The sequence below is a fragment of the Polaromonas sp. CG_23.6 genome (genome assembly GCF_029892315.1).
In the GTDB taxonomy this organism is placed as follows: domain Bacteria; phylum Pseudomonadota; class Gammaproteobacteria; order Burkholderiales; family Burkholderiaceae_C; genus Polaromonas.
In genome coordinates this window covers 126,253-181,919 of sequence record NZ_JARXUY010000001.1, presented here as the reverse complement: position 1 = coordinate 181,919, position 55,667 = coordinate 126,253, and the positions used below count along the sequence as shown (strand labels likewise).

Below are 55,667 nucleotides of genomic sequence, written 5' to 3'. Positions count from 1 at the left end.
CCGTGGCGCCGAAGCGTTCCAGCACCGCGCTCATGCGGCCGATTTCCTCTTCGACTTCTTCCGGCGTGCCGTCGCTTTCGCACAGCAGGATCGCTGCTGCCGTCAGGTCGTAACCGGCATGCACGAAATCCTCGACTGCTGCCGTCATCGGCTTGTCCATCATTTCCAGCCCGGCCGGAATGATGCCGGCGGCAATCACGCCGGCCACCGCATCGCCGGCCTTGCGCAGGTCGTCAAAGCTGGCCATGATGCAGCGCGCCAGTTGCGGCTTGGGAATCAGCTTGACGGTGACCTCGGTGGTCACGGCCAGCATGCCTTCGCTGCCGATCACGATGGCCAGCAGGTCGTAGCCCGGCGCGTCCAGCGCATCGCCGCCAAATTCCACCTCGTCGCCTTCAATGGTGAAACCCTTGACCTTCAATACGTTGTGCACCGTCAGGCCGTATTTCAGGCAATGCACGCCGCCCGAGTTCTCGGCGACGTTGCCGCCAATGGTGCAGGCAATCTGGCTGGACGGGTCGGGCGCGTAGTACAGGCCATGCGGCGCGGCGGCTTCGGAAATCGCCAGGTTGCGCACGCCGCCCTGCACCAGCGCCGTGCGGCTCGCCGCATCGACCTTCAGGATCTTGTTGAACTTGGCCAGCGACAGCGTCACGCCCAACCGGTGCGGCATGGCGCCACCCGACAGCCCGGTGCCCGCGCCGCGCGCCACCACCGGCACATCGAGTGCATGGCAGGTCTTGAGCACCGCCTGCACCTCGGCATAGGTTTCCGGCAGGGCGACCACCAGCGGCCGCTCGCGGTAGGCGGTCAGCCCGTCGCATTCGTAGGGCGTGGTGTCTTCACTGTTCCAGAGCAGCGCATGTTTGGGCAATACCGCCTCCAGGGCGCGGACGACTTGCGCCTGGCGCTCGGCGCGTTGGAGTGAAGAGCGTTGCTGGGAAGAGGCGGGTGCGTTCATGGTCAGGTTCCATCAGTGAAACCTGACTTTAGTCCAAGCCGCCTTAGCCGGGGTGAAGATTTTTAAAACCCGGCGTGAAATGCGGCATGTGGACGGAGCGGAAATTGGCGGCGCATTTTTTGCGTCAAGGCTCTGGCGTTTTCCCATCAAGCGGATGGCATCGTGGGGCTGACAAGCACGCCAGGCTTTGACACCGCTTCATAGTGACTTTCCATCGATTCACGCAAAGGACATCGCCATGGCCCAATCCGCCCAAAACCCTGTTTGTACCGCCGCTGCCAACAGCTACTTTTTAACCCGACGTGCTGGTGACCTGCAGCGCGCTCGATCTGGCCAGCGCCATGGTCAAGACCGAACCCAAACTGATCGCCGAAGTGTTCTTGCCCAGCACCGCTGCCTAGAACCGGAGGACTCAAATTCAGCCACCACCGCCGCCTTGCCAGCCTGAAAGAATAGGTGCTGATTGACATGGACACGCGCAGCACCGACTGTTTGCGCAAGCGCGATAACGGGTTGTGGGTGCTGCACCCTTTTGCCCGGGGCGGCAAGGTGGCGCTGGAACTCAGCGCGGCGCAGTTGTTTGTGGAAGTGCCAGAAATCTGATTGCTATCATATTAATAGCTTTATGTGCCCGTGCTGTATGCGCAAGAGGCAGTTTTGATGCTCAAACCAGGCTCTTGCGCAGCCAGTCAGCAAACGCCGCGCATTCCCAGCGGTCCATGGTGCCGGTGCGCCAGCACAGGTAGTGCGCATGCGGGCTGGGCACCTTGCGGCTGAAAACTTCGTTGGTGTCCAGCCGTACCAGCGAGCCGTTTTCCAGCCAGGGTGCGCCCAGCTTCAGGCGCACCAAAGCAATGCCCATGCCGGCAGCGGCGCAGTCGCACATCAGGCCGATGTCGTTGAACTGCGAGCCTTCGACCGGCTCGGGCCAATCCAGCTTGTTGGCGGCAAACCAGATGCGCCAAGGCTCCAGCGGGGAGCGCAACAGGTTTTCGCCGAGCAGGTCTTCTGCTGCCTCGAACGGACCATGCTCACGAACGAAAGAAGGGGAGGCCAGCGGCGTGACTTCGTCGTTCAGCAGGCAGACATGCTCCAGGTCGGCATAGCGGCCGGTGCCGAAGCGCACGATCAGGTCGGATTCTTCGGCCACCACGTCCAGCAGTGGAATCGACACCTGCAGCGTCAGGTCGATCTCGGGGTAGGCGTCGGTGAACTGGCGCAGGCGCGGAATCAGCACGGAGCGCGCAAACGTCGGCGTGACCGCCAGGCGCAGCTTGCGTTTGCCCGGCGTGGCGCTCTGGCCGGCCGTGCCGGGAAACTTCTGCAGCGTGGCCAGGCCTTCGCGCACATGCGCCAGGTATTCGCTGCCCTCGGTGGTCAGTGAAAAATCGGCCCGGCCAAACAACTTGGTGCCGATGATCTGCTCCAGCTGCTTGACCCGGTGGCTGACGGCGCTGGGTGTGACACACAATTCTTCGGCCGACAGGGTGACGCTGCGCAACCGCGCCAGCGCTTCAAACGTCAGCAGGCACTGGATCGGCGGTATGCGCTTGGCGGCCGCGCTGGGCACTGCGTAGGCCTCCATCGGCACAGGTCCCCGCACAAAGGGCGGGACGCCCGTCTGTGCGGAAGGAGTTTCAGCAGTTGCCATGCGGTGTGCCTATTTGAAAATCACGGTTTTGTGGCCGTTCAGCACCACGCGGTGTTCGCTGTGCCATTTCACGGCTCTAGCCAGCACCTGGCTTTCGGTGTCCCGGCCCATCGCCGTCAGGTCGTCCACGGTCATGCCGTGGTCGGCCCGGGCCACATCCTGCTCGATGATCGGCCCCTCGTCCAGGTCGGCGGTCACGTAGTGCGCCGTGGCGCCTATCAGTTTTACGCCCCGGTCGTGCGCCTGGTAATAGGGTTTTGCCCCCTTGAAACTGGGCAGGAAAGAATGGTGGATGTTGATGGCCCGGCCAGCGAGTTTCTTGCACAGGTCGTTCGACAGGATCTGCATGTAGCGCGCCAGCACCACCAGCTCGGCGCCTTCGGACTCGATGATCTCCAGCTGTTTCGCCTCGACCTGCGCCTTGGTGGCGGCGCTGACCGGCAGGTGGTGAAACGGAATGTTGTAGCTGGCCGCCAGCTGGTAGAACTCGCGGTGGTTGGAGACGATGGCGCGCACATCCACCGGCAGCAGGCCCGATTTCCAGCGAAACAGCAGGTCGTTCAGGCAGTGGCCTTCCTTGCTGACCAGAATCACGGTGCGCATCGGCTGCGCGCTGTCGTGCAGTTTCCATTTCATCTGCAAGGGCTCGGCGAAGGTTTTCAGCCGGCTGGAGAGTTCTTCGTGGGCGAGCTGGACGCAGGCAAACTGCACGCGCATGAAAAACAGTCCCGTGCCCTGGTCGTTGTACTGCGCCGCCTCTTCAATATTGCCGCCATGCTCGAAAAGAAAGCCCGATACGGCATGCACGATGCCCCGGCGGTCAGGGCATGAAAGGGTCAGGATATAAGCGTGATTCATAAGCGGTGAATTGTCGCAGGTGGCCTGTGTTTGCCGCGCTGGCGGCCGATTTTTGCACTGCGCCACCGTGCAAGAGTGCCAGAATGCCAGAATGCAGTTTCAACCCGCATTCGCCGGCTTCATTTTTCACCGCACCTTGGGAGACTCGATATGGCTTATCAGAACTTCAACATGGACCACCAGTGGCTGCCGTTCACGCCCAACCGCAGCTTCATGAAAGACCCGCGCATTTTCGTGGCCGCCGACGGCATGCATTTCACGACGCATGACGGCCGCAAAGTGATTGACGGCATTTCCAGTCTTTGGTGCGTCACCGCCGGCCACAACCGCAAGCCGATCAACGAAGCCATCAAGAAGCAGCTCGACACGCTCGACTACGCCACCGCCTTCCAGGCCAGCAACGACCAGGCCTTCAAGGCCGCTGAAATGATCGCTGGCATGGCGCCGGGCGATTTGAACAAGGTGCTGTTTTGCAACTCCGGTTCGGAGGCTGCCGACACCTCGCTGAAAGTGGCGCTGGCCTACCACCGGGCGCGTGGTGAAGGCCACCGCAATGTGTTCATCGGCCGGGAAAAGGGCTACCACGGCGTCGGGTTCGGAGGCATGAGCGTGGGCGGCATTCCGGCCAATCGCAAGGTGTATGGCGCGGCCCTGCTGCCGCGCGTGGACCACCTGCGCTTCATCCATGACCCGGTCAGCCATGCCTACATCAATGGCGTGGAGCCTGAATGGACCGAAGACCTGCTGCTGGAGCTGGAAAACCGCATCCTGCCACTGCATGACCCCAGCAACGTGGCCGCCGTGATCGTCGAGCCGATTTCCGGCAGTGCCGGCTGGTACCTGCCGCCCAAGGGCTACCTGAAGCGACTGCGCGAGATTTGCGACAAGCACGGCATCTTGCTGATCTTTGACGAGGTGATCACCGGCTTTGGCCGCCTTGGGTGTAACTTTGGCGCCGACTACTACGGCGTCGTGCCCGACATGCTGAATTTTGCCAAGGGCGTGACGAATGGCGTGATTCCGCTGGGCGGCGTGATCTGCACCGACCGCATCTACGACGCCATGATGAAAGGCAGCGCCAACAGCCCGGAATACGCTGTGGAGTTCTTCCACGGCTACACCTATTCAGGCCATCCGGTGTCCTGCGCAGCGGCGATTGCCACGCTGGAGCTGTTCCAGCAGGAAAACCTGTTCGAGCGCGCCGGCCAGATGGGCAAGGTGCTGGGCGACGCGATGCACGGCAGCCTCAAGGGGCTGCCCAATGTCATCGGCATTCGCACCCTGGGGCTGGCCGGTGCCGTCGAACTGGCCCCGGTGGCAGGTAGCCCGGGCAAGCGCGCCTACGACATCTTCATGGAATGCTTCCACAACGGCGTCATGGTGCGGCCCGCCGGCGAGAACGTGGTGGTCTGCCCGCCCTTCATCGTCGAGAAAGAACACATCGACCGCATCGTCAATGTGGTGGCCGACGCCGTTCGCAAACACGCCTGAGTCCCCACGCGGCGCAATCAACGGTTTTGTCGATGCTATGTTTTAAATAGCATTGACATGTCTTGAACAGTGCGCAAAGGCTTGATTTGGTCAAGAATCAGGATGGCTGTCCGCATCTTCAGCCAAGTGCATCCTGGCCGAGCTGCTTTTTGTGAACGATGAAGTACTGCTTGATTGCGTCAGTAAACCCCGTTCGCAGGTGGCTGGTGCGCTCAAGCAGGCCCACGTCGCGTTCAAGCACCACGCCGGGCAGGGGAATGATCATCAAACCCCGGTCACTTGACCAGTCCACGTTCGCCAGCTTCGGCACGATGGCAATGCCGAAACCCTGGCGCACAATTTCCATGATGGCCTCGAACGAATTGAGTTCCATGGCATCGGTCGGGTTGACATGGCACTGCCGCAAGACCTCGCTCACCAGATAACCTGTCCAGGTGGTTTTGTCGAAGCGGATGAAGGGGCTGTTGCGGAGCATTTCGATTGGATCGTCAGACCGGTCGAAGTGCGGGTGGCGAGGCGCGATCAACACCATGGGTTCGCGGTAGAGCGGTGTCCAGACCAGGTTCGAGGGCAGCGCATGTGGTGACCTGATCACCACCGCGCCGTCCAGCTGACCGTGTTCCACCTTGCGCATGAAGTCGTCAGACTGGCCGGCAAGCAGACGTACCTCCAGACGCGGATACTGTTTTTTGATGGTCCACAGCGCATCGGCAAACGACCCCATCAACGCCGAGATCAGCGCCCCCATCACAACGGTACCCGACAGTCCGTCGTTGTCTCTGCCGGCTGCCAGTGCCTCATGGCGCAGCACCAGGTCCTGAATGGCCGGCACCAGCTTGCGCCCGGCCGGGTTCAGCACCACCGAACGCTTGGCCCGGTCAAACAACTGCTGGTTCAAGTCTTCCTCCAAGCTGCGTATCTGCAGGCCAATGGCTGCCGGCGTCAGGCCAATGGCATGGCCGGCTGCCGCAAAGCTACCGTGCTGAACCACTGCCAGAAAAGTTTTGAAGGTCCGTACTGAACGCATTTTGTTTCCAGTTCTTGAAAGGGCAGGTGTCGCCCCGTGAACACCGCGAGATAAATAAATACTTTACTTTCAGGAAATTATTACTGGCTTTTATTTTCTATTGGCCAAATCAAAAATACGCCCATGCATAAAACTCTCAAAGTGAAGGTATGGCGCGGCAAAGAAGCCGGTGGGTTCACGGCATACGACGTGCCGCGCAACGAAAGCCAGACCGTGCTGGATGTCGTGACCTATATCCAGCGCCATCTGGAGCCTTCGCTGAGCTACCGGTTTGCCTGCCGCGTGGGCATGTGCGGCTCTTGCGCCATGACCGTCAATGGCAAGGCGCGCTGGACCTGCCGGACGCACATTTCCAAGGTGGCGCCCGACGGCGAACTGGAAATCGCGCCGCTGTCGAACCTGCCGGTGATCAAGGACCTGGCCACCGACATGAGCGAATTCTTTGACAAATGGGCGCGTGCCAAGGGGCAGTTCAAGGGCGAACTGACGCGCGACGCGCCTTTCGCCAAGGTCGAGCCGGCGTCGCCGGAACGCAAGGCGGCCGACGCCGGCATTGAATGCATCGGCTGTGGCATTTGTTACGCGTCTTGCGACGTGGTGAGCTGGCAGCCTGACTACCTGGGTCCGGCGGCGCTCAACCGCGCCTGGACGCTGGCCAACGACGTGCGGGACGTGCAGCAGGTCGAACGGCTGCGAGCGGTGGCCGGCGACGCGGGCTGCCATTCCTGTCACACGCAGGGTTCCTGCACCGAACGCTGTCCCAAGCAGCTCGCCCCGACGATGTCGATTGCCGGCCTCAAGCGCAAGGTGGCCAGGGCGGCCGTGCGGGGCGAGCTGTGAGCGCCACCCAGGCATCCGGGGTGGCGCAGGCCAAGCGCTGGTACTGGCAGCGGATCAGCGCCATGGTGCTGGCGCTGTGCGTGCTGGTGCATCTGGCGGTCATGATTTACGCCGTGCGCGGCGGGCTCAGCGCCGGGGAAATCCTGGGCCGCACGCAGGGCAACTGGGGCTTTGCCGTGTTTTACGCCGTGTTTGTCGTGGCCTGCGCGGTGCATGTGCCCGTCGGCGTGGCCAACATTGCCCGTGAGTGGTGGGGCCTGGGGGAAGGTGCTGCGCTCTGGCTCTCGCGGGCCTTCGGGCTGCTGCTGCTGGTGATGGGCCTGCGTGCCGTGGTGGCGGTCGTGGCGGCATGAAGCGCCGCAACGACCAGCGCGCCCGTGCGCATCCAGCCTACTGGGCTTTCCTGATGCATCGCCTGTCGGGCCTGGGCCTGGCGGCATTTCTGCCACTGCATTTCTGGGCGCTGGGCCAGGCCTTGCAGGGGGCCGCCGCGCTGGACGGTTTTCTGCGTTTCGCCGACCAGGGGCTTTTCAAGTTTGCCGAATGGGGCCTGGTGGTCCTGCTGGCGCTGCACATGATGGGCGGCGTGCGCCTGCTGCTGATCGAGTTCGGCAGTGCCTCGGGTCTGCGCAAAGACTGGATTGCGGGTGCTGCAGGTTTCGCTGCCGCTGCCGGAATGGCTTTTGCCCTGTCACTCTTTTCCTGACTTTCACGGGCTTTTCCTGACTTTTCCAGGCTGTGCTGTAGGCCTGCTTTTCAATAACAAGGAGACAACGACATGACCTTCAACCGACGTTCAGCCCTGGGCCGCGTTTTTGCCGCAACCGTCGTCACGGCTGCCGCATGGGGCGCCATGCCCGCCACGGCGCAAGAACGCTGGCCCGTCAAGCCGGTGCGCCTGGTCGTTCCCTTTTCGCCGGGCGGCTCAACCGATGTGGTTGCACGCATGATCGGCCAGAAGCTTTCGGTGCTCTGGGGCCAGCCGGTGGTTGTCGAAAACCGCGCCGGGGCTGGCGGCAACCTGGGTGCGGACATGGTGGCCAAATCGCCGGCCGACGGCTACACGCTGCTGATGGCCTCGGGCAGCATCACCATCAATCCGCACATCTACAAAAACATGTCTTTTGACACCAGGAAAGACCTGGCGCCCATCACGAATGTGGCAAGCGGGCCGATGTTGCTCGTGGTGCCTGACCGCGCGCCGGTCAAGAGCGTGAAAGAATTGATCGCCTTGGCCAAGGAATCGCCAGGTGCGCTCAACTTCGGCTCTGCCGGCGTAGGCAGCCAGGTGCATCTGGCCGGCGAAAACTTTGCCGATGCCGCCCGCATCGAAATCAGGCATGTGCCTTACCGGGGCGAATCGGTTGCCTACAACGACCTGATTGCGGGTCAGATCCAGATGATGGTGGGCAATTTTGCCGCGGCTTCTGCCTTGCTGGGCCCGGGACGGCTGCGCGCGTTGGCCGTGACGGGCAAGCAGCGTTCAGCGCAACTGCCTGACGTTCCCACCGTGGCCGAAAGCGGCCTGCCGGGCTTCGAAAACACTGGCTGGTTCGGTTTTCTGGCGCCCGCCGGCACGCCCCAGGGCATTCTTTCCAAAATACAGATCGACACGGCCAAGGTGCTGGCCGAGTCTGACACCAAGGCGCGCCTGTTCGTGCAGGGAATGACCCCGGTGGGCAACACCCCGGCCGAATTTTCAAAGGCCATGGATGCCGAGTCCATGCAATGGGCCACCCTCGTGAAAAACCGCAAGATAACCACCGACTGACAAGAGAAAAACCCGATGAAGATTGATTTGCAAGCGGTCGAAGACGCCGCCATGACGCTGTACATCCGCGCGCTCAAGATGCTGCCGCCCGATGTCAAGGCCGGGCTGGACCGGCTGACCCGGACTGAAACCGCCGCCACCGCCCAAAGCGTGCTGGCAACCATGGTGACCAATATCCAGGTCGCCGAGGCCACCGACAACCTGCTGTGCCAGGACACCGGCATTCCCATCTACAACCTGCTGATCGGCTCGAACGTAGAGGTGGACGGCCACGCGCTCAAGCAGGCGATACGCCGGGGCTGCGAACGTGCCACCCGCGAACATCCGCTGCGCTCCTCGGTGGTGCATCCTTTGACGCGCAAGAACAACCACACCTCCTGCGGCATTGAGGTGCCTGTCATTCACATTGATTTCAGCCCGACGCCCGACCTGCTGGACATCGAAATGATCCCCAAGGGCAGCGGCTCGGAAAACAATTCCTTCCTGAAAATGGCCATTCCGGCCGAGGGCATCGACGCCATCAAGACCTTTGTGATCGACTGTGTGTTGGCAGCCGGCGGCAAGACCTGCCCGCCAACCATCGTCGGCGTGGGCCTTGGCGGCACATCCGACCTGAGCGTGGCGCTGGCCAAGCGCGCGGCCACGCGCGAACTGGGCAGCCGCTGCAGCGATCCGGAAGGCGCCCGGCTGGAAGAGGCGCTGTCTGCCGCAGTCAACCAGCTGGGCGTGGGACCGCAGGGCCTGGGCGGCGACTCGACGGCGTTCGCGGTGCAGATCGAGCTGGCCTCGACACACATCACCATGAACCCCATCGCCGTCAACATGCAGTGCCATTCGGCGCGGCGCGCCCGCGCAACGTTCACGCCTGCAGGCGTGACCTACGGCTATTAGGACTTTTTCAGGAATTAAGCATGGCGCATCACGAACTCTCCACGCCGGTCACCGAGGCGCAAATCCGTCAGCTGCGCATCAACGACACGGTCACCCTGCAAGCCACGCTGTTCGGCATCCGCGATGCGACGCAGATCCACATGTTCGACCATGGGCGCCAGGCCAGGTTCGACATGCACGGCCATGCCGTGATCCATACCGCGCCGAATGTGCAGAAGGTTGAGAAATCTGCTGAATACCCGGCCGGCTACCGGCCGATCTGCATTGGCACGACGACTTCCGACCGCATGGAGCGCTTCACCCGGCCGCTCATGACCGACTACGGCGTGCGCATGGTCATCGGCAAGGGCGGCCTGCGTGACGGCTCGCTGTCTGCATTCAGGGAGCTGGGCGGCGTCTACCTGGCCATTGTCGGCGGTACCGCCGCGCTGGAAACCACCTGGATCGAGCAGATCGAAGACGTCGACATGGACGATTTGAACCCCGAGTCGCTCTGGAAATTCAGGATTCGCAATTTCGGCCCGCTGCTGGTGGCAATGGACAGCCATGGCGGCAGCCTGTATGACGAGCTCAAGCAAAGCACGGCAGGCAACAGGGCCGCAGCGCTGGCCAGCCTGGGAGTGACGGCATGAACATCAAACGACTGCAGACCGACATCCTGATCCTGGGCTCCGGCGGCGCCGGCCTGTTTGCCGCCCTGCATGCGCACCAGACGGCGCCCGACCTGTCGATCACCGTCGCCGTCAAGGGCCTGCTCGGAAAATGCGGCTGTACCCGCATGGTGCAGGGCGGCTACAACGTCGCGCTGGCCGCCGGCGATTCGGTCGAGCGGCATTTCATGGACACGATCGAAGGCAGCAAGTGGCTGTCGGACCAGGACCTGGCCTGGACGCTGGTGACCAAGGCGGTCGAGCGGGTGCACGAGCTTGAAAACGAGCTGGGCTGCTTTTTCGACCGCAACCCCGATGGCACCGTGCACCAGAAAGCCTTTGCCGGCCAGACCTTCGACCGCACCGTGCACAAGGGCGACCTGACGGGCATCGAGATCATCAACCGGCTGTCCGAACAGGTCTGGTCGCGCGGCATTGCCCGGCTTGAAGAGCACCGCGCCATCGAGCTGATCAAGACAGCCGATGGCAGCGCCTTGGCGGGCGTGCTGATGATCGACATGCGGGACGGCGGCTTCGTGTTCGTGCAGGCCAAGGCCGTGCTGCTCGCCACCGGCGGCGGCCCGACCATGTACAAGTACCACACCCCTTCCGGCGACAAGTCCTGTGACGGCCTGGCGATGGCGCTGCGGGCCGGCCTGCCGGTGCGCGACATGGAAATGGTGCAGTTCCACCCCACCGGCCTGCTTGCCGGCACGGGCACGCGCATGACCGGCACGGTGCTGGAAGAGGGCTTGCGCGGCGCGGGCGGCTACCTGCTCAACGGCGACGGCCAGCGCTTCATGGACCGCTACGACCCGAGGCTGGAGCGCGCGACGCGCGACATCGTGTCACGCTCCATTTTTTCCGAGATGCGCGAAGGCCGCACGTCGCCGAATGGCGGCGTGTACCTCCAGATGTCGCATCTCGGGCCGGAGAAGGTGCGCAAGCAGTTCAAGGGCATGGTCGAGCGTTGCGGTGATTGCGGTTTCGATCTGGCAGGCGGCCTGGTGGAAGTGGTGCCCACCGCCCACTACATGATGGGCGGCGTGGTGTTCAAAGCCGACTGCACCACGGCGCTGACCGGTTTGTTTGCCGCTGGCGAAGACACGGGCGGTGTGCACGGCGCCAACCGCCTGGGAGGCAACGGCGTGGCCAATTCCACGGTGTTTGGCGGCATCGCCGGCGACAGCATGGCGGCCTGGGTAAAAAGCCAGGGCCGCCTGCGCGAACCGGACGAAGCGGCGATCGGGCAAAGCATGGCATCGCACCTGGCGCCGTTTTCACAGGCGCCCGGAGACATCGAGGCGATTCGCGAGGCCCTGTTCGACTGCATGTGGCAAGACGTCGGCATCTTGCGCACTGCACAAGGCCTGCAGCGCGCACTCGTTACCCTGAACGCACTTGACGAACGGCTATCGGGCATTGGCGTGGCCGATGGCGACCGCGCCTTCAACCTGAGCTGGCACGACTGGCTCAACCTGAAAAGCCTGATCGCCGTGGGCCGCGTGATCGCGACTTCTGCTCTGGCCCGCGAAGACTCGCGCGGCGCACATTTCCGCGAAGACCATCCGCACACCGGCGACCTCGAAGGCTCCAGCTACATCGTCGTGACGCAGGACGGCCAGGCGCTGTCGATGCGCCGCGAACCGGTTCACTTCACCCGCGTCGTGCCTGGCCAGACGATCCTGCAAGAGGAGGATGCAATCGTTTCTTGAAACGCTTGAACAAGGCGCCCCGTGCGCGTTGACCTTTTCATGGCAGGCCAGCCGGTTGGCGCCCGAATTTCTAATCTGAACAACAGGAGACGTCGTGCATTCCATCCCGTATACCCTGGTCCTGTGGGCCGGTCTGTCTGCCATCGCACCTCAGGCAAGCTCCCAAACCCACCCCTACCCCGATCGCCCGGTCACGCTGATCGTGCCCTTCAGCGCCGGGGGCGATGCCGATGTCGCTGCGCGCAATCTGTCCGTCGTGGTGCAACGCACCCTGGGCCAGAGCCTGATCGCCGTGAACCGGGCGGGCGCGGGCGGGGCCATTGGTTCCCTTGCAGTGCAGGGCGCCAAACCCGACGGCTACACCCTGCTGCTCGCCCGTGTGGGCTCGCAGGTCGTCCTGCCGGCACTGCAAAAGGGGCTGGACTACAGGTGGGACAGCTTCACTTTCCTTGGCCTGCTGGAATTGAATCCGGTGGTCTGCGCAGTGCGCAGCGAATCGGCCTACAAGACCATGGCGGACCTGGTCAATGCGCTGCGCGCCAATCCTGGCAAGCTCAACTACAGCACCACTGGCCCTGCGACGATCCTGAACTTTGGTCCCCAACTGTTGTTCGATGTGCTCAAGCTCGGCAAGAACGCCGCTGTGCCGGTGGCCTACAAGGGCGGTGGTGAAGCGGCCATGGCTGTGCTGTCGGGCGATGTGGATTTCAGTTGTGGAAACCTCACGTCGATGATCGGCAATATCAAGGGCGGCAAGCTGCAGGCGCTGATGACCACGACGCCAGAACGACTCAAGGATCTGCCAGACGTGCAAACAGCGCGCGAGGCAGGTTATCCGGAACTTGAAACGGTCATTGGCTGGAGCGCGCTGTATGGCCCGCCTGGCCTGGACAAGGAAATCACAAACCGCTGGGTGAACACACTGGCTGCTGCCGCGCAGGATGCCCAGTGGACTGCCGCGACTGAAAAAGCCGGCAGCATTCCGCGGGTGATGAAGCCCGCTGACACCAGAAAATTCGCTTCCGACCAGTACCAGGTGTATGAACGCCTGGGCCGCGAACTCCAGATTGAATTGAAATAAAAGGCCGATACATGAACACCGCTTCCCGCAACCGTGGCTGTGATGCCCTGATCCAGTCGCTCAAGACAGCCGGCGTGCGCCGAATCTTCACGCTTTCGGGCAACCACATCATGCCGATTTACGACGCCGCGTTCAATTCGGGAATCGAGCTCATCCACACGCGCCACGAAGCCAGCGCCGTGCACATGGCCGATGCCTATGCGCGCATCACCGGCGAGGTGGGTGTGGCGCTGGTCACCGGAGGCCCCGGCCATGGCAATGCGGTGTCTGCGCTGTACACCGCGCAGATGGCCGAATCGCCGGTCGTTTTGCTGTCTGGCCATGCGCCGAACAACCAGCATGGACTGGGCGCTTTTCAGGAAATGCGCCAGGCCGAGATGGCGGTGCCGGTGACAAAGGCCGCCTGGACATGCGCCGGGCCGGACCAGCTCGCCGGCGACATTGCCAGGGCGATCCGTATTGCGCGATCGGGCAGGCCCGGGCCGGTGAACCTGAACCTGCCCACGGACGCGCTCGATGACCTGGCCGAGGCACCGGCGCTGGTGGCCGATGCCTTCGAGCCCGAAACCATGGCGTTGGACTGGGCCACCGCCAGCGACCTGATGCAGCGCCTGTCCCAAGCCAAGCGTCCCATGATCCTTGCCGGCCCGGCCTGCATGACCCGCCCGGGCCGCGCGATGCTGGCTGCACTGGAAGCGGCCAGCGGTGTGCCGGTGATCGGCATGGAAAGCCCACGCGGCATCGCCGATGCCAGCCTGGGTGCTTTTGCACAGATGCTGGCGCAGGCCGACTGCGTGCTGCTGGTCGGAAAAAGGGTGGACTTCACGCTCAAATTCGGCAAGGCTCCGGCCTTGTCGGCACAAACCATCGTGCATCAGGTGGATGCCGAACCGGCCGAAATCGAACGCACACGCAACGCGCTCGGTGCGCGTCTGCACGTCACAGCGCTGGCCGATGCTTTCTCGTCGCTGTCGGCATTGACGCAGGCGGCTTCCAGCGGCGCCCCGTACGCATGGCTCGCCGACGTGCGCGGGGCGGTCGCCTACCGTCCGCCTGAATGGGACAGCGTGACATCGGAACTGACCGGCAAGCTTCATCCCGTGCAAATGCTCAGGCCGCTGCAAGCGCTGCTCGACAGCCATCCCGAATCGGTGCTGGTGTGCGATGGCGGTGAAATAGGACAGTGGGCGATGGCTTGCCTGAACGCGCCGCACCGGGTCAACAACGGCGTGGCGGGCTCGATCGGCTCGGGTCTTGCGTATGCCCTGGCCGCGCGTTGCGCGCAGCCGCAAGCGCCGGTGGTGGCGGTGATGGGGGACGGCACGGTCGGATTTCATATCGCTGAATACGACACGGCCATGCGCTACGGACTGCCTTTTGTGTCGGTGGTTGGCAACGATGCGCGCTGGAATGCCGAATACCAGATCCAGTTGCGCGACTACGGTGCGGACCGGCTGGTGGGCTGCGAGCTTCGTCCGATGCGCTATGACGCTGTCGTGCAGGCATTCGGCGGTCATGGCGAACTGGTGACCGAGCCGCAGGCGATGGCGTCGGCTGTACAGCGTGCCCAGGCCAGCGGCCTGCCGGCCTGCCTGAACGTGATGATCGAGGGAGTGCCTGCGCCGCAGATCAAGTATTGAAGGGGCCATGTGTGTCAAGCAATGGCGTTTTACCCCGACAGCAGCAGGTTTGTGCGCCTGTGTTGTGATGCCCTCAGACGGCTGGCTGCAGCGACAATGCTGGCGCTCACGGCGCCCGCCTGCCAACGCAAGGCCGTGAGCGCGTGACCGACCTGCCCTGGCTTACGCTGCTGAGCGCCGCGCTGATCGTGACGGTTGCGTACACCGTGTACGGCCTGACCGGATTCGGCGCGGCGATCATTGCCATTCCGCTGCTGGCGCATTTCTTTCCCTTGCGCTTTGCCGTGCCGATGATGCTGGTGTTTGATCTTTTTGCCGGCTTGTTGCTGGGCCTGAAGAACCGCAAATACCTGGACCGAGGCGAATTGCTGCGCTTGCTGCCTTTTTTGCTGATCGGCATGGTGGTGGGTGTGACCTTGCTGGTACGGGTGAGCGAACGCTGGCTGCTGATGGTGCTGGGCATCTTTGTGCTCACTTACGCCAGCTGGAGCCTGCTGCGCAAGGCGGTGACTGCACCCATTTCGTCCCGGTGGGCCGTGCCCGCCGGAATGGTGGGTGGCGCGTTCACGGCGCTGTATGGCACGGGCGGGCCGGTTTACATGATCTACCTGGCGCGGCGCCTGCCCGACAAAACCGTGATGCGCGCGACCATTGGCGTGCTGATCTTCGGCACCGCCCTGATCCGGCTGGTGCTTTTCACCGGAAGCGGGTTTTACCGTCAGGACGGACTGCTGCCGCTGGCGTTTGCGTTGCTGCCGTGTGCGATTCTGGGTTATCTGGCGGGCAGCCATCTGCATGCGCGCATGCCTGCGGAACGCGTCATTCAGGCGGTGTGGGTGCTGTTGATCGCCGGCAGTACCAGCCTGCTGTGGCGCGGCCTGACCATGCCATGAGATCGGGATTTGCCGGGATGGAATATTTTGCAGCGGCTGAATGCCCGCTGGCTTCAACCCTGTTTGCCTGATGTCGCCGGTCCGGTGGACTGGCGCACCACCAGCGCCACGTCGATTTTGGTACTACGCTGGACCGACTCTCCGCGTATTGCGGCCACCAGACGGTCGGCCGCTGTGCTCCACATGGCTTGCGTGGGAACCCGCACGGTGGTCAGTGCGGGCTGCAGGTGCCGCGCCATCTCCAGGTCATCAAAACCCACGATGGACAGGTCGTGCGGCACCTGCAAGCCCAGGCTGGCCGCTTCCAGCATGGCGCCAAAGGCCAGCACGTCGTTGCCGCAGATCACCGCCGTGGGTGCTGGCTGGTGCGCCATCAGCTGGCGCAGCCCGTCTCGTGCATCGGCCAGCGCGTAGGCCCGTTCCGCCAGGCGCCCGGCTGGCAAATCCAGCCCGGCCGCCTGCAATGACCGACGCACGCCTTCGACCCGCTGCAATGCACGGTCATTGTCGAGCGTCACGCCGGCCAGCATGGCGATGTGGCGATGACCCAGATCGATCAGGTATTGCGTTGCCTGGGCCATGGCGGCAACATTGTCAAAGCCGACACTGATATGTTGGTTGTCCGGTGCATGGACCATCACATGGACACAGGGCAGGCTGCGTTGATCCATGAAGCGCAGCAGGTCGGGATGCTGGCTGAATCCGCACAGCACCAGCGCATCAGCCCCCCGGGTAACCAGGTTGATGGCCTGGCGCATTTCACTGGTTTTGTCATAACCGCTGGTGGCAATCAATAACTGGATGTCCGACTGCGCCAGGCGGCGCTGGAGCGAATCAATCGCAGTGGCAAAGATGGCATTGTCCACGGTCGGAAACACAGCGCCGACCGTGCCGGAACGCCGCAGCATCAGCGCACGCGCACCGGCATGTGGCACATAGCCCAGCTGTGCCACAGCTGCAGTGACTTTCTTTCGCAAGGATTCGCTAACCGACTCGGGCCGGTTCAGGACGCGTGACACCGTCGCGGTCGATACGCTTGCCAGGCGGGCGACATCGTCAATGGTGGGGTGGCTATTTTCAGGCGTAGTCATAGGATTTAAATGTACGCGCTTACAGCTTTAATTTTGACTTGTCAGTAACCGGGTTTACTCTAATAAATGAACGGTCACACCTTATTGACAGCCAATGGTCGAGCGTCGAATAATGAAAGCGCTTACAAATCAATTCGGGAGAGTTTGGTGACATCTGCGAAAACCGTTCAGCCCTTGGCCGCCAGCCCTTCCATTGAGAAGGGCCCCCTGCTTTTTTCGTGGAGCCGAGGGTTGTTGCGTGTACTGCTGACCTTGGGCATTCTGGTTTTGATTTGGTGGGGACTGACCGATGGCTCGGGCCTGATTTCTCGCATGCGGTTTCCAGCGCCGGCTGAAACCCTGGCCGCCTGGAAACAGATCGTGTTCGAGGGCTACAGCAGTGCACGCTGGCACGAGCATGTGCTGCGCAGCGTGCGGCTCGTCACGATGGGTTTTGTGGTGGCATCTACCCTGGGCGTGGTGCTGGGGCTGGCAATGGGCGCCAGCCGAACGGTGGAGGCGCTGGCCAACCCGGCTTTCCTGTTTTTGCGCCCGATTCCGCCACTGGCCTGGATTCCGCTGGCCATCGTGTGGCTTGGATTGGGCGATGCCGCAAAGGTGATGGTGATTTTCGTGGCCGCCTTTGTGCCTTCGGTTATCAACACTTTCAGCGGCGTACGCCAGATTGAGCGTCCACTGCTGGAGGCCAGTGCCATGCTGAATATCACCGGTTGGCGCTACTGGAAAGAGGTGCTGATTCCCGGGGCGATGCCCAGCATTTTCACCGGGCTGCGACTGTCATTGCAGGCGTCGTGGACCACTCTGGTGGCGGCTGAACTGGTGGGTGCCATCGCGGGTCTGGGGCAAATCCTGAACCAGGGCGCGCAGGACATTTACCCGCCCATGATCCTGGTCGGAATGATGAGCGTGGCCCTGACCGGCTGGCTTATGACGCTGGGCCTGGGCTGGCTGGAGAAAAAAGTGATGCCATGGAGGAACACGTAAATGCTGCAATCCCCTTTGCCCGCAGGCCGCTTCTGGGCCCTGAGTCTGGCGGGCGCCACCGGATTTTTCTTGCTCTGGTCCGCCATGGCCTTGTCGGGATTGGTGCCGCGCACTTTTTTGCCCGCGCCGTGGGAAATCTTCTCGCGCCTGATCGAGTTGACGCATGAGCCGTTTGCGGGCTACACGCTGCAAATGCATCTGCTGTCCAGCCTGAAACGATTTGCCATGGGTTTCATTCTGGCGGTGTGTGTCGGCATCCCGCTGGGATTGCTGATGGCCTGGTTTCGCTGGGTGGACAAGATTGTCGGGCCTTTGTTTGAAGCTGTGCGATTTGTCGCGCCGATTGCCTGGGTGCCTTTTGCCGCACTGTGGTTTGGCACCGGCATTGGCGGGCCAATCCTGATCATTTTCATGGGGGCACTGCCGCCGGTACTGATCAACACCTACCGCGGCGCCAAATATGTGGACCGCAAATACATCGAAGCTTCCAGCATGCTGGGCGCAGGACCCTGGCGCGGCATCACGCAGGTAATGCTTCCTGCAGCCGTTCCATCCATTGTGTCTGGCCTGCGCATCTCTGCCGGTCTGGCCTGGCAATCGCTGGTGGGTGCGGAACTGATTGTGGCGTCCAGCGGGGTCGGTTACCTGATGGTCAAGGGGCAGGCTGGCTTGTCTACCGCCACGGTGATGAGCGGCATGATCGCCATCGGCCTGGTGGGACTGGTCATTGATGTGCTGCTGCAGCGTCTGCAGAAGACGATTGAAACCCGTCGTGGACTGTAAACACGGCCTCAAAAAACTTTAGCCCAGGAGACCTATGGCCATCATTCATTTCAACAACGTGGAGCGCACCTTTCACCAGGGCAACCAGGACTTTGTTGCGCTCAAGGGCGTCAACCTGGAGGTCGGCGACCGCGAGTTTGTCGCTGTCGTCGGGCCGTCGGGCTGCGGTAAAACTACTTGCATGCGCATGGCGGCAGGACTTGAACACCCCACGGGCGGCCATGTGATGGTGGACAACGAAGTGGTCACTCGCCCCGGTCCAGACCGTGCGGTGGTGTTCCAGCAATTTGCGCTTTTCCCCTGGAAAACCGTCTGGGACAACATCGAGTTCGGTTTGCATTCGCTGGGTATCGCGGCGCCCGAAAGGAAAAAACGCATCGAGCAATACATCGATCTGATGGGATTGAAGGGCTACGAAAAGGCTTTTCCGCATCAGCTCTCGGGTGGCATGCAGCAGCGGGTGGCGATTGCCCGAGCCTATGTGCTGGACCCCAAGGTGTTGCTGATGGATGAGCCCTTTGGCGCGCTTGATGCCCAGACGCGCGTGGTGATGCAGGAAGAACTGGTACGCCTGGCACGCAAGCATCCGCGCACCGTGCTGTTTATCACCCATGCGGTGGAAGAGGCGGTTTACCTGGCCGACCGCGTCGTGGTGATGTCGCGCCGGCCGGGCACGATCCGGGAAATCATCGACATCAAATCCATTCGTGAAGCCGAGGGTTGGGACGCCCTGCCGCGCATCGAGGACGTCATGGACCAGCCCACTTTTGTTCACCTTCGCACCCAGATATGGAAATTGCTCCGCGACCAGCATGAAGCGGCAATCCATTGATACCGGCACCGGATTTTTGTACTTATAACTCCAGGAGATTCCCATGAAAACTTTTTTGCGCAACACCTTGCTGGGCACCCTTGTCGCCAGCGCCACGCTGTGCGCCCAAGCGCAGGCACCACTCACCGAAATCAAGGTCAGCTACCAGCCGGCGTTGTACTGGTCCTTGCCGTTTTTTGTTGCCGCAGAGAAGAACTGGTGGGCTGAAGTGGGGCTCAAGCCGGTGTTCAGCATCTTCCCGGCCGGTGTACCGCAGATGGCTGCTGCTGCGGCCAAGTCATGGGATGTGGGCGGAACAGGTTCTGTGCCGGCTGTGCTGGGCCACATGCGCTTCGGCATTAAAACCATTGGCCTGACCAATGACGAATCGGACGCCAACACCCTGATGGTCAGCAAGGAAATGGCCGATCAGTTCTCCAAGAATCCGGCATCGATCAAAGGCCAGACGATTTTGCTCACCAGCAATTCAACCGGAGATTTTGCCGTTCAGGCGTGCCTGAAAAAGTACGGGCTGACCAAGCAGGACGTGATGATCAAGAACATGGGCCAGTCCGAAATCATCTCGGCGCTGGCTTCGGGCGGCGCCAACCTGGCCGGACTCTGGGCGCCCAACACCTATTCGGTGGAAGAAAAGGCTGGCGCTGTACAACTTTGCTCGGGCAAGGATGGCGGCGCCATTGTGCCGGGTGCGCTGGTGGCACGCAGTGAGTACGCCGAGCAGAATCCCGAGGAAGTTGCGAAATTTCTCGCCGTTTACCTGCGCGCCTGGTCGTGGATGAATGCCAACCGGCCAGAAGCGTTGGTCATGATGCGCAAATTCTATGAACAGGGCGGCGTCAATGTCTCCGACGCTTCGCTGCAAAAAGAGTTTGCCAAGCGACCGACCTTCAGCCTGGAGCAGCAGCTTGCCCATATGGACCGCAGCCGGGGTACGTCCGACATGGACAGCTGGTTTGGGCAAATTGCCACCTTCATGCGCGGCACCGGCGCGATCAACACCACACCGCCGGGCACTGACTACATCACCGATGTCTATATGAAGCGTGTCAACACAAACCCCAAATTGCGCGAGTTTGCCAACCGCAGCCAGTAAGTCACCCAAAGCACCTTCATGCGTGTCATGGAGGTGCTTTTTAAAGCCTGAATTTGTAAGCGCTTTCAAATGAGGTTGACGGCGTTTTTGTTTGATTGAATTTTTATTGACCGCCCTAAGGAGATTGAAATGACTGTGACCTACCTGAAAAAAGCCGACAAGACGCCGGAAACAGAAACAGCCAGTGCCCAGCAAGTTGTAACCACCATGCTCGGCGAGATTGGTGTCAACGGCGAGTCGGCGGTGCGCGCCTATGCCAAAAAGCTCGACCAGTGGGATGGCGAGATCGTGGTGAGCCGCGCCGAGATCGAGCGGCGCAGCGCCGAGGTGCCTGACCAGGTGCGGCGGGACATTGATTTTGCGATCAAGCAGGTGAGCGACTTTGCGCTGGCGCAGCGCCGTTCGCTGAATGAATTTTCGGTGGGTCTGCATCCGGGCGTGACCGCCGGGCAACGGGTATTGCCGGTCAATGTGGCCGGTTGTTACGCGCCTGCCGGGCGTTATGCGCACATCGCCTCGGCCTATATGGGCGTGGCCACGGCCAAGGCGGCAGGGGTGAAAACCATCATCGCCTGCTCGGGGCCGTTTCGTGGGGGTCCGATGCATCCGTACCTGTTGTACGCCTTCGACCGGGCCGGTGCCGATGTCATCATGACGCTGGGCGGCGTGCAGGCCATCGCCACGATGGCCTATGGCCTTTTCACGGGTCAGCCTGCGGATGTCATTGTCGGACCCGGTAACAAATTCGTTGCCGAAGCCAAACGCACCCTGTTTGGCAAGGTCGGCATCGACGTGTTCGCCGGTCCGTCAGAGGTCGGCGTCATTGCAGACGACAGCGCTGACGCGGCCATCGTTGCCAGTGACCTGGTCGGCCAGGCTGAACATGGCCATGAGTCACCGGCCTGGCTGTTCACCACTTCCCGGGCACTGGCCGAGCAGGTGATGCAACGGGTGCCCGAGTTGATTGACAAACTGCCGCCTACAGCGCGTGACGCCGCCGGCAGCGCCTGGCGCGATTACGGCGAAGTGATCTTGTGCGACACCCGGGAGGAGGTGGCAGAAGTGTCAGACCGATACGCCAGCGAACACCTGGAAGTGCATGCCCGCGATCTTGACTGGTGGCTGGACAACCTGACCTCCTATGGCTCGCTGTTCCTTGGCGAGGAAACCACGGTGGCCTTTGGTGACAAGGCCAGCGGCCCCAACCATGTGCTGCCGACCAAGGGCGCGGCGCGCTACTCAGGCGGCCTGTCTGTTCACAAGTTTATGAAAACCCTGACGTGGCAGCGCATGACACGCGAGGGCGCCCGCAACATTGGCGAAGTCACTGCGCGCATTTCACGCCTGGAAGGCATGGAGGCCCATGCCCGAACGGCAGACGACCGGCTGGCCAAATACTTTCCCGGTACTGCGTTCGACCTGGGCGAGCCGGTGTCGGTATGAGCATTGCGCAACTGTTCGACCTGTCGGGCCGGCGGGCGCTAATAACGGGCGGCAATTCCGGCATCGGAGAAGCCATGGCCCGTGCGCTGGGACTGGCGGGCGCGCAGGTGCTGCTGGTGGCGCGCCGCCAGCCCGAACTCGACGCTGCCGCCGCACGCCTGCGGGCCGAAGGAATCACTGCCACCACCCTGGCGGCGGATCTGGCCGATGCCGCCGCGCTCCAGGAGGTTGCGGTTGCAGCCGAATCGTTGCTGGGCGGCGTTGACATCCTCGTCAACGCCGCCGGCATCAACCTGCGTCAGCCTTTTCTGGAAGTCACGCCAGAAAGCTGGGCAATACAGCTGGCGCTGCATCTTTCCGCACCGTTTTTTCTGACGCAGGCGCTCGCGCCCGGCATGAAGGACCGCCGCTGGGGCCGCGTTATCAATATCGCTTCGCTTCAAAGCTGGCGTGCTTTTGCCAACAGCGCGCCGTATGGCGCCGGCAAGGGCGGCGTGGTGCAGCTGACACGCGCCATCGCCCAGGCGTGGTCGCCGCACGGCATCACCTGCAATGCCATCGGTCCGGGATTTTTTCCGACTGCGTTGACGGCCGCTGTGTTTGACAACCCGGAACTGGCTGAGCGCAATGCCGCGCAAACCTGTATCGGGCGCAACGGAGAACTGACGGACCTGCATGGCGCAACCGTGTTTTTGGCCAGTGAGGCCAGCGCCTATATCACCGGGCAGACGCTGATGGTCGATGGCGGCTTCACTGCGCGTTGAAAAACTGAAATAGGAGTTATTTGATGAAAGCGCTGGTCTACACCCAACCCAATGAACTGCAACTGCAGGAACTCCCACGACCCGAATTGGCCGATGGTGAAGTGGTGCTCAAAATTGATGCGGTCGGCATCTGTGGCTCCGACATGCATGCGTGGCATGGCCACGACCCCCGGCGCAAACCGGGACTGGTGCTGGGCCACGAGTTTGTCGGCACGGTGGTTGAATCGGCGGCAGTTGGTTTTAAGCCAGGCACGCGATTTACCGGCAATCCGCTGATTACCTGTGGTGTCTGCGACTACTGCGTGCAGGGCCGCAACAACCTGTGTTCCAACCGCACCATGGTGGGCATGACCCGGCCCGGTGCTTATGCCGAGTACATGAGCATTCCGGCTGCCTCCCTCATCGCCATGCCGCAAGACATGTCCGATGTGGCAGCTGCGTTGACCGAACCAGCGGCCACGGCCTGGCACGCCGTCAACCTGTCGCTGCGCGTGCTGCCGCGACCGGTGCATGAATGCCGCGTGCTGGTGATCGGCGGCGGCGCCATCGGCATGCTGGCCGCCTTGCTGCTCAAGCACCTGGGCGTCGTCCGGCTTACCCTGAGCGAGCCCAATTCCCTGCGGCGTGAGGCTGTGCAAACCCATGTCGGCTGTGAAACCCTGGACCCGCGCCAACAGACTCCCGCTGAAAACCAGTACGACTATGTGCTTGACGCGGTGGGCGCCAAGGTGACGCGCCAGCAGGCCTTTGTCGCCATCCGGCCCGGTGGCGTGGTCATGCATGTGGGCCTGCAGGACTGGGCCAGCGAAATCGACATGCGCAAGCTGACATTGTCTGAAATCACGCTGCTGGGCACCTACACCTACACCACCGCCGACTTGCGCGCCACGGTGACCGCCCTGCATGCGGGCGTGTTCGGAGACCTCGCCTGGGTTGAGGAACGGCCCATGGCGCAGGGGCAGCGCACCTTTCAGGACCTTGATGAAGGCCGCGCTGCATCGGCCAAGATCGTCTTGCGACCCTGAGAGGCAACGGCCGCCCCTGGCTGTCCGGGGGACTGCACCAAGCTACTTGCCGGCTGCAGGCCACTGCGCCTTCAATTCGGCGCAGTAGTCGGTTTCGGGCAATGCCGGCGTCGGCCAGACGCCGTCAAAAGCGTCAAGCCTGTCGGTGGCCGCACCATCGCCCGCGCGCAGTTGCAGTGATTTGGCCTTCACGTCGGCCCGCAGGTGTTGCGGCACGCCCAGGGCGCGGTCGGCATGGCCGTTGCCGGTCAGCAGCACCACGGTTTTGCCGGGCAGCAGCAACTGGTGAAGGGTAGCGGCCATGGTGATGTCCTTGGCAATCTGGATGCGCGTCATCGGCGTGATCTGGCTCTCGGGCAGCAAGTTGCAGTGGCCGAGACGGATGGCTTGCTGCTGCGCCTTCAGCGCCGGGCCGGGAAGCTGTCCATCCAGCTTGCTGTCATTCATGCTGGACGGCATCTGGTCGCGCGGCAGGTTGGCGCCAAGCACCGGCACGCCTGCGCGCACGGCGGTCATCACCGCAGGCCCGTAGGCGCTCCACGGCCAGGACTTGTCGTCCCATTTCAATGCCCTGCGCGCCTGCTCTTCGGTCGAACTCGGTTTGAGCTTCGCGGTGCTGACACCGACCTCGGCCATTTCCAGCGCCACGGCGGCCAGCAGACCCCGGCTCGCCAGGCTGGAGACGATTTGCTGCTCAATTTCATGGTGTGCCGGCGCATCATGCTGCTCGCCGACGAGCAGCACATCGGCGGGCAGCAAGGCCTCCAGCCGGGTCGCTGTCTGGGCAGCCGCACGGCTGCCGGTCTGTTCAATGATGGGCAGCTCGGGTCGACCGGCACAACCCGCTGTCATCAACGCGGAGGAAGCGGCCAGAAGTACGGCGAAATGGACGGGTGTAAAGAGTCTGGAAGTAAGCAGCATGGCCGAATACTAAAGCCTTGACTGGTGCGCTGCTGCGCGGTTGGCATCTGGCGGTCTTTTTGTCCGGGACCGTCACGGACATCACGGTGCTCTCGCTGCGGATGGACTCACCCAGTGGTCAGTGCAGGGAAACCGGCGTGTTTGCCAGGCCGCTGTAGCCTTCCAGCGTGTCCTCGACCTCTTCTTGCGTGGGCGTTTGCTTTTCCCAGCCGCTCAGGCGCTGCTGGAACATCTCTGCCCAGGAACCGTCAAGGTAAACCTGCTTGCCCGAGCGCTTGTCCACGATTTCATAGCCGTGGCGGGCCAGTTGGGGCACGGCCGGCCGGGGTGCCGAGTCTTCGGGCGCATTCGCGTGAATCTGTACCACCACAAATGATTCCGAGTCGTAAAGCAGTTGCATTGAAATATCCTTTGTCCGCAGATGGCCACGATTGCCGCAACTTCAAGAGGGCGCGAAAGGGCAAGGCTCTCAGGGACGGGTCAGATCGCTCAGTTCCTGATCGACAAAATCGCCGTTCGCCTGGGTGATCCTGCTGCGCACCGGCAGGTAGTCCAGCGCCGGTGCAAACCAGATTTCAACCTTCTGGTCGTAGTCGCGCCGGGGCTGGCGTGACAGCTTGACGGTCGCCGTTTCACCGAAAGGCAGCGCGAGCAATTCCGGGCCTTCGACCACAAAGGTCCAGTTGTCCGCAGCGCGCGGCCCGACGGTGAGGGTTGAAATGGTCGAGCCTGCCGGAAAGCCCGACGGGTTGCCCGCCAGCATGCCGCCAAGCTGCAAGAACACGCTGACCCGGTCCTGTGCGCCCTGGATCCACGGCACCGTGGGCGTGTTGGCGCTGAAGCTGATCTGGCCCTTGTCGGGCTCGAAATGGGCCGCTACCTCGGTGCGCGACTTGTCGGAAAAGCGCGTGGGCGCCAGCCCTTGGGCGCTGATCTGGCCGGTGCTGCTCATGGTGCGCGAGCCGATGAACAATGCCTTGACAGTCATGCGCGCGTTGTAGCTGCCGCCGGCGTTTTCCCAGAGCAGTTCGCCTTGCGCATGGTAGGTCAGGCCCTTGGCGCTGCCGGTCATGCGGTAGTCAAGCCGGGCGCTGGTCGCCAGCGCCATGGCGCTGACCGGCGTCTGGGTGGCTGGTGGCGGTGGCGGCGGCGGTGATGGCGTTGCCGCGTCACTGGCGGGCGGCGTCGGGGTGGCTGCCGTGGCGCTGCTGGCGGGAACTTCGGGTGCGGGTGCGGGTGCGGCTTCTGGCAACTCAGTGGATGGGGCAGCGCCTTGCGTCTCTGGCGGGGTTGGCGCTTCATCGACGCTGGCCGGAAGCGGACCACGTGATGCTATTGAATCAATAGCTGCTTGCGCATACTGGTCTTGCGCAAGAGGCATTTTTTTCTTGAAAACCGGCTTTTTGACAGACGTGACGATTGGTTTGGGCGGCGTGGGCGCAGGAGGCGTGGCCTGGACGGGGGGCGGACTGGCGGCCGCTGGCGGCAGGGCAATGCTGCGGGTGGTCATCACCGCCACGCTGCGGGACGTCGGCTCTTGCGACGGTCCGAAGCGGGACGGCCGGGTTTGCAGCACCAGCGCATGGGCAGCCAGCACCCCGGCGGCCAGCAGGCCCAAGGTGCGCCAGGGCGGCGCTGCATGGCGCGGCACAATCTGGTCTGTTGCCGGTATGTCGGAAGTCAGCCTGTCAGGACACATCACCCGGCCATTCATTTATTCTGGAAATCATGAAACTCGCTACCTACAAGGACGCCTCGCGCGACGGCCAGCTGGTCGTGGTGTCGCGCGACCTGTCAACCGCTCATTATGCGACCGGCATCGCCAACCGGCTCCAGCAGGTGCTGGACGACTGGCGCTTCATGGCGCCGCAACTGCAGGACCTGTATGAACTGCTGAACAGCGGGAAGGCGCGGCATGCGTTTGCGTTTGATCCGGCGCGCTGCATGGCGCCACTGCCGCGCGCCTACCAGTGGGTCAGCGGCCCGGCGTACGCCAGCCATATCGAACGCTTGAGAAGCCTGCCGGCGGCCGATCTGCCCGCGGGGCTGTACGCCGAGCCGCTGCTGCGCCAGGGCAGCAGCGACGGCTTCATCGGTCCGCGCGATGACGTGGTGCTGGCCAGCGAAGCGGGTGGCATCGACTTTGAAGCGCAACTGGCCGTCATCACCGGGGACGTGTTGATGGGCGCCAGCCCCGAACAGGCGCTGGCCGGCATTCGCCTGCTGATGCTGGGCAGTGACATCTGCCTGCGCAGCCTGGGCGTGCTGCAGGGTCGGCCCATGACTGCCTTTGGCCCGGTGGCCGTCACGCCTGACGAGGCCGGCGACGCCTGGCGCCAGGGGCGGCTCGGCCTGGGCCTGCAAACCACCTGGAACGGCCGCAAGGTCGGCCTGTGCGACGCCGGCGAGGGCATGACGTTTCATTTCGGCCAATTGTTGTCGCACCTGTGCAAAACGCGGCCGGTGAGCGCCGGCAGCATCGTCGGCGCCGGCCCGGTCAGCCACGCGGATTGGCGACAGGGCTACAACTGCATCGCCGAAAAGCGCGCCGTCGAAACAGCCGACACCGGCCAGCCCACCACCCGTTTCATGCAGTTCGGCGACACCCTGCGCATTGAGGTCAAGGGCAAAAACGGGCAGTCGCTGTTCGGCGCGATCGAGCAGGAAATCACGCCGCCGGCTTGATGTGCTGCGAGCCTAAATGCCAGCCCGAGCGCAGGCCGGCACGCGCCTCAAGCCGCGTAAAGCGTGTCCAGCGACTGCAGGCCCTTGATCTCGATCGGATTGCCGCACAGGTCGCAAAAAAACATCGTCCACTGCTCGCCCGGCTGGCCTTCAAAGCGCACCTGCGGCGCCAGCAAGAACGTCGTGCCTGCCGCCTGCAGACGCCCGGCCAGCGCCTGCCAGTCGGGCAGCGCCAGCACCACGCCAAAGTGCGGCATGGGAACCAGGTGCTCGCCGACATGGCCGGTGCTTGCGGTTTTGAAAGGCGCGCCCAGGTGCAGCGACAACTGGTGGCCGAAGAAGTCAAAGTCCACCCAGGTGGCGGTTGATCGACCCTCCGCGCAGCCCAGCACGTCGCCATAAAAGCGGCGCGCCTCGTCCAGGTCGGTGACATTGAAGGCAAGGTGAAACAGGCTTTTCATGGCCCAAGCTTAGCAGCCAGGCCCGTCAACGTGAAGCGCGGCGCTGAGGATGGCGCTCTCGTCGGACGCGACCTCAAGAATGGCTTGAAACGCTATCAAACCAGAAGCGCATCAAGAAGAGTTCATCAGCAATAAAAAACGATTTTGGTTTTAAGTTTCGCAGTGCCGCCGACGCCACGCCAACGGCAGGGAATTTCCAACAAACGCATCCAAAAAACCGGTTGACGAGATGTTCCCACGCTGCACAATCAGGTCGTGTGCAGGGGTTCCCTTTCCCTTTGCGCCCACAGGGCTGCCGGAGCCTGACCTGACAAACGCAACACTGCAATAACCGCCAAGGAGACACTTCAATGAGCAATGCAAACACCCCGCCCTTTCCCGACTTTGGCAAATTGGTCCCAGGCTTTGATTTTCTGCAAAACCTGACCAAGCAAGCTGCCGGCAGCACGACGCAGGCCATGCCGCAGTTGCCCAACCTTGGGAACTGGATTGCACCCACGCTCAATGTCGAGGAACTGGACAAGCGCGTGCAGGAACTGAAGGCGGTGCAATTCTGGCTCGACCAGAATGCGGCAGCGCTCAAGGCCACCATCCAGGCGCTGGAACTGCAAAAAATGACGCTGGCCACCCTCAAGGGCATGAACTTCAACATGGGGGAGGTGGCCAATGCCTTCAAGCTCAAGGTCGGCGACAGCCCGCTGGCCGGCACGCCGCGCACGGCCGACAAACCCAAGGGCTTTGCCGGGCTTGAGATTCCCCCTTCAGCCTTTCAGGCCAGCAAGGAAAAAGCCGACACCGGCCCGGACGCCAGCGCAAAATCCCCGGACTCCGGGCCCGAGTCCAGCGACGCGCCAGCGACCGGCATGGCTGACCCGATGCAGTGGTGGGGCGCGTTGACCCAGCAGTTCCAGGCCATTGCCGCCGAGGCCATGAAGGAAGTGGCCAAGACCACCGCCATCGATCCGACCAAAAATATGGCCGCTGACATGGCCAAGGACTCGTTCAAAACCGCTGCCGACATGGCCAAGAACATGGCCGAGACCGCGACCAAGACCATGGCTGGCGGCTGGCCCAAGGCTGGCGCTGTGAAACAAACAGCCGCAGCGCCCGCAAGGAAAACGGCCGCGAAAACCAGCGCGGGCAAGTCAGCTGCCGTCAAGTCACCAGCAGCCAAAGCAGCGCCCAAAGCCAAAGCCAAGGCGCCGGCACGCAAGACGACGCGCTGACGTGTCCCGGCTGAACGCCGGCAGGGGGCAGCGGCCTTGGTTCTTGCGTACATCAAGCCCTGCCGGGGAACCCTGCTTTCGGCAGGGTTGCGCCTGATGTGCCACATTCAGATCAGAATCCACTTTTAACGGCTAACGGCGTTCCTGCTTTATGAAACTTTTCCCCTACGGCCACGCCACTCATCCGCAATGGAACATGGCGGCCGCCCTGGTGCTTGCGCAACTGCGTGGCTACCTGGCGCTACCAGCCTATGCTTCCTCGCCGACATTGGCGCTGCTCTACATCACTGACCACTATGCGGGCCAGGCTCAGGAAATCCTTGACCATCTGAGCGCCGAACTTCCCTTCATCACCGACTGGAGTGGCACCGTGGGCGTCGGCATTGCGTCGAACAACGTCGAATATTTCGATGAACCGGCCATGGCCGTGATGCTGTGCGAACTGCCACACGACCACTACCGCGTGTTTTCCGGCGTGTCACCGCTGCCGTCAGCGAATTCGGGTGTTTTCACCGCGCACACTGCGCTGGTGCATGCCGATTCAGCCACGCCCGACGTGGCCGAACTGATTGCCGAGATGGCCGAGCGCACCGAAAGCGGCTATGTGTTCGGCGGCCTGGCATCGAGCCGGAGCCGCACGGTGCAGTTTGCGCTCAGCGGCCATGGCAACCTGAAAGGCCAAGGCGCGGCTTGCGGCGTGTTCAGTGGCGGTTTGAGCGGCGTGGCGTTTGCGCGTGACGCATCGGGCAGCATGGGCCTGATGTCACGCGTGACCCAGGGTTGCCGGCCGGTGTCAAACACCTATCAAATCACCGCCTGCGATGCCAACGTCGTGATCGAACTTGATGGCCGGCCGGCGCTTGAAGTGCTGCTGGCTGACCTGGGCGTGTCGCTGGAGCAACCCCGCGAGGCGCTGGCCAAGGTCCGCACCACGCTGGTCGGCCTGAGCCATGACGTGGACTTGCCGAACGATGTCACCCGGCAGCGTTCGGGCCAGTTTGGCGCCGAGGTCATGGTGCGCCACCTCATCGGGCTCGACCCGACGCGCAAGGGCATCGCGATTGCCGATGTGGCCAGCGTCGGCATGAAGCTGGCTTTTTGCGAACGCAATGCCGAGGCCGCGCGCGCCGACCTGGTGCGCATCTGCGCCGAAATCCGCGAAGAACTGGAGCCCGAAGAACTGACACTGGAAGTGGCGACGGCGCTGAACCTGCCCGAGGCCCAGTCGGCACCACACCCGGCCCGGCGCATTGCCGGCGCCATCTATGTCAGCTGTTCGGGCCGTGGCGGGCCGCATTTCGGCGCGCCCAGCGCCGAGTTGCAGATCGTGCGGCGCGCCCTGGGCGACGTGCCGCTGGTCGGATTTTTTGCCGGCGGTGAGATTGCCCGCAACCATTTGTATGGCTATACCGGTGTGCTGACGGTGTTCACGGCCGCGGGATAAGCCCCGGTGCAGTTTCCTCGGCGCATCGGCAAACCGCATGCGCCATGGCCTGTATTTGAAAGGAAGGGATGGCCAAGCCATTCCAAGCCATGCTTGCCGCGCTTTGCCAGCGTAAAAAACAAGGCAGAATTCCGCTCAACCACGCGTTGTGCAGACCGGGCCGACTTGCCCCATGGTCAGGCCTGACCAACGCCAATTTTCTGAAGATCCCCAAACCAAGGCCCCGACATGCGCGTTGACCCCGCCCTCACGGCGATGCCGGCCGCACCGGCGGTGCCGGTCTGCGCCCGCGAAGCGCGCCCAAACCAGTTCGCCCTGTTACGCCAGCGCCGCTTTGCGCCGTTTTTCTGGACCCAGTTCTCGGGCGCGGCAAACGACAACCTGTTCAAGTTTGCCTTCACCGTGATGGTCACCTACCAGTTGAGCGTCGGCTGGCTGCCGCCTTCGCTGGCCGGGCTGGTGATTGGTGCGCTCTTCATCATGCCTTTTTTGCTGTTTTCGGCGACCAGCGGCCAGCTGACTGACAAGTTTGAAAAAACCCGCATCATGCGCTTCGTCAAGAACCTTGAAGTGGTGATCATGGCCATTGCCGCCGCAGGCTTCATGAGCGACAGCGTGCATGTTCAGGTGCCGGTGCTGCTGGGTTGTACGTTTCTGATGGGGCTGCATTCGACGCTGTTCGGCCCGGTCAAGTTTGCCTATTTGCCGCAGGCGTTAGCCGAGCGCGAACTGACTGGCGGCAACGGCATGGTCGAGATGGGAACATTTGTCGCCATCCTGCTTGGCAACCTCGCCGGCGGGCTGCTGGTGGCGCTGCCGGGTGTCGGGCCTCAATATGTCGCTGTGTCGTGCGTGGCGCTGGCGCTGGCGGGCCGGGCGGTGGCGCAGTTCATCCCGAAGGCGCCGGCGACCGATCCGGGCTTGAGAATCAACTGGAACCCGGTGACGGAAACCTGGCGCAACCTCGCGCTGGCACACGGCAATATCGTGGTCTTTCGCTCCATGCTGGGCATCAGCTGGATGTGGTTTTTCGGCGCGGTGTTTTTGAGTCAGTTCCCGAGCCTGGCCAAGGAAGTGCTGCATGGCGACGAGCATGTGGCGTCGCTGCTGCTGGTGGTGTTTTCCATCGGCATCGCCACCGGTTCGCTGCTGTGCGAGGTGCTGAGCCGCCGCCATGTCGAAATCGGCCTGGTGCCGCTCGGCGCCATCGGCATGAGCGTGTTTTCGGTGGACTTTTACTTTGCCACGCGCGGCTTGCCGTCATCAAGCCTCATGGGCGTGGGCGCGTTCATCACCCAGCCGGCGCACTGGCGCGTGATGCTGGACCTGACGCTGCTCAGCCTGTTTGCGGGCCTGTACAGCGTGCCGATGTATGCGCTGATCCAACTGCGCAGCCAGCCGACGCACCGTGCGCGCATCATCGCCGCCAACAATATCTTGAATGCGCTGTTCATGATCGTCAGCGCCGTGCTGGCCGGCGCGCTGCTCAAGGCAAATTTCAGCATTCCGCAGATTTTCCTGTTCACCGGCCTGGCCAATGCGCTGGTGGCGTTCTACATCTTCATGCTGGTGCCCGAGTATTTGCTGCGTTTTTTGGCGTTCATGGTGTCGCGCTGCATTTACCGATTCAAGATCAGCGGCGACGAGAACCTGCCAGCGCGCGGCGCGGCTGTGCTGGTCTGCAACCATGTCAGTTTCATCGACCCGGTGCTGCTGATGGCCGCAAGTTCGCGACCGGTTTACTTTCTGATGGATCACCAGATTTTCCGGATGCGCTTGCTAGGCTGGCTGTTCCGGCTGGCCAAGGCCATTCCGGTGGCGCCGCATGCCCAAGACCCCGCTGCTTACGAGGCCGCGTTTGAAGCGGCAGCGCAGGTGCTGCGCAATGGCGATTTGCTGGCGATTTTCCCCGAAGGCGGTCTGACACCGGATGGCGAACTTCAGCCGTTCAAGGGTGGCATCATGAAGATCCTGGAAAACGCCGGGCGCGACGGCCTGCAGGTGCCCGTGGTCCCGATGGCCTTGACGAACCTGTGGGGTTCGTTTCTCAGTCGGGCCGATCGGGTTAACGGCCCGCAGGTGGCGATGGCGCGGCCTTTTCGGCGCGGCCTGTTCAGCCGCGTCGGGCTGAACGTGGCGCCAGCCTTGGCGAGCGCCGAGGTCCAGCCCGACGTGTTGCGTGTGCGGGTGGCGGCGCTGATGAAGGCTTGAAATTACCGTTGCAGGCTGCCCATCATTTTTTTGAAGGGGAACCCAGGCGTTTGCGACAGCAGGTTAAGGGCAAGCACCAAACCGCCATCGTCCTTTAGATTCCCAATTCTGTGAAGGCCCTTTGGATGGACCGCAGCGGTTTGGGCAATTGGCCGGCGCTCTGGGCCGGGCGCCTCCCTATCACCACGCCTTCCAAGCTGCCGGGGCTGGTAAAGGTTCGACCCATGTGCCGTCGCTCCCATTCCTTGATCAGATGCCCAGGAAAGAAAAGCACCATGACCCCGGTTAGCCACCAGCGCTTGCTTTGGACGACGTAATGGCCCTTGAGCAACCAGCACAACCCTTCGATCCGGTTGCCTGATGCAATGGCCTGGCGCGCGAAAGTTACCTTGAATTGCGCCACCAGCCGCAACAGGGAACGGCTTTGCGGTGCGCTCAAGCAGCCCGAAAGCGCGCGCGCCTGCATGCGTCGCATGAAGGGCCGCAGGGGCGTCGTCTGGTGGCTTGCCGTAAGACAGCCCTCGGTTTCAAGACGATAGGCGACCAAGGGCGTTCGCGCCAGCGCGATGGGCGAATGCTCACCCAAGCGAAACCACAAGTCCAGGTCTTCGCCGCACGACTCACCCACGGGAAAACAGGGTTGCATTTTTTGCAACTGCGCAGTCTTGACGGTCACCGAACTGGTAAAAAAGCAAGGGCCCGTCATCCACCGGCTGGGTAAATCGGTGATGAGTTCCACATCGGGGCAGTTTTTTATGGCTGGCCAGCACGGCGGCCATAAGCCTTCGGCATGCGCCAAAGGCACGAAGTCGAGAGCACCGACTCGACTGTGGTGATGATGCAAGGGGCCTTGTTGTAAAGCGGAAGGATGACTGAAGATTTCACGACGGCCCCTGAAGAAATACAGCAGCACTCTTCTTTAAATGTTGCCTGATTTACGAGTTGAATTGACTAACTTCTTATCAATTGTGTTGATTAACAATTTCATGAACAGTAGGTCAAATGGCCCATGCGGGGCAATTTCCAAATAAAAAAGGTGAGTTTGACCACAGCATAAAAAACGCAACTTATGTCTTTATATAGCGTAATCGAAGGAGGCTTTAAATTCAAAAAGGCAGTCAGTCGGGTGCTTAAGCAGCTCTCCAATCAATACCGCAAAGTCATCTGAGACAGCCATAAATCGATTTCGCATCGTATCGTTTCAAACGTTATTCATTATTAATTTTGTATTTGAACTTGATTGGATATTGTGCGAGGGAATCCAGCGCCTACGAATCGGTTTGTGTGAACGGCATGACTCCAGGCTGATAAAAGGCAGCTTGTGTGCCAAGGCAACGCGACGATACTTTTAATCCGTCTCTGCTTACGCCAGGCACTGGCTGAACGCTTGAATCAGGCTGCTACATGATCGATAGTTAAAAATGCATGCTGAGAAAGCGCAAAAGCCTGGTTTCATCATAAATTTCGTATTCGCTCAGATCCTTCCAGCCTATTCATATTCTTTTTTGTCATGGCGGACATGGTCCCGGAACCAGGCAACAGAGGAGGCAGGAAACAACAGTGTTTTCTGTGATTGAGCATCAACCTGAAAAGCGACCTTGGTTGCTGGCAAATTTCACGGCTCGATTAGGTGACCTAAAACGGAGTTTCCCATGAGCAAGACGCTGCGATTGGCCGAAAAATGGAGGCAGCGCGGCCTGTGGGGGGCGCTGGTTTTCGCCAGCACGGCGCTGCGCAACAGCATCAAGGCCGCATACGTTGCCCATGGTGACGCCGACGATTCGCTGGAGCAGGCGCTGAATGCCGACTGGCGCCGGGTGGAGTTGCGTTCGTTTTTTTGTACTGGCTCGCGCTTACGCTGAGGCTGCTGGAGGTGGCCGACTGTCTGTTCGCCAAAAAAGCGCCAGAGCACCAGGTGGCCGTTCGTCTGGGCTTCATTTCCTTTGCGCCGTTTGCCTTTTCTGTCGAACTGGTGCCTTAGCTGCCGAGCTAAGGCGGTTATGTGCGCTATATGGTCGGCCGGCAGGCCATCGTTGCGGCATCGGCCTGTTCGACCACTGCGGTGTCTGCTCAACCCGCAAGAGCGCATTTGCAAAGTTCTGCCATGCCAGCGGCGCCAGTGGCTAGCAGCGCGAAGCTGCACCACCAGAAGCAGGCCCGGTGGCGGCGACGGGTAGCGCAAGGTTTTAACGGCAATGCAAGAGCCGGTCAGAGAATTTTTGCGCTGTTTGCGAAAATTTTGTCATTTCCAGCAACGAAAGCCGCCACCCCTTTGGGGCGCCGTACCCTGGGTCAAAAATCCTGGACTTCCGCCTTCGTGGAAATGACGGCAAGTTTTCCGGTCAGGGTGAAACCGCTCTGACGCCCATCCTGCAGGCGGTCAGGAAAAAGGTCTTGTCTGCTTGAAATCAAGCATCGCAATGGCCGCTGCCAAATTGCAAGTACCTCGTTCAATCTTTTCACAGGTCAGTCTGGCATAGCCCAGAAGATTGCAGCGCGTCAATCGGGTGTTGGCCATAACGGGAATTCACCGTCATCGTCATCTTCGTTGATCCATGCATTGCGGCGCTGTGCCCACTGCAACAGTGGTGATCTGCGATATTCATGGTCCTGCAGTCCAACTTGAATCGGCTTTCAGCAGGTGCGGCTTTGCATGCTGTGCCGATTTTCTTTCCAAATGACTGCACAAGTAAAATGACATAAAAGGAGAAATGCATGGTTGACCTGACCAGGGCCCCGGACGGCTTGCCTGCTCCAACAGACGATGGTGCTGCCCACCATTTGATTGGAATGCGTTTGCCGCCCGGACTTTCCTTAGCGGCCACCAATGGCAAGCCCATTGACTTTGCGCCTTACAAAGATTTTTTGGTGATCTATTGCTACCCGATGACGGGGCAGCCCGATGTTCCGTTGCCGGATGGTTGGGATCAAATTCCAGGTGCAAGAGGCTGCACTCCGCAAAGCTGTTCGTTCAGGGATCACTATCAAGAATTAAAGGCTCTCAAGGCAGACGTGCTGGGCTTGAGTGTCCAAACCACTGAGTACCAAAAGGAAATGGCGCAAAGGTTGCATCTGCCGTTTCCCGTGGTCAGCGATGTGAATTTGGAGTTTCAGAAAGCCTTGAGTCTGCCTACTTTTGTTGCGGCTGGAATGACTTTGCTCAAACGGTTAACCATCATCGCCAAAAATGGCAATATCGTTGCCGTTCACTACCCGATTTTCCCAAGTGACAGTGATCCCGCCTGGGTGATTGAATATCTAGAGAACCATCAACGTTAAAGCGTGGAGGCCGGCTTCTGCTCAAACTGAACCCTCCCGGGTTTGGGCAAGCTGCAGCCGTCCTGGCTGCATGCAGCTAATTTTAAGAAAAACAGCTCCTTTCGCAGGTGACGGCTGTACATGCAGCTACAAAATAGACAGCGAATCGCGTCTAGACGGGCCGGCCGAAGAAGGGATAGGCCGGGTCGTTGTAGCCGGGGCTGGACGAGTGGCCGGGCACCACCAGCGAATTGACCAGGGCCTCATCGTCCGCGTCCAGCACCAGGTCCAGCGCGCCGTACACGTCTTCCAGGTGCGCTAAAGTGCGCGGGCCGACGATGACCGCGCTGATGAGGGGATTTGCCAGCACCCAGGCGGCGGCGAATTGGCCGGCGACCAGGCCTTTGGCTTCACAGTGCACCTTGATCTGCTGGGCTATGACCAGCGACTCCTCGCGGAACTCGGTTTCCATAATGCGCTTGTCGCCGCTGCCCGCACGTGTGCCTTCGGCGGGCGGCTGGCCGGGCGGGTATTTGCCGGTCAGCACGCCGCGCGCCAGCGGGCTGTAGGGCACCACGCCCAGTCCGTAATGGCCGCAGGCCGGCAGGATTTCCACTTCCGGCGCCCGGTTGAGCAAGTTGTAATACGGCTGGCAGACGACGGGCGGCGGCACGCCGGCTTTCTCGCACAGGCGAAACACTTCGGCAATGCGCCAGCCGCGAAAGTTCGACAGGCCAAAACTGCGGATCTTGCCCGCACTGATCAGGTCGCCGAGCGCGCGGACCGCTTCGTCCAGGTTCTCGTCATGGAAGTCGCGGTGCAAATAAAGAATGTCGAGGTAATCGGTTTGCAGCCGCGCCAGGATGGCGTCAGTTTCCTGAATCAGCCAGCGGCGCGAATAGTGGCTTTCATTTGGCGCAGCGCTCACCGCATTGCCCAGCTTGCTGGCCAACACCCAGTGGTCGCGCTGGCCCTTGAGCCACTGGCCGACCTCGCGTTCCGACTGGCCGTGGTTGTAGACATCGGCGGTGTCGATGAAGTTGATGCCGTGCGCTTTGGCCGATGCCATGATGTTCGCTGCTTCTTCAACCGGGGTTTGCTGGCCAAACATCATCGTGCCCAGGCACAGGGCGGACACCTTCAGGTTGCTTGTTCCAAGGCGGCGGTAATGCATGGCTGGACTCCTTGAGTAGGGAAACAGATGTGGTGATGAACGGTGATAGTTGCAGCTGCAAAGCCTCAGGGCAGCGGCTCGACCAGATATTCCTTGGCGTACCAATAGGTTTCGGGCGTCTTCAGGGCCGCCATGAAACCGTCGTTTTCGTCCTGGCGCGAACGCAAATCCCAGCGCTCGTCAATGATGCGGCAGGCGGTGCAAGGCTTTTGCCCGATGCGCCGCTGCACCAGCACGTAGCGGCTGTTCTTGAACAGCCCTTCGACATCGGCGTAATCGACCGGCTGGGCGGCGAAATACTCGACGATTTTCGCCCCGGGAATGATGAATTCGTAGCGCTCGAAATTGCCGTTGAAATTGCTCGGCACCTGTACTGCCTGGCCCTGCAGGCGCGCGTTGGTTTCAGGCTTGAAACGGCCCAGTTCGCCATTGAACGGATTTGTCACCCAGGCCAGCGCAAACAGCACGCTGAAGGCCGACAGTGCGACCAGCGGGCGGCTCCAGGCCTTCTTGAAAATGCCTGCCAGACAGGCCAGCGTCGCGCCTGACACGAACACCCAGAACAGCGGCGAGTAAATCCATGGGTCTTGCGTTGCCTGCACCGCGCCGTAGCCGATCAGGCCCATCGCCAGCAGGCCGATCATGCAGACCGCCAGCGTCAGGCTGAACCAGATGCGGCCGATGCGGTGCCAGTACAGCGCCATCACCACGGCCAGCGCAGGCATGGCGGGAATCAGGTAACGCGTCGAGCGCTGGGTCGGCAGCATGAACACCAGCGCCAGCGCCAGCAGCCAGAGCCACATGATTTTTTCAGCATCGCTGATGGTTTGCGCTGTGCCCCGGCGTTGCCGGTAGCTGCGCCAAGCGGCAACAAAGCAGCCGATCGACAGCGGCAACAGGAACAGGGCGTTGGAGAAATAGCCGGTCAGGATCACCAGAATCCCTCCGCCGCCGAAAGCGCTCTTGAAGTAGCCCTTGGAGGCGTTCATCTTGCCGGCGTTCTCGCCGACGACAAACTCACGCCACACTTCGCCTGGCAACGGGTCGAGGGCAAACCACAGGCCGAAAATGCCCAGCCCGAGTGTGCAAATCACCGCCACCTTGACGCCGTCGCTGACGATGCCGGCCCGGAAAATATGCCAAGGCATGACACGCGCGCCCACCGCCTGGTAGCACAGCGCCAATCCAAAACCGACCGGCACCACCATCACGAAGGACTTGTACAGGCAGCCGATACCGACCGCGATGCCGGCAATCAGCGGAAATTTCCAGCTTGACGCCAGCAGGCTGGCGGGCGACCAGGCCAGGGCAAAGAAAACGCCGAACAGCCAGAAGGTTTCGGGCGCGCTGGTCAGGTAGGGCCTGCCGTAGCGGTAGGTGGTGAAGAACGACAGGTAAACGAGTGCGGCAATGGCGCCCATGGTCAACGCGTGGCGGCTTCGCTGCACGGCTGTGACAGCCGTGCTGGCAGCGTTTGCATCCGGCACATTCTGGGCGTTGCGAACCGTCTTCCAGGTCAGCAGCGCCACCATCAGCGTGATGCCCCAGGTGTAGGCGATGCTGGGCAGGCGCAGGTTGAGCAGCGTCCAGTTGTCACCCCAGCCGCCGGCAACCATGGCCTGCCAGAACAGCAATGGCGGTTTGGTGTTGCGCATGAAGTCCCACGCGCTTTGCAGCGGCAGCCAGTGGCCACTGGCGGCGGTCAGGCGCGCGATGTTGGCATAGACCAGTTCGTCGCCGTTGCGCGGAATATGGTCGCCGCCCAGCCCGAACAGGTAGGCCAGCGCCACCAGCAGCGCCAGGCCGATCCACACCCGGTGGACCGGAAAACCCGGGCGTTCTGCGGGTGCTTGCGTTGTGTCAGGGCTTGTCATGGACTTCAATGTGGTGCGTGGACTTGCGTTGCCGGCGAAACGTCAGTTTGTCGTTGGCGACAAAATTGACCACGCTGGCCAGCACGATGGCAATCACGTTGGCAAACAGGTAATGCAGGTGCTGCGCCAGCCATTTGGTCAGCAGCGACTGGATGAGAATGGACAGGGCTGCGGCCATCACGTACTTGGCGAACAGCCGCAGTGCCGGCTGTGACGTGTTGCGCGTCCGGTCACGCCAAGTCAGGCGGCGGTTCCAGTAAAAATTGCTGACAGTGGCAACGGTGATGGCCAGCGCAATCGAGTAATTCAGCCGTGTGTGAAAGTCGTCAATGCCGTTCAGGAAATGCTCCTGCGCCAAATAGAGCACGACGATGTTGATGACCGTGCCGCTGCCACCGACCAGGCCGAACTTGATGAAGCGCCAGCGCAGCATCAGCTGGAAACGCGGCGGCAGCAGGCTGACCAGCATTTCGGCGAAGGTTCTGAGTCGTGACATCGGGTTTTGCCAGTCAAGGGGCCGCCAGGCATTCGCGTGCCTTGGCCAGCACGGCGGCGGGTGCTATCACCTTCAGGCACTGGTTGTCGCCATCGCAGTAGGACGTGCGGTGGTTATAGGCGGTCAGGCAGGGCGAGCATGGCCACTGGCTGTAAAAGGAGTAACAGCGAGGCGTGAGCGGGGCGTAAAGGCCTGGCGTTTCGGGGCCAAACAGCATCAGCGTCCAGATCGGCGTCAGCGCGGCGAACTGGCCCGGGCCGCCGTCGTTGGTGACCAGCAGCCGCGCCACATGGAACAGCGCCAGCAATTCGGAAATTGAGCGCGTGTAGCCGGTCAGGTCGATGATGGCGCCCCCACGTTCGTTCACTTCGTGTAACTCTCTGCCCCCCGAGGGGGCCGTTGCGCCTGCGGTCTGGCGAAGCCAGTCCCGCGGCCCTTGCTGGAATGGGGAGTGCGCTAGATCATTCCCTTCGCCACCCATATCGGCTGTGGCTCGAACTTGGGCCACCAGCTGCCGGGCAAGTTCCTGGTCGTCTTTTAGGCCAATCACTGCCACGGCGCAGCCGTCGGCCACCAGGCCTTCGCACAGTGCGGTGTACGACGCCAGCGGCCAGGCGCGAATCGGCAGGATGCCGCCGCCCGGATAGACCAGCACCAGCGGCTTGCCGGCAATCGCCGGGAAATCCTGCGCCAGCCGGGTTTGAATGCCCTGGACCAGCGCGCCATCGAGCTGCACATGGGGCGGCGGCCTGGGGCTGGCCACGACGGCCAGTTTGGACTTGGGCACGGCGGTTGAGTCAACCGCCCGTGCCAGCGTCAGGAACTGCGCGCTGATGTGGTGATACGGGTTATAGGGCACCGGCCGGTTGATGTGCGAACCCCGGTACAGACCTTCTTGCGTATGGCGGTGAAACCCCACCCGCACGGCCGCGCCGCTGGCATACGACAGCAGGCTGCTGATGCGCGAAAACAGTTCGCAGTCAATCGCCACATCGACATTGGCGCGGCGCAATGCCTTGATGGCTTGCCACAGGCTGGACAGCAATGACGTCAATGAACGGTCATCGACCGTGTGCACGTTCGCCGGGTCCATCACCTGCATCAGGTCGAGGATCTCGCGGTTCTTGGCGAACAGCAGCGCATGCAGCGGCGCGTCAGGGTAGCGCGCCTTCAGCCGCGCAAACATGTCGTTGGCCAGCACCAGACTGCCCATTTCCGACAGCAAAATCACCACGATGGCGCGCGGCGGCTGGTCTGCGACCGGTGCCGGCATGAAGCGGCGCTTCAGCGCATCGACGCCAGACACCGCCGCGCACAGCGGAATGCCGGCCCAGCGGTCAATGAATCGCTGCAGGTCGATGTTCACGATTCAGACCCCGCGCTGCCGGTCGGCCTTGAACTGCCGCACGAACTCGCCAAAGCGCCCGGCGTCCAGTGCGTCGCGCACTTCCTGCATCAGGTTCAGGTAGTAATGCAGGTTGTGGATGCTGGACAGCATGGGGCCGAGCATTTCGCCGCACCGGTCCAGGTGGTGCATGTAGGCGCGGGAAAATCCGCCCGACGTGGTGCCGTCAGGCATCGTTTTGCCCTTGCAGGTGTAGCAACTGCAGGTGCTGTCCACCGGCGCTTCTTCGTTTTTGTAGCGCGCGTTGCGGATTTTCAGGTCGCCAAACCGCGTGAACATGTGGCCGTTGCGCGCATTGCGCGTCGGCATCACGCAGTCGAACATGTCGACGCCAGCGGCCACGCCGTCGACCAGGTCTTCCGGCGTGCCGACGCCCATCAGGTAGCGCGGCTTGTCCGCCGGCAGACGGTGCGGGGTGTGCGCCATGATGCGCAGCATTTCTTCCTTGGGCTCGCCGACGCTGACGCCGCCGACCGCATAACCGGGGAAATCCATCTCGACCAGCGCATCGAGCGACTCCTGGCGCAGGTTCTCGAACATGCCGCCCTGCACGATGCCGAACAATGCGTTCGGGTTTTCAAGCTTGTCGAATTCAGCCTCGCAGCGCTTGGCCCAGCGCCGGCTCAGTTCCATCGAACTGCGCGCTTCGCTTTCGGTGGTGATGTGGCCCTTGGTGTCGTACGGCGTGCATTCGTCGAACTGCATCACGATGTCGCTGTTGAGCAGCGTCTGGATCTGCATCGAGATTTCGGGCGTCAGGAACAGCTTGTCGCCGTTGACCGGAGAGGCAAACTTCACGCCTTCTTCCGAAATCTTGCGCATTTCGCCCAGCGACCAGACCTGGAAACCGCCGCTGTCGGTCAGGATGGGCTTGTGCCAGTTCTCGAACTTGTGCAGCCCGCCGAACTGCTTGACGACATCGAGCCCCGGACGCATCCAGAGGTGAAAGGTGTTGCCCAGGATGATCTGCGCGCCCATCTCAATCAGCGACTGTGGCATCACGCCCTTGACGGTGCCGTAGGTGCCGACGGGCATGAAGATTGGGGTCTGCACCACGCCGTGGTTCAGGGTCAGGGTGCCGCGCCGGGCATGGCCTTCGGTGGTGAGGAGTTCGAACTGAAGCATTGGATAGATAAAAAAAGTTAAAGCGCCGTGGCCGTCAAGGCTGGTCCTTGGCAAAAAATTTCACGCCCGGTAGCCCCTTAAACTGCGCATCCTGGGTCCAGAACTGGGCGCCACGAGTTTGCGCCGTGGCATAGATTAGGCTGTCGGCCATCGGCAGCCCATTGGCAGCGGCATTGAGCGCCAGGTTCAGGGTGATATCCACCACCTGGCCTTCGCGCATCAGCGCTGCGGCCTGGTTCGCATGCGCCAGGCCAAACTCGCGCAATGCGACCTTGTACACCTCATAAATGGTGATGACCGGAACGACGAGCGCGGTCGTGTTGCCGATGACCTCGGCATAAAGTTCGGCGCGGGGTGAATTGCTGAAATATTCCAGCCAGCACGACGAATCGAGAACGACCGGCGCAACCCGTGCCGCTTTGTTGACCGCCATGCGGCTCAGAACCGCTCGGGTTCGGTGGGCACGTCGGTGCTGGACAGGCCAGACAGCAGGCCCCGGCAGTCCGAGGCCGACTTGACCGGCACCAGTTGGATCACGCCATTGACCTCGAACACGCTCATGCGGGTGCCGGGCTTGATGCCGCCGGCTTCGCGGATTTCGCGCGGAATTACCACCTGGTACTTGGGCGAGACTATGACGGTCTGGTTTTGCATATCGATGATTTTATCGTGCAACGGACAAGGAGTCGATATCGTAGGTGTTGCAGGGTGTACGCTCCAGCAGCATGGCGTCGCCATAGCTGAAGAAGCGGTAGCGCTCGGCAATCGCATGCCGGTACAGCCCCATGATGTGTTCATAACCCGAAAACGCGCTGACCAGCATCATCAAGGTGCTTTTGGGCAGGTGGAAGTTGGTCAGCAGCACATCGACGACCTGGAACTCGAAACCCGGCGTGATGAAGATATTGGTGTCGTCGCAATCCGGGCCGAACCTGGCGGCGGATTCGAGCGCCCGCACCGTCGTCGTGCCCACCGCCACCACGCGTCCGCCACGCGCCTTGCAGGCGGCAATCGCGTCATGCGTAGCCTGCGGCACCTCGAAGCGTTCGAAGTGCATGACGTGGTCCGCGATCTGCTCGGCCTTGACCGGCTGGAAGGTACCCGCACCGACATGCAGCGTGACGCTGGCGCGGGCAATGCCGCGCGCCTCCAGCTTTTCCAGCATGGCCTCATCGAAATGCAGCGCGGCGGTCGGCGCGGCCACGGCGCCGGGGTTTTTGGCAAAGACGGTCTGGTAACGCTGCTCGTCATCCGCCGAATCGGTGTGGGTGATGTAGGGCGGCAGCGGCACATGACCGAATTGCGCCATCAGCGCATACGGGTCGCTGCTGAACCGCAAACGGTACAGCGGCCCGTGCGCCTCGGGCCAGCGGCCCAGCAGCGTCGCGGTGAAGCCGCCATCCATCTGCAGCACCGCGCCGGGCAGGGGCTTTTTGCTGACCTTCATGTGCGCGGCCACCTCATGGCCGGCGTCAGAATGGGGCGAGAGCACCCGCTCGATCAGCAGTTCCAGCTTGCCGCCACTGGCCTTTTGTCCGAACAGCCGCGCCTTGACCACCTTGGTGTCGTTGAACACCAGCAGGTCGCCAGGCAGCAGCAACCCGGGCAGGTCGGCAAAGCGGCGGTCGGCGACAGTGCCGCCCCGGCCGTCGAGCAGGCGCGACGCGCTGCGCTCGGCAGCCGGGTGCTGGGCAATTAATTCGTCGGGGAGTGTGAAATCAAAGTCACTGAGGCTGAAATTCTTCTTCATGGAGGCACAATTGTCCCATGATGCAACCGGCTGCTCCCGCCCCTGAAAAGGCCCCGAAAACCGCTGCGCTTGCGGCCGCTGCGGCGGGCCGGCCTGCCGCCAAAGTGCAAGCCAAGTCGCCAGCGCAAAAAGCTCTGGACAAGCTCGGCCTGCGCCGCGACATCGACCTGGCCCTGCACCTGCCGCTGCGCTACGAGGACGAAACCCGCATCGTGCGACTTGTGGATGCCCGTGACGGCGAAGTGGTGCAGTTTGAAGGCGAGGTCGTGCACAGCGAAATATTGATCCGCTCACGTCGGCAGTTGCTGGTCACGGTCGATGACGGCAGCGACACCTGCGTGCTGCGCTTTCTCAATTTTTATCCATCGCACCAGAAAACGCTCAGCGTGGGCGCCCGGGTACGGGTGCGGGGCGAGCTGCGTGGCGGCTTTCTGGGCCGCGAGATGATGCATCCGCACTTCAAGCTGGCCGGTGGCGAACTGCCGGGTGCGCTGACACCGGTGTACCCGACCTCGGCCGGTTTGCCGCAGGTGTATCTGCGCAAGGCGGTGCTCGGCGGGCTGGCGCGTGCCGACCTGCAGGAAACGATTCCCACGGAGTTTTTAAGCAAAAACATGCCTTTGCGCTTGTCCAGCCTGCGTGAGGCGCTACAGTTTTTGCATCATCCCACGCCTGATGTGGCGTTGCAGTCGCTGGAAGACCGCAGCCATCCGGCCTGGCAGCGGCTGAAGGCCGAGGAACTGCTGGCGCAGCAAATCTCCCAGTTGCAGGCCCGGCGCGTGCGGGCTGCCATGCGCGCGCCAGCCCTGAATGGCTTGGCGATGCGCGGCACCCACTGCACGCTGCAAGCGCAGTTGCTGGAACGCCTGCCGTTTCGCCTGACCGGCGCGCAGCAGCGGGTCGGCCTGGAGATCGAGGCCGACCTGAAAAAGCGCATTCCCATGCATCGCCTGCTGCAGGGCGACGTGGGTTCGGGCAAGACCGTGGTGGCGGCGCTCGCGGCGGCCCGCTGCATTGACGCCGGCTGGCAGTGCGCGCTGATGGCGCCGACCGAAATCCTGGCCGAGCAGCATTTCAGCAAGCTCATCAGCTGGCTCGAACCCTTGGGCATCACCATCGCCCGGCTCAGCGGCAGCCAGAAACCCAAAGAGCGCCGGCAGATGCTGGCGCTGATTGAAAGCGGCGCGGCCGGGCTGGTCGTCGGCACCCATGCGGTGATTCAGAACAAGGTGGTGTTCAAGAACCTGGCGCTGGCCATCATCGATGAGCAGCACCGCTTTGGCGTGGCCCAGCGCCTCGCCCTGCGCAGCAAGATGACGGACGGCGGGCAAGAGCCGCACCTGTTGATGATGACCGCCACGCCGATTCCACGCACGCTGGCGATGAGTTACTACGCCGACCTCGACGTGTCCACGCTCGACGAACTGCCGCCCGGCCGCACGCCCATCGTCACCAAGGTCGTCAACGACGCCCGGCGTGATGAGGTCGTGGCGCGCATCCAGGCGCAGATTGCTGAAGGCCGGCAGATCTACTGGGTCTGTCCGCTGATCGAGGAAAGCGAGTCGATGGACCTGGTCAACGCCACGCAGACGCATGCGGCGCTCAGCGAGGCGCTGCCCGATGTGCTGGTCGGGCTGCTGCATTCGCGCATGCCGCCGGCCGAGAAAAAGGCCGTGATGAGCCTGTTCACCGACGGCGTGATGGCGGTGCTGGTCAGCACCACGGTGATCGAGGTCGGCGTCGATGTGCCGAATGCGTCGCTGATGGTGATCGAGCATGCCGAGCGTTTTGGCCTGTCGCAATTGCACCAGCTGCGCGGCCGGGTGGGGCGCGGCGCGGCCGCGTCGGCCTGCGTGCTGCTGTATTCGACCGGCGACGCGCCGCGGCTGGGCGAGGTGGCGCGGGCGCGGCTCAAGGCAATGGTCGAAACCGGTGACGGCTTTGAAATTGCCCGGCGCGACCTGGAAATTCGCGGGCCGGGCGAGTTCCTGGGGGCGCGCCAGTCGGGGGCCGCGATGCTGCGGTTTGCCGATCTGGAAACCGATGCCGCGCTGCTGGCCTGGGCGCGGGAGGTGGCGCCGCTGATGCTGAACCAGCATCCAGATCTGGCCGAGCGGCATGTGCTGCGCTGGCTGGGGGGGAAGGCTGAGTTTTTGAAGGCTTGAGCACTGGGCGCAGCGCGACAAGCGGCACGGGTGTCGATTCTTGAGAACCCATGCAAAAGGGTGTCAATTGACCGGTATTGAACAAGCGCTCAGCCGCCGCTACCATGCCTCCATGAAAACCCTTTTGCGCCTGTTCGCTTCGCTGCACGCCCTGATGGCCTTGCTGTTCATTGGCGCATCACTGGTGCTGATTGCCATTGCTGCAAATTCCGGCTGGCATGCCTTGGCCGGCGGCCTGGACGTTGCGGCGGCGCAGGGCATCATCGAGTCAATCGGGCTGATTGCCGTGGCTGTGGTGGCGCTGCAGATTGCCCAGACCATCGTCGAGGAAGAAGTCATCCGAGAAACCAAGGTCAGCACGCCGACGCGGGTGCGGCGCTATTTGTCGCGGTTCCTGGTGGTCATCGTAGTGGCCATGGCGGTCGAAGGGCTGGTGGCAACCTTCAAGGCCTTGCATGATGACCTGTCGCAACTTCCCTATGCCGCAAGCATCCTGGTCTCGGTGGCGTTATTGCTTGCCGGCTGGGGCGTGTTCATCCAGTTCAACCGTTCCGCCGAGGAGCTGGAGCCGGAGGCGATGAAGGAAGCCAAAAGCGAGGACAAAAAGCTCGAATAATCCTTGCGGCCCGGGCAGAAGGCTGAAGGTCTTGCTGCTGGCGCCGAGGCCGGCCGTCAACAGGCTGGCAAGTGCTATTTTTTAGATAGCTGCCAGCGCATGATGCACGTGCGGTGGACGGTGATTTGGCTTGAAAACCAGGGGGTCCGATGTTTTTCAGCGCTTGAGTCGCGCCACACGGATGCTTTTTTTGTGCGCAGGCCCGACGATGAAAGCAGCACAATAGCCCCATGACGCTGACCGAACTCAAATACATCGTGGCCGTGGCCCGCGAAAAGCATTTCGGCCGGGGCGCCGAGGCCTGCCATGTCTCGCAGCCCACGCTCAGCGTGGCAATCAAGAAGCTGGAAGAAGAACTCCAGGTCAAGCTGTTCGAGCGCAGTGCCAACGAGATCACCGTGACGCCGCTGGGCGAGGAAATCGTGCGCCAGGCGCAAAGCGTGCTGGAGCAGGCCGACAGCATCCGCGAGATCGCCCGGCGCGGCAAGGACCCGCTGGCCGGTAGCCTGCGCCTGGGCGTGATCTACACCATCGGCCCCTACCTGCTGCCCGACCTGGTGAGCCAGATCATCGAAAAAACGCCCCAGATGCCTTTGATGCTGCAGGAGAACTTCACCGTCAAGCTGCTGGAAGAACTGCGCACCGGCGAGATCGACTGCGCCATATTGGCCGAGCCGTTTCCCGACACCAACCTGGCGATTGCGCCGCTCTACGACGAACCGTTCATGGCCGCCGTGCCGAGCAGCCACGCGCTGGCCGCGCGCAGCAGCGTGACCGCCGAGGAGCTGAAGAAGCAAACCCTGCTGCTGCTGGGCACCGGCCACTGCTTTCGCGACCATGTGCTGGAGGTGTGTCCCGAGTTCGCGCGCTTTTCCAGCAGCGCCGAGGGCATCAGCAAGAGCTTTGAAGGCTCGTCGCTGGAAACCATCAAGCACATGGTGGCTGCCGGCATGGGCATCACGCTGGTGCCGCGCCTGGGCGTGCCCAAGGCGGCGCTGGCGTTCAGCGGGCAGGACACGTCGGCGGAGCAGCCTTCGTACATTCGCTACCTGCCGTTCGAAGGCCATGTGCCGACGCGGCGCGTGGTGCTCGCCTGGCGCCGCAGTTTTACCCGCTACGAAGCCATTGCCGCGCTGCGCAACGCAATTTATGCGTGCGAACTGCCGGGCGTCATCCGCCTGTCCTGAAAGGGTTCGCCTACGCGCAACCTATTGCGCGCATAGACCTTGACTGTTGCAAAGTTAATGTCGATTGCGTATGGTTATCCATCTCCCGTTGACTTCTAAAGGAAAAAAATCATGGCCAAATCTCCTGTAAAAACCATTGTCAGTGCATCTGTTCGAGGCGCTCCGGCCATCAATATCGGCATCAGCGACAAGGACCGCGCTGCGATTGCGCAGGGCCTGAGCCGCTTGCTGGCGGACACCTACACGCTGTACCTGACAACGCACAATTTCCACTGGAACGTGACCGGGCCGATGTTCAACACGCTGCACACCATGTTCATGACGCAGTACACCGAGCTGTGGAACGCGGTGGACCCGGTGGCAGAACGCATCCGCTCGCTGGGTCATCCGGCGCCGGGCTCGTACGCCCAGTTCAGCAAGCTGGCCACGGTGCCCGACGCGCCCGTCACGCCGCCCAAGGCGCTGGAAATGGTGCGCATTCTGGTGCAAGGCCACGAAGCGGTAGCCCGCACGGCACGCGAGTTGTTTCCCATGGCCGACAAGGCCAGCGATGAGCCAACCGCCGACCTGCTGACCCAGCGCATGACGGTGCATGAGCAAACCGCGTGGATGCTGCGTTCGCTGCTTGAGGAATAACCCGAAAGATGCGAGCTGATCGGCACGCCGACGCGCCGCCCCAAGCCAGTACAGCTCCCGCAGCGGGTGCCAGGGCTCCCTCCCCACGCCAGCAGGGGCCGCGGAACCGGCTTGGCCGGGCTGCAGGCGCAGCAGCCCCCTCGGGGGGCAGCGCATTGCACGAAGTGAAAAGCGTGGGGGCCTTGTACTTGCAGTTGATTCGCTGGAACCGGCCAGCCGGCTGGCTGCTGCTGCTGTGGCCGACCCTTTCCGCGCTGTGGGTGGCATCGCAGGGCTTTCCGGGCTGGCACCTGATCACCGTGTTCACGCTGGGAACGTTTTTGATGCGCAGCGCAGGCTGCTGTGTCAACGACGTGGCCGACCGCGAGTTTGACCGGCATGTCAAGCGCACGGCGCAGCGGCCGGTGACCACCGGCGCGCTGTCGGTCAAGCAGGCGCTGGCACTGGGCGCCGTGTTGGCGCTGCTGGCGTTTGGCCTGGTGCTCACCACCAATGCCGCCGCGATTGCGTGGTCGTTCGCTGCGCTGGCCGTCACGCTGGCCTACCCGTATGCCAAGCGCTATGTGGCCATGCCGCAGGCGGTGCTGGGCGTGGCGTTCAGCTTCGGCATCCCGATGGCGTTTGCCGCCGTGCAGTCGCACGTGCCGCCTTTGGCCTGGGTCTTGCTGCTGGGCAACTTGTTCTGGGTGATTGCCTACGATACCGAATACGCCATGGTTGACCGGGACGACGACCTGTTGATTGGCATGAAAACCTCGGCGATCACGCTGGGTCGTTTTGACGTGACTGGCGTCATGTTCAGTTACCTGATTTTTATATCGATTTGGGCTTTTGCGCTTTATGCGTATGCACAGTCAGCTATTTTTATCATAGCAATTGGCTTGGCGTTGCTGCAAGCGCTTTGGCACGGCTGGATGATCCGCAAGCGTGAGCGCGACGACTGTTTCAAGGCGTTTCGCCTGAACCACTGGTTGGGTTTCACCGTGTTTGCCGGTATCGCGCTGTCGTACTGGGGCCAATGAGGCTGTGGAGCTGGCCTGACTGTGGCGCCACTTCACCCGTAAAAAAAGCCCGCACAGCGCGGGCTTTTGCCTGATGCCAACTGGCCGGTGCAGCCAGCCATGCGGACTGTTGCAGATCAGACGGCTTTCGGGGCCATTTTGGCTTTTGCCTTGGTTTTGGCATGCTTGGCCTTGTGCTTGACGACCGCCTTGGTGTGCTTGGCTTTGGCGGCTGGCGTAGCCATGGGGGCAGCAGGCGTCACGGCAGGCGCTGCGGCCGTCTGGGCTGCGGCCGGGGTGGAAATCAAAGCCAGAGGCATGGCCAGGAGGGCGGCGCTGGCAAGGATGGACAGGAATTTTTTCATGGGGTACTCCAGGGTATTTGGAAAGTCATTACGTACGTAGGGCCGGGTCGCCTTTCAGGCGGGCTGGCGACAAAAGCTGCACGTTCGTGAATGTTTAACGTAGCCTTGCGCAGGCCGGTTGACGGGATTTTTACGATTTTTGCAATTGTTTTTGAGGCACCTGGCGCCACGGGCCAGCAGCGCAAAATGCTATGACAAATATAGCTGAATGTATAGGCGGATATTGCGCAAACGCTTTATTCCATGCTTGACCTAGTTCAGGCCGCGCCGAATTCATCGCCCATCTCGATGGCGCGTTGCCGTGCCGCCTGCATGGCCTGCATGAATTTTTCCTTGATGCCGCCTTGCTCCATGGCGCTGAGCGCCGCGTGGGTCGTGCCGCCTTTGGAGGTCACGCGGGCGCGCAGCACGTCAGGCGGCTCGGTGGCTTCACGGGCCAATGCCGAAGCGCCGACAAAGGTGCCGACCGCCAGTTGGTGCGCCTGCTCGCGGCTCAGGCCCATGTCGGTACCGGCCTGGACCATCGCTTCGATGAAGTAAAAAACATAGGCCGGGCCGGAGCCGGACAGCGCGGTGACGGCATCGAGTTGTGCTTCCTGCTCCAGCCATAAATAAGCGCCCGTGGTCTGCACCACGCGCTCGACGACGAGCCGGTCTTCAGTGCTGGCGGCAGGGCGGGCAAAGAGGGCGGTCATGCCCTGCCCAATCAGAGCCGGCGTGTTGGGCATGGCGCGCACCACGCGTTCGGTGCCCAGCCAGCCGGCAATGCTGTCTGAGCGGATGCCGGCGGCTACGCTCAGGTGCAGTGCGGATGCGGTATGCGCGCGGCTTTGTTCTGCGGCTTCACGAAAGGTCTGCGGCTTGACGGCCCACACCACCAGCGTTGCACGGTTCAGCGACGGGCCAGGTTTTTCGCTGACTTCAATCTGGAACTGCTGGACCAATTTGGCCCGCTGCTCGGCGAATGGCTCGACCACCTGGATATGACGGGCCGGCAGGCCGCGCTTGAGCAGCCCGGCAATGATGGCGCTGGCCATGTTGCCGCCGCCGATGAAGGCGATGGGGTCGGTGCTGCTGTCGGAGGCGTGGGGCTGCATGCGCATGGTCTCGCTAAAAAATGAGGGCGGCTTTGGAATGAAAGGGTAGAAGCCTGGCCGGGTCCCTGATTGTCGTGCAGCGTCGTTTTGCGCCTTACTGCATCACGGTTTGCCGAACCGCATGCTCCCATTGGGCCATCAGCTCGGCCGCGCGGGTGCTGCTGAGCGTCGGCCAGAAGGTGCGCTCCGCTCGCCACAGGCTGGCCAGCTCGTCGGTGTTGCTGTAAACGCCGCTGGACAGCCCCGCCAGCCAGGCGGCGCCCAGGGCCGTGGTTTCGGTCACGACCGGGCGCACCACCGGAATGCCCAGCAGGTCGGCCTGGAACTGCATCAGCAGGTCGTTGATGCAGGCGCCGCCGTCCACGCGCAATTCGGACACCGGTGCTGCTCCGGCGCTGACCGCATCGCGCCCCATGGCCTGCAGCAGCGCCGCGCTTTGAAAGGCGATGCTCTCCAGCGCGGCGCGTGCAATGTGCGCCGCCGTGGTGCCGCGCGTCAGGCCGGTGATGATGCCGCGTGCCTCGGGCTTCCAGTAGGGTGCCCCCAGGCCGGTGAAGGCTGGAACCATCATCACGCCGCCCGAGTCGGGAACGCTTTGCGCCAACGCCTCGACTTCGGCGCTGCTTTTGATGGCGTTCAAACCATCGCGCAGCCATTGCACCACCGCGCCGCCGACAAACACACTGCCTTCCATGGCGAATTCGGTTTGTGCGCTGATTTGCGCCGCGCTGGTGGTCAGCAGGCCGTTGTCCGACAGCTGGAACTGGGTGCCGGTGTGCATCAGCAAAAAGCAGCCGGTGCCATAGGTGTTCTTGGCCATGCCGGCCTTGAAGCAGGCTTGGCCAAACGAAGCACTTTGCTGATCCCCGGCGACGCCGCCGATAGAAATGGCATGGCCCAACAGGTCGGGGCTGACCTCGCCAAAGTGCGCACTGGAAGGATGAACGACGGGCATCATGGAAGCCGGAATGTCCAGAGCCTTGAGCAACTCCGGGTCCCATTGATTGGTGTGGATATTGAACAGCATGGTGCGCGCTGCGTTGCTCACATCGGTGGCATGCACCGTGCCCTTGGTCAGGCACCAGATCAACCAACTGTCCACCGTGCCAAACGCCAGCTCTCCGTTCTCGGCCAGTTGCCGTGCGCCGCGTACGTTGTCCAGCAACCATTTGAGTTTGGTGCCTGAAAAATAGGCGTCCACCAGCAGACCCGTCTTTTGCCGGATGGTTTCGGCCAGGCCGCTTTCACGCAGGGCGATGCAGGTTGGTTCTGCGCGACGGTCTTGCCAGACGATGGCGTGGTGGATGGGCTGCCCGGTGCGACGATTCCAGACCACGGTGGTTTCACGCTGGTTGGTGATGCCGATGGCGCGCACGTCTTTCGCTTCGATGCCGGCTTTGACCAACACTTCACGGGCAGTGGCCAATTGGGTGCGCCAGATTTCCTGCGGGTCGTGTTCGACCCAGCCAGGCTGGGGATAGATCTGGTTCAGCTCGCGTTGGGCCTGGGCCACGATATGGCCAGCGGCGTCAAATACGATGCTGCGCGAGCTGGAGGTGCCTTGGTCCAGTGCAAGTAGATAAGTCATGGTGATCGATCCGTAAATGGGCCAAAAAGGCGATGTGTTTCAGGAGGTGACAAGTTCGCAGCGCACCTGAGCTTTGTCCAGCAAGGCGGAAAAGGGATCGGGCGGCAGCGCATCGGTGAACAGCCGGTCAATCTGCGACAAATGCCCGACGGCAACCATGGCCGGTCGGTTGAACTTGCTGAAGTCAGCGGCCAGCCAGACTTCGCGCGCGTGGGAGATGATGGTTTGTGACACCTTGACCTCCCGGTAGTCGAAGTCGCGCAGGGAACCGTCGTCTTCAATGCCGGAAATGCCGATGATGGCGATATCGACCTTGAACTGGGAAATGAAATCGGCAGCGGCTTCGCCGACGATGCCCTGATCGCGGCCCCGAACCACGCCACCCACCACAATGACTTCGCATTGAGGGTTGGCGCTCAGGATGATCGCCACATTGAGGTTGTTGGTGATCACCCGCAGCCCGGTGTGGTGCAAAAGGGCACGTGCCACGGCTTCCGTGGTGGTGCCAATGTTCAAAATGAGCGAGCAGTCGTTGGGCACCGCCGATGCAATTGCTTTGGCAATGCGTTTTTTGCCCTGCACATTCAGGCTTTCGCGTTGCGGATGGGCAATGTTCTCGATCGTGGAGCTTGGAATACGAACTCCGCCGTGAAAACGCGTCAGCAAACCCTCGTCAGCCATGCGCTGAATGTCGCGGCGTACGGTTTGCAGCGTCACGCCAAGGGTGTCAGCCAAAAACTCCACCGTGACAGAGCCGTGGGCCTGAACCACGGCAAGCAGTTTGAGTTGTCTGGGGTTGGGGTTCATTCTTGTATTTTTATGCCGAAGAGGGGTCGATGGAAAGGTGAATCCACTTTAAAACGAAACAAAAGGAATATATATGGGGTAAATACTGAGTTGAAACGAATCAAAACGAATAATAATTTGTTGAGGCGAATATTTAATTCGTATCTTTTATTCTCTTCAGTAAAGGTGGCGCGATGCAATTGACTCTTGAGAGCATCAGCAAAAAGGTCGGGCCGCAAACGTGGTTGTACGACATGAGCCTGGCTCCCCTCAGCGGGGCGGTGACCGTGTTGCTGGGGGCAACGCAGTCTGGCAAGACCAGCCTGATGCGCATCATGGCGGGACTCGATGTGCCTTCCAGCGGGCAGGTGAAGGTTGATGGAAAGAGTGTGGTGGGCGTGCCGGTGCGGGACCGCAATGTCGCCATGGTCTACCAGCAGTTCATCAATTACCCGTCGATGAAAGTGCGCGACAACATCGCGTCGCCCCTGAAACTGCGCGGCGACAAGAACATTGACCAACGGGTACGCGAGCTGGCCGAAAAACTCCATATAGAAATGTTTCTCGATCGCCTGCCCGCCGAATTGTCAGGCGGTCAGCAGCAGCGCGTTGCCCTGGCACGTGCGCTGGCAAAGGGTGCGCCGCTGATGCTGCTTGATGAGCCCCTGGTGAACCTGGACTACAAACTGCGTGAGGAGTTGCGCGACGAGTTGACGGACCTTTTCTCGGCAGGCGACTCTACTGTGATTTATGCCACCACCGAGCCGGGCGAAGCGCTGTTGCTGGGGGGCTATACCGCTGTTCTGGATGCGGGTGAGTTGTTGCAGTACGGCCCGACGTCCGAGGTATTCCACCAGCCCAAGTCCCTTCGCGTGGCGCGAGCCTTCAGTGATCCCCCCATGAACCTGATATCCGCCAAGGCAGCGGCCTCTGGCGGCGTTCAACTGGACGCTGGACCGCTGATGCAATTGACACTGCCGGCAACCCAATCGCAGCAGTTGACCGTTGGCATGCGCGCCGGCTCCCTGCGGGTAAAAGCGGGAGAAGGTGATGTCACCCTCATGGGCAAGGTAGAACTGGCTGAAATATCGGGATCGGACACCTTTGTCTATCTGAAAACATCGGTGGGCGAGCTTGTGGCGCAGCTCACGGGGGTTCATTATTTCGATTGGGGTGCGCAAGTGCCCCTTTATTTCAATCCGGCACAAGTCTATGTGTTTGATGCCCAGGGGATGCTGCTGCTGTCTCCGGTGCGTGGTGGAGGACGCTGATATGGCCCGCATAGAACTCGACCTGGCGCACGCCTACAAGCCCGATCCCCAGCAGGACAGCGATTACGCGCTGCTGCCGTTGAAGATGACGTTTGAAGATGGTGGCGCCTACGCCTTGCTCGGACCTTCAGGGTGCGGCAAGACCACATTGCTCAATATCATGTCCGGCCTGGTCACCCCGTCCCAGGGGAAGGTGAATTTTGATGGCCGGGATGTGACCAGCGCCACGCCTCAGCAGCGCAACATCGCGCAGGTGTTCCAGTTTCCGGTGATCTACGACACGATGACGGTCGCACAGAACCTGGCTTTTCCTTTGCGCAACCGCAAAATGCCGAAAGATCAAATCAGCAAGCGCGTCGGTGAAATTGCCGAAATGCTGGAAATGAGCGGACAACTCAACCAGCGAGCGTCTGGCCTGTCGGCCGACGCCAAGCAGAAGATTTCGCTGGGACGCGGACTGGTGCGTCCTGACGTGTCGGCCGTCCTGTTCGATGAGCCGCTGACGGTGATTGACCCGCACCTCAAGTGGCAATTGCGTCGCAAACTCAAGCAAATTCACCATGAGCTGAAGTTGACGCTGATCTACGTCACGCACGATCAGGTGGAGGCCTTGACCTTCGCCGATCAAGTGGTGGTCATGACACGAGGCAGAGCGGTTCAGGTGGGCTCGCCGGCGGACCTGTTCGAGCGTCCGAGCCATACCTTTGTAGGGCATTTCATTGGCTCGCCAGGCATGAATTTTCTGCCAGGCGTGTCAGGCCCGAAGGGTATTGATCTGGCGGGTCAAACGCTGGCATTGCCGCCGGGGCGGACTCTGCCTGAAGGGGAGATCAAGGTCGGTATTCGGCCGGAATACGTGTCATTGGCCTCTGCGCATGCGCCCGGCGCTCTGGAAATGAAAGTGGCCCATGTGCAAGACGTCGGAACACACGTGATGTTGAGCGCCACATGCGCTGGCCGCACCGTCAAAGCGCGCCTGTCGTCAGACACCGAACAATTGACGATTGGGGCACCCATCTGGCTGAAGGTGATGGATGAACACACCTGCTTTTACAAGAATGAGGAGATTGTGCAATGAGCACCACCATTAAGCCGGTGAACCAGAAAGCGTGGTTTCTGGTTCTGCCCGTCCTGATTTGCGTTGCCTTTTCGGCCATCCTGCCGTTGATGGTCGTCGTCAACTACTCGGTGCAAGACATCATTTCACTGGACCGACGGGTTTTCGTGGGCACGGAGTGGTTTGCCGCGATCATGCGTGACGAAGAGTTGCATGGCGCGCTGCTGAGGCAGTTGATTTACTCCTTCTCGGTGTTGGCGGTCGAGCTGCCGCTGGGCGTCATGCTGGCCTTGTCGATGCCCGCCACAGGCTGGAAGGCTTCTGCGGTTCTGGTCATCGTCTCGCTTTCCTTGCTGATCCCCTGGAATGTGGTCGGCACGATCT

56 protein-coding genes and 1 pseudogene (2 of these 57 only partly in view) are annotated in these 55,667 nt (G+C 61.9%); 34 read left to right on the top strand and 23 right to left on the bottom strand.

All coding sequences use genetic code 11. From position 1 onward, the window contains the following. Positions 1-961 carry the 5' portion of an FAD-linked oxidase C-terminal domain-containing protein gene (locus H4V98_RS00865; RefSeq protein WP_196863413.1) on the bottom strand. It extends 542 nt beyond the left edge of the window, so only the first 961 of its 1,503 coding nucleotides appear in the window; its start codon is at positions 959-961; its stop codon lies beyond the left edge, outside the window. A gap of 456 nt (positions 962-1,417) precedes the next feature. Here H4V98_RS00865 and H4V98_RS00860 point away from each other — a divergent pair, with 456 nt between their 5' ends. Then, positions 1,418-1,564 carry a hypothetical protein gene (locus H4V98_RS00860; RefSeq protein WP_196863412.1) on the top strand — a complete coding sequence of 49 codons (147 nt, stop codon included), beginning with the start codon at positions 1,418-1,420 and terminating at the stop codon, positions 1,562-1,564. Between the two features lie 61 nt (positions 1,565-1,625). Here H4V98_RS00860 and H4V98_RS00855 read toward each other — a convergent pair whose 3' ends face one another. Together H4V98_RS00855 and purU are read right to left on the bottom strand one after the other, a co-directional pair. After that, the gene (locus H4V98_RS00855) at positions 1,626-2,546 is read right to left on the bottom strand and encodes a LysR substrate-binding domain-containing protein (RefSeq protein WP_196863484.1); all 921 of its coding nucleotides are present in this window, start codon (positions 2,544-2,546) and stop codon (positions 1,626-1,628) included. 75 nt (positions 2,547-2,621) lie between these two features. Further along, positions 2,622-3,470, bottom strand: coding sequence for a formyltetrahydrofolate deformylase (purU, locus tag H4V98_RS00850; protein WP_196863411.1), 849 nt, complete (start codon positions 3,468-3,470; stop codon positions 2,622-2,624). Positions 3,471-3,620: 150 nt separating this feature from the next. Between purU and H4V98_RS00845 the strand changes: the two genes are divergently transcribed. Continuing rightward, entirely contained in the window at positions 3,621-4,961 is a 1,341-nt protein-coding gene (locus H4V98_RS00845) for an aspartate aminotransferase family protein (protein WP_280757226.1), read from the top strand. A gap of 118 nt (positions 4,962-5,079) precedes the next feature. On the opposite strand, the gene H4V98_RS00840 is transcribed toward H4V98_RS00845, so the two are convergent. Next, complete coding sequence (locus tag H4V98_RS00840) at positions 5,080-5,988, bottom strand: LysR family transcriptional regulator (protein ID WP_196863409.1); 909 nt, start codon at positions 5,986-5,988, stop codon at positions 5,080-5,082. 123 nt (positions 5,989-6,111) lie between these two features. On the opposite strand from H4V98_RS00840, the gene H4V98_RS00835 reads away from it, so the two are divergent. The 10 genes from H4V98_RS00835 to H4V98_RS00790 all read left to right on the top strand — a co-directional run bounded on the left by H4V98_RS00835 (position 6,112) and on the right by H4V98_RS00790 (position 15,469). After that, entirely contained in the window at positions 6,112-6,828 is a 717-nt protein-coding gene (locus H4V98_RS00835; RefSeq protein WP_196863408.1) for a succinate dehydrogenase/fumarate reductase iron-sulfur subunit, read from the top strand. 62 nt (positions 6,829-6,890) lie between these two features. Continuing rightward, entirely contained in the window at positions 6,891-7,181 is a 291-nt protein-coding gene (locus tag H4V98_RS00830) for a succinate dehydrogenase (protein WP_196863483.1), read from the top strand. Continuing rightward, positions 7,178-7,534 carry a succinate dehydrogenase, cytochrome b556 subunit gene (gene sdhC, locus H4V98_RS00825; protein ID WP_036806829.1) on the top strand — a complete coding sequence of 119 codons (357 nt, stop codon included), beginning with the start codon at positions 7,178-7,180 and terminating at the stop codon, positions 7,532-7,534. Before H4V98_RS00830 ends, sdhC begins: the two co-directional genes overlap by 4 nt. A 72-nt stretch (positions 7,535-7,606) precedes the next feature. Continuing rightward, positions 7,607-8,599, top strand: coding sequence for a tripartite tricarboxylate transporter substrate binding protein (locus H4V98_RS00820; protein ID WP_196863407.1), 993 nt, complete (start codon positions 7,607-7,609; stop codon positions 8,597-8,599). Between the two features lie 15 nt (positions 8,600-8,614). Continuing rightward, positions 8,615-9,490, top strand: coding sequence for a fumarate hydratase (locus H4V98_RS00815; protein ID WP_196863406.1), 876 nt, complete (start codon positions 8,615-8,617; stop codon positions 9,488-9,490). Between the two features lie 20 nt (positions 9,491-9,510). Continuing rightward, positions 9,511-10,122 (top strand): fumarate hydratase C-terminal domain-containing protein, encoded by a 612-nt coding sequence (locus tag H4V98_RS00810; protein WP_196863405.1) that lies wholly within the window; start codon positions 9,511-9,513, stop codon positions 10,120-10,122. Further along, positions 10,119-11,855 carry an FAD-binding protein gene (locus tag H4V98_RS00805; protein WP_196863404.1) on the top strand — a complete coding sequence of 579 codons (1,737 nt, stop codon included), beginning with the start codon at positions 10,119-10,121 and terminating at the stop codon, positions 11,853-11,855. The genes H4V98_RS00810 and H4V98_RS00805 overlap by 4 nt, the downstream gene beginning before the upstream one ends. A gap of 94 nt (positions 11,856-11,949) precedes the next feature. Then, positions 11,950-12,936, top strand: coding sequence for a tripartite tricarboxylate transporter substrate binding protein (locus H4V98_RS00800; protein WP_196863403.1), 987 nt, complete (start codon positions 11,950-11,952; stop codon positions 12,934-12,936). A gap of 11 nt (positions 12,937-12,947) precedes the next feature. Further along, positions 12,948-14,576 (top strand): thiamine pyrophosphate-binding protein, encoded by a 1,629-nt coding sequence (locus H4V98_RS00795; protein WP_280757225.1) that lies wholly within the window; start codon positions 12,948-12,950, stop codon positions 14,574-14,576. 143 nt (positions 14,577-14,719) lie between these two features. Beyond that, positions 14,720-15,469, top strand: a complete 750-nt coding sequence (locus tag H4V98_RS00790; RefSeq protein WP_280757224.1) for a sulfite exporter TauE/SafE family protein — start codon at positions 14,720-14,722, stop codon at positions 15,467-15,469. Positions 15,470-15,522: 53 nt separating this feature from the next. Here the strand turns inward: H4V98_RS00790 and H4V98_RS00785 are convergent, their stop codons facing one another. Continuing rightward, on the bottom strand, positions 15,523-16,560 hold the full coding sequence (locus H4V98_RS00785) for a LacI family DNA-binding transcriptional regulator (protein ID WP_280757223.1): 1,038 nt from the start codon (positions 16,558-16,560) through the stop codon (positions 15,523-15,525). Positions 16,561-16,707: 147 nt separating this feature from the next. Here H4V98_RS00785 and H4V98_RS00780 point away from each other — a divergent pair, with 147 nt between their 5' ends. The 7 genes from H4V98_RS00780 (at position 16,708) to H4V98_RS00750 (ending at position 23,484) form a co-directional block, all read left to right on the top strand. After that, complete coding sequence (locus H4V98_RS00780) at positions 16,708-17,544, top strand: ABC transporter permease (RefSeq protein WP_280757222.1); 837 nt, start codon at positions 16,708-16,710, stop codon at positions 17,542-17,544. After that, positions 17,545-18,327 (top strand): ABC transporter permease, encoded by a 783-nt coding sequence (locus tag H4V98_RS00775; RefSeq protein WP_196863399.1) that lies wholly within the window; start codon positions 17,545-17,547, stop codon positions 18,325-18,327. 34 nt (positions 18,328-18,361) lie between these two features. Continuing rightward, positions 18,362-19,159, top strand: a complete 798-nt coding sequence (locus tag H4V98_RS00770; protein WP_280757221.1) for an ABC transporter ATP-binding protein — start codon at positions 18,362-18,364, stop codon at positions 19,157-19,159. A gap of 43 nt (positions 19,160-19,202) precedes the next feature. Beyond that, entirely contained in the window at positions 19,203-20,252 is a 1,050-nt protein-coding gene (locus H4V98_RS00765) for an ABC transporter substrate-binding protein (RefSeq protein ID WP_280757220.1), read from the top strand. Between the two features lie 129 nt (positions 20,253-20,381). Continuing rightward, positions 20,382-21,695, top strand: coding sequence for a histidinol dehydrogenase (hisD, locus tag H4V98_RS00760; protein ID WP_280757219.1), 1,314 nt, complete (start codon positions 20,382-20,384; stop codon positions 21,693-21,695). Next, positions 21,692-22,459, top strand: a complete 768-nt coding sequence (locus tag H4V98_RS00755; RefSeq protein ID WP_196863395.1) for an SDR family oxidoreductase — start codon at positions 21,692-21,694, stop codon at positions 22,457-22,459. The genes hisD and H4V98_RS00755 overlap by 4 nt, the downstream gene beginning before the upstream one ends. 23 nt (positions 22,460-22,482) lie before the next feature. Then, positions 22,483-23,484 carry a galactitol-1-phosphate 5-dehydrogenase gene (locus tag H4V98_RS00750; protein ID WP_280757218.1) on the top strand — a complete coding sequence of 334 codons (1,002 nt, stop codon included), beginning with the start codon at positions 22,483-22,485 and terminating at the stop codon, positions 23,482-23,484. A 42-nt stretch (positions 23,485-23,526) separates the two neighbouring features. Here the strand turns inward: H4V98_RS00750 and H4V98_RS00745 are convergent, their stop codons facing one another. The 3 genes from H4V98_RS00745 to H4V98_RS00735 all read right to left on the bottom strand — a co-directional run bounded on the left by H4V98_RS00745 (position 23,527) and on the right by H4V98_RS00735 (position 26,104). Beyond that, on the bottom strand, positions 23,527-24,405 hold the full coding sequence (locus tag H4V98_RS00745; RefSeq protein WP_280757217.1) for a ChaN family lipoprotein: 879 nt from the start codon (positions 24,403-24,405) through the stop codon (positions 23,527-23,529). Positions 24,406-24,523: 118 nt separating this feature from the next. Next, a complete protein-coding gene (locus H4V98_RS00740; RefSeq protein WP_196863392.1) occupies positions 24,524-24,805 on the bottom strand; it encodes a DUF3567 domain-containing protein in 282 nt (93 codons plus the stop codon). A gap of 69 nt (positions 24,806-24,874) precedes the next feature. Beyond that, complete coding sequence (locus tag H4V98_RS00735; RefSeq protein ID WP_280757216.1) at positions 24,875-26,104, bottom strand: DUF3108 domain-containing protein; 1,230 nt, start codon at positions 26,102-26,104, stop codon at positions 24,875-24,877. A gap of 29 nt (positions 26,105-26,133) precedes the next feature. Between H4V98_RS00735 and H4V98_RS00730 the strand changes: the two genes are divergently transcribed. After that, positions 26,134-27,090, top strand: coding sequence for a fumarylacetoacetate hydrolase family protein (locus H4V98_RS00730; RefSeq protein ID WP_280757215.1), 957 nt, complete (start codon positions 26,134-26,136; stop codon positions 27,088-27,090). 47 nt (positions 27,091-27,137) lie between these two features. Here H4V98_RS00730 and H4V98_RS00725 read toward each other — a convergent pair whose 3' ends face one another. Continuing rightward, positions 27,138-27,551, bottom strand: coding sequence for a VOC family protein (locus H4V98_RS00725; RefSeq protein WP_280757214.1), 414 nt, complete (start codon positions 27,549-27,551; stop codon positions 27,138-27,140). Between the two features lie 350 nt (positions 27,552-27,901). Here H4V98_RS00725 and H4V98_RS00720 point away from each other — a divergent pair, with 350 nt between their 5' ends. From H4V98_RS00720 to H4V98_RS00710, 3 genes are all read left to right on the top strand, one after another. Next, positions 27,902-28,777, top strand: a complete 876-nt coding sequence (locus H4V98_RS00720; RefSeq protein WP_280757213.1) for a PhaM family polyhydroxyalkanoate granule multifunctional regulatory protein — start codon at positions 27,902-27,904, stop codon at positions 28,775-28,777. Positions 28,778-28,928: 151 nt separating this feature from the next. Next, the gene (locus H4V98_RS00715) at positions 28,929-30,221 is read left to right on the top strand and encodes an FIST N-terminal domain-containing protein (RefSeq protein ID WP_280757212.1); all 1,293 of its coding nucleotides are present in this window, start codon (positions 28,929-28,931) and stop codon (positions 30,219-30,221) included. Positions 30,222-30,476: 255 nt separating this feature from the next. Further along, a complete protein-coding gene (locus H4V98_RS00710; RefSeq protein ID WP_280757838.1) occupies positions 30,477-32,432 on the top strand; it encodes an MFS transporter in 1,956 nt (651 codons plus the stop codon). A gap of 94 nt (positions 32,433-32,526) precedes the next feature. On the opposite strand, the gene H4V98_RS00705 is transcribed toward H4V98_RS00710, so the two are convergent. Continuing rightward, positions 32,527-33,345, bottom strand: a complete 819-nt coding sequence (locus tag H4V98_RS00705; protein ID WP_280757211.1) for a hypothetical protein — start codon at positions 33,343-33,345, stop codon at positions 32,527-32,529. Between the two features lie 739 nt (positions 33,346-34,084). On the opposite strand from H4V98_RS00705, the gene H4V98_RS21580 reads away from it, so the two are divergent. Together H4V98_RS21580 and H4V98_RS21575 are read left to right on the top strand one after the other, a co-directional pair. Next, positions 34,085-34,294 carry a hypothetical protein gene (locus H4V98_RS21580; RefSeq protein ID WP_196863385.1) on the top strand — a complete coding sequence of 70 codons (210 nt, stop codon included), beginning with the start codon at positions 34,085-34,087 and terminating at the stop codon, positions 34,292-34,294. A 149-nt stretch (positions 34,295-34,443) separates the two neighbouring features. Next, positions 34,444-34,794 (top strand): hypothetical protein, encoded by a 351-nt coding sequence (locus H4V98_RS21575; RefSeq protein WP_348535211.1) that lies wholly within the window; start codon positions 34,444-34,446, stop codon positions 34,792-34,794. Between the two features lie 124 nt (positions 34,795-34,918). Here the strand turns inward: H4V98_RS21575 and H4V98_RS00695 are convergent. Continuing rightward, positions 34,919-35,030: pseudogene (locus tag H4V98_RS00695) on the bottom strand (PLP-dependent aminotransferase family protein); the annotation flags it as partial. A 117-nt stretch (positions 35,031-35,147) separates the two neighbouring features. Between H4V98_RS00695 and H4V98_RS00690 the strand changes: the two are divergent. Then, positions 35,148-35,711, top strand: coding sequence for a peroxiredoxin (locus H4V98_RS00690; protein ID WP_196863384.1), 564 nt, complete (start codon positions 35,148-35,150; stop codon positions 35,709-35,711). A 151-nt stretch (positions 35,712-35,862) separates the two neighbouring features. On the opposite strand, the gene H4V98_RS00685 is transcribed toward H4V98_RS00690, so the two are convergent. The 8 genes from H4V98_RS00685 to queA form a co-directional block, all read right to left on the bottom strand. Next, a complete protein-coding gene (locus tag H4V98_RS00685; RefSeq protein WP_196863383.1) occupies positions 35,863-36,864 on the bottom strand; it encodes an aldo/keto reductase in 1,002 nt (333 codons plus the stop codon). A gap of 65 nt (positions 36,865-36,929) precedes the next feature. Then, complete coding sequence (locus H4V98_RS00680) at positions 36,930-38,738, bottom strand: glycosyl transferase (RefSeq protein ID WP_280757210.1); 1,809 nt, start codon at positions 38,736-38,738, stop codon at positions 36,930-36,932. Further along, positions 38,725-39,234, bottom strand: a complete 510-nt coding sequence (locus H4V98_RS00675; RefSeq protein ID WP_196863381.1) for a GtrA family protein — start codon at positions 39,232-39,234, stop codon at positions 38,725-38,727. The genes H4V98_RS00680 and H4V98_RS00675 overlap by 14 nt, the downstream gene beginning before the upstream one ends. A 13-nt stretch (positions 39,235-39,247) precedes the next feature. Next, the gene (locus H4V98_RS00670) at positions 39,248-40,600 is read right to left on the bottom strand and encodes a glycosyltransferase family 9 protein (RefSeq protein WP_280757209.1); all 1,353 of its coding nucleotides are present in this window, start codon (positions 40,598-40,600) and stop codon (positions 39,248-39,250) included. 3 nt (positions 40,601-40,603) lie between these two features. Next, positions 40,604-41,764, bottom strand: a complete 1,161-nt coding sequence (tgt, locus tag H4V98_RS00665) for a tRNA guanosine(34) transglycosylase Tgt (protein WP_280757208.1) — start codon at positions 41,762-41,764, stop codon at positions 40,604-40,606. A gap of 34 nt (positions 41,765-41,798) precedes the next feature. Continuing rightward, on the bottom strand, positions 41,799-42,197 hold the full coding sequence (locus tag H4V98_RS00660; RefSeq protein WP_280757207.1) for a type II toxin-antitoxin system VapC family toxin: 399 nt from the start codon (positions 42,195-42,197) through the stop codon (positions 41,799-41,801). 5 nt (positions 42,198-42,202) lie between these two features. Further along, a complete protein-coding gene (locus tag H4V98_RS00655) occupies positions 42,203-42,418 on the bottom strand; it encodes an AbrB/MazE/SpoVT family DNA-binding domain-containing protein (protein ID WP_196863378.1) in 216 nt (71 codons plus the stop codon). Positions 42,419-42,428: 10 nt separating this feature from the next. After that, a complete protein-coding gene (gene queA, locus H4V98_RS00650; protein ID WP_280757206.1) occupies positions 42,429-43,514 on the bottom strand; it encodes a tRNA preQ1(34) S-adenosylmethionine ribosyltransferase-isomerase QueA in 1,086 nt (361 codons plus the stop codon). A gap of 17 nt (positions 43,515-43,531) precedes the next feature. On the opposite strand from queA, the gene recG reads away from it, so the two are divergent. The 5 genes from recG (at position 43,532) to ubiA (ending at position 49,140) form a co-directional block, all read left to right on the top strand. Then, on the top strand, positions 43,532-45,679 hold the full coding sequence (gene recG, locus H4V98_RS00645; RefSeq protein ID WP_280757205.1) for an ATP-dependent DNA helicase RecG: 2,148 nt from the start codon (positions 43,532-43,534) through the stop codon (positions 45,677-45,679). Between the two features lie 112 nt (positions 45,680-45,791). Next, the gene (locus H4V98_RS00640; protein WP_196863375.1) at positions 45,792-46,295 is read left to right on the top strand and encodes a hypothetical protein; all 504 of its coding nucleotides are present in this window, start codon (positions 45,792-45,794) and stop codon (positions 46,293-46,295) included. A 230-nt stretch (positions 46,296-46,525) separates the two neighbouring features. Beyond that, on the top strand, positions 46,526-47,482 hold the full coding sequence (locus H4V98_RS00635; RefSeq protein WP_280757204.1) for a LysR substrate-binding domain-containing protein: 957 nt from the start codon (positions 46,526-46,528) through the stop codon (positions 47,480-47,482). 111 nt (positions 47,483-47,593) lie between these two features. Next, the gene (locus tag H4V98_RS00630) at positions 47,594-48,118 is read left to right on the top strand and encodes a Dps family protein (RefSeq protein WP_280757203.1); all 525 of its coding nucleotides are present in this window, start codon (positions 47,594-47,596) and stop codon (positions 48,116-48,118) included. A gap of 164 nt (positions 48,119-48,282) precedes the next feature. Then, positions 48,283-49,140, top strand: coding sequence for a 4-hydroxybenzoate octaprenyltransferase (gene ubiA / locus H4V98_RS00625; protein ID WP_280757837.1), 858 nt, complete (start codon positions 48,283-48,285; stop codon positions 49,138-49,140). A gap of 116 nt (positions 49,141-49,256) precedes the next feature. Here ubiA and H4V98_RS00620 read toward each other — a convergent pair whose 3' ends face one another. The 4 genes from H4V98_RS00620 to H4V98_RS00605 form a co-directional block, all read right to left on the bottom strand. After that, the gene (locus H4V98_RS00620) at positions 49,257-49,484 is read right to left on the bottom strand and encodes a hypothetical protein (RefSeq protein ID WP_280757202.1); all 228 of its coding nucleotides are present in this window, start codon (positions 49,482-49,484) and stop codon (positions 49,257-49,259) included. 257 nt (positions 49,485-49,741) lie between these two features. After that, entirely contained in the window at positions 49,742-50,581 is an 840-nt protein-coding gene (gene proC, locus H4V98_RS00615) for a pyrroline-5-carboxylate reductase (RefSeq protein ID WP_280757201.1), read from the bottom strand. A 94-nt stretch (positions 50,582-50,675) separates the two neighbouring features. Beyond that, the gene (gene glpK / locus H4V98_RS00610; RefSeq protein WP_280757200.1) at positions 50,676-52,169 is read right to left on the bottom strand and encodes a glycerol kinase GlpK; all 1,494 of its coding nucleotides are present in this window, start codon (positions 52,167-52,169) and stop codon (positions 50,676-50,678) included. 39 nt (positions 52,170-52,208) lie between these two features. Then, positions 52,209-52,976, bottom strand: a complete 768-nt coding sequence (locus H4V98_RS00605; protein ID WP_196863368.1) for a DeoR/GlpR family DNA-binding transcription regulator — start codon at positions 52,974-52,976, stop codon at positions 52,209-52,211. A 173-nt stretch (positions 52,977-53,149) separates the two neighbouring features. Between H4V98_RS00605 and H4V98_RS00600 the strand changes: the two genes are divergently transcribed. The 3 genes in view from H4V98_RS00600 to H4V98_RS00590 are tightly spaced (at most 1 nt apart) and all read left to right on the top strand, a layout consistent with a single transcriptional unit that may run on beyond the window. Beyond that, on the top strand, positions 53,150-54,226 hold the full coding sequence (locus tag H4V98_RS00600) for an ABC transporter ATP-binding protein (protein ID WP_280757199.1): 1,077 nt from the start codon (positions 53,150-53,152) through the stop codon (positions 54,224-54,226). 1 nt (position 54,227) lies between these two features. Continuing rightward, positions 54,228-55,304 carry an ABC transporter ATP-binding protein gene (locus H4V98_RS00595; protein ID WP_280757198.1) on the top strand — a complete coding sequence of 359 codons (1,077 nt, stop codon included), beginning with the start codon at positions 54,228-54,230 and terminating at the stop codon, positions 55,302-55,304. After that, on the top strand, positions 55,301-55,667 hold the 5' end (the start) of the coding sequence (locus H4V98_RS00590; protein ID WP_196863365.1) for a sugar ABC transporter permease. The gene runs 527 nt beyond the window's last position; the window shows 367 of its 894 coding nt (coding positions 1-367); it begins with the start codon at positions 55,301-55,303; its stop codon lies off the right edge, out of view. Before H4V98_RS00595 ends, H4V98_RS00590 begins: the two co-directional genes overlap by 4 nt.

Coding starts and splice junctions, on each gene's coding strand:
- H4V98_RS00855 (WP_196863484.1), bottom strand. CDS start 2,546: ATGGAGGCCTACGCAGTGCCCAGCGCGGCCGCCAAGCGCATACCGCCG.
- purU (WP_196863411.1), bottom strand. CDS start 3,470: ATGAATCACGCTTATATCCTGACCCTTTCATGCCCTGACCGCCGGGGC.
- H4V98_RS00845 (WP_280757226.1), top strand. CDS start 3,621: ATGGCTTATCAGAACTTCAACATGGACCACCAGTGGCTGCCGTTCACG.
- H4V98_RS00840 (WP_196863409.1), bottom strand. CDS start 5,988: ATGCGTTCAGTACGGACCTTCAAAACTTTTCTGGCAGTGGTTCAGCAC.
- H4V98_RS00835 (WP_196863408.1), top strand. CDS start 6,112: ATGCATAAAACTCTCAAAGTGAAGGTATGGCGCGGCAAAGAAGCCGGT.
- H4V98_RS00830 (WP_196863483.1), top strand. CDS start 6,891: ATGGTGCTGGCGCTGTGCGTGCTGGTGCATCTGGCGGTCATGATTTAC.
- sdhC (WP_036806829.1), top strand. CDS start 7,178: ATGAAGCGCCGCAACGACCAGCGCGCCCGTGCGCATCCAGCCTACTGG.
- H4V98_RS00820 (WP_196863407.1), top strand. CDS start 7,607: ATGACCTTCAACCGACGTTCAGCCCTGGGCCGCGTTTTTGCCGCAACC.
- H4V98_RS00815 (WP_196863406.1), top strand. CDS start 8,615: ATGAAGATTGATTTGCAAGCGGTCGAAGACGCCGCCATGACGCTGTAC.
- H4V98_RS00810 (WP_196863405.1), top strand. CDS start 9,511: ATGGCGCATCACGAACTCTCCACGCCGGTCACCGAGGCGCAAATCCGT.
- H4V98_RS00805 (WP_196863404.1), top strand. CDS start 10,119: ATGAACATCAAACGACTGCAGACCGACATCCTGATCCTGGGCTCCGGC.
- H4V98_RS00795 (WP_280757225.1), top strand. CDS start 12,948: ATGAACACCGCTTCCCGCAACCGTGGCTGTGATGCCCTGATCCAGTCG.
- H4V98_RS00785 (WP_280757223.1), bottom strand. CDS start 16,560: ATGACTACGCCTGAAAATAGCCACCCCACCATTGACGATGTCGCCCGC.
- H4V98_RS00775 (WP_196863399.1), top strand. CDS start 17,545: ATGCTGCAATCCCCTTTGCCCGCAGGCCGCTTCTGGGCCCTGAGTCTG.
- H4V98_RS00770 (WP_280757221.1), top strand. CDS start 18,362: ATGGCCATCATTCATTTCAACAACGTGGAGCGCACCTTTCACCAGGGC.
- H4V98_RS00765 (WP_280757220.1), top strand. CDS start 19,203: ATGAAAACTTTTTTGCGCAACACCTTGCTGGGCACCCTTGTCGCCAGC.
- hisD (WP_280757219.1), top strand. CDS start 20,382: ATGACTGTGACCTACCTGAAAAAAGCCGACAAGACGCCGGAAACAGAA.
- H4V98_RS00755 (WP_196863395.1), top strand. CDS start 21,692: ATGAGCATTGCGCAACTGTTCGACCTGTCGGGCCGGCGGGCGCTAATA.
- H4V98_RS00750 (WP_280757218.1), top strand. CDS start 22,483: ATGAAAGCGCTGGTCTACACCCAACCCAATGAACTGCAACTGCAGGAA.
- H4V98_RS00745 (WP_280757217.1), bottom strand. CDS start 24,405: ATGCTGCTTACTTCCAGACTCTTTACACCCGTCCATTTCGCCGTACTT.
- H4V98_RS00740 (WP_196863392.1), bottom strand. CDS start 24,805: ATGCAACTGCTTTACGACTCGGAATCATTTGTGGTGGTACAGATTCAC.
- H4V98_RS00735 (WP_280757216.1), bottom strand. CDS start 26,104: ATGTGTCCTGACAGGCTGACTTCCGACATACCGGCAACAGACCAGATT.
- H4V98_RS00730 (WP_280757215.1), top strand. CDS start 26,134: ATGAAACTCGCTACCTACAAGGACGCCTCGCGCGACGGCCAGCTGGTC.
- H4V98_RS00725 (WP_280757214.1), bottom strand. CDS start 27,551: ATGAAAAGCCTGTTTCACCTTGCCTTCAATGTCACCGACCTGGACGAG.
- H4V98_RS00720 (WP_280757213.1), top strand. CDS start 27,902: ATGAGCAATGCAAACACCCCGCCCTTTCCCGACTTTGGCAAATTGGTC.
- H4V98_RS00715 (WP_280757212.1), top strand. CDS start 28,929: ATGAAACTTTTCCCCTACGGCCACGCCACTCATCCGCAATGGAACATG.
- H4V98_RS00710 (WP_280757838.1), top strand. CDS start 30,477: ATGCCGGCCGCACCGGCGGTGCCGGTCTGCGCCCGCGAAGCGCGCCCA.
- H4V98_RS21580 (WP_196863385.1), top strand. CDS start 34,085: ATGAGCAAGACGCTGCGATTGGCCGAAAAATGGAGGCAGCGCGGCCTG.
- H4V98_RS21575 (WP_348535211.1), top strand. CDS start 34,444: ATGGTCGGCCGGCAGGCCATCGTTGCGGCATCGGCCTGTTCGACCACT.
- H4V98_RS00690 (WP_196863384.1), top strand. CDS start 35,148: ATGGTTGACCTGACCAGGGCCCCGGACGGCTTGCCTGCTCCAACAGAC.
- H4V98_RS00685 (WP_196863383.1), bottom strand. CDS start 36,864: ATGCATTACCGCCGCCTTGGAACAAGCAACCTGAAGGTGTCCGCCCTG.
- H4V98_RS00680 (WP_280757210.1), bottom strand. CDS start 38,738: ATGACAAGCCCTGACACAACGCAAGCACCCGCAGAACGCCCGGGTTTT.
- H4V98_RS00675 (WP_196863381.1), bottom strand. CDS start 39,234: ATGTCACGACTCAGAACCTTCGCCGAAATGCTGGTCAGCCTGCTGCCG.
- tgt (WP_280757208.1), bottom strand. CDS start 41,764: ATGCTTCAGTTCGAACTCCTCACCACCGAAGGCCATGCCCGGCGCGGC.
- H4V98_RS00660 (WP_280757207.1), bottom strand. CDS start 42,197: ATGGCGGTCAACAAAGCGGCACGGGTTGCGCCGGTCGTTCTCGATTCG.
- H4V98_RS00655 (WP_196863378.1), bottom strand. CDS start 42,418: ATGCAAAACCAGACCGTCATAGTCTCGCCCAAGTACCAGGTGGTAATT.
- queA (WP_280757206.1), bottom strand. CDS start 43,514: ATGAAGAAGAATTTCAGCCTCAGTGACTTTGATTTCACACTCCCCGAC.
- recG (WP_280757205.1), top strand. CDS start 43,532: ATGATGCAACCGGCTGCTCCCGCCCCTGAAAAGGCCCCGAAAACCGCT.
- H4V98_RS00640 (WP_196863375.1), top strand. CDS start 45,792: ATGAAAACCCTTTTGCGCCTGTTCGCTTCGCTGCACGCCCTGATGGCC.
- H4V98_RS00635 (WP_280757204.1), top strand. CDS start 46,526: ATGACGCTGACCGAACTCAAATACATCGTGGCCGTGGCCCGCGAAAAG.
- H4V98_RS00630 (WP_280757203.1), top strand. CDS start 47,594: ATGGCCAAATCTCCTGTAAAAACCATTGTCAGTGCATCTGTTCGAGGC.
- H4V98_RS00620 (WP_280757202.1), bottom strand. CDS start 49,484: ATGAAAAAATTCCTGTCCATCCTTGCCAGCGCCGCCCTCCTGGCCATG.
- proC (WP_280757201.1), bottom strand. CDS start 50,581: ATGCAGCCCCACGCCTCCGACAGCAGCACCGACCCCATCGCCTTCATC.
- glpK (WP_280757200.1), bottom strand. CDS start 52,169: ATGACTTATCTACTTGCACTGGACCAAGGCACCTCCAGCTCGCGCAGC.
- H4V98_RS00605 (WP_196863368.1), bottom strand. CDS start 52,976: ATGAACCCCAACCCCAGACAACTCAAACTGCTTGCCGTGGTTCAGGCC.
- H4V98_RS00600 (WP_280757199.1), top strand. CDS start 53,150: ATGCAATTGACTCTTGAGAGCATCAGCAAAAAGGTCGGGCCGCAAACG.
- H4V98_RS00595 (WP_280757198.1), top strand. CDS start 54,228: ATGGCCCGCATAGAACTCGACCTGGCGCACGCCTACAAGCCCGATCCC.